The organism is Lentibacillus halophilus (assembly GCF_039522485.1).
GTDB lineage: Bacteria > Bacillota > Bacilli > Bacillales > Amphibacillaceae > Lentibacillus > Lentibacillus halophilus.
The window spans coordinates 69,822-127,492 of record NZ_BAAADM010000002.1; the positions used below are offsets into that span (position 1 = coordinate 69,822).

Annotated in this window: 56 protein-coding genes and 2 riboswitches (1 of these 58 only partly in view); of the genes, 22 read left to right on the forward strand and 34 right to left on the reverse strand. The window is 44.8% G+C overall.

Going from position 1 to position 57,671, the window contains the following annotated elements; all coding sequences use genetic code 11:
- Window positions 1-1,039: sigma-54 interaction domain-containing protein (locus ABDZ72_RS00365; RefSeq protein ID WP_343750414.1), on the forward strand; the 1,039-nt coding region annotated here is incomplete at its 5' end.
- A 165-nt stretch (window positions 1,040-1,204) separates the two neighbouring features.
- On the opposite strand, the gene ABDZ72_RS00370 is transcribed toward ABDZ72_RS00365, so the two are convergent.
- The 7 genes from ABDZ72_RS00370 to ABDZ72_RS00400 form a co-directional block, all read right to left on the reverse strand.
- Window positions 1,205-2,572 carry an aminotransferase family protein gene (locus ABDZ72_RS00370; protein ID WP_343750415.1) on the reverse strand — a complete coding sequence of 456 codons (1,368 nt, stop codon included), beginning with the start codon at window positions 2,570-2,572 and terminating at the stop codon, window positions 1,205-1,207.
- A gap of 335 nt (window positions 2,573-2,907) precedes the next feature.
- The gene (locus ABDZ72_RS00375) at window positions 2,908-4,368 is read right to left on the reverse strand and encodes a CoA-acylating methylmalonate-semialdehyde dehydrogenase (protein WP_343750417.1); all 1,461 of its coding nucleotides are present in this window, start codon (window positions 4,366-4,368) and stop codon (window positions 2,908-2,910) included.
- Between the two features lie 45 nt (window positions 4,369-4,413).
- A complete protein-coding gene (locus tag ABDZ72_RS00380; protein ID WP_343750418.1) occupies window positions 4,414-5,757 on the reverse strand; it encodes an aspartate aminotransferase family protein in 1,344 nt (447 codons plus the stop codon).
- Between the two features lie 342 nt (window positions 5,758-6,099).
- A complete protein-coding gene (locus tag ABDZ72_RS00385) occupies window positions 6,100-6,669 on the reverse strand; it encodes a DUF3156 family protein (RefSeq protein ID WP_343750419.1) in 570 nt (189 codons plus the stop codon).
- A gap of 106 nt (window positions 6,670-6,775) precedes the next feature.
- Complete coding sequence (locus ABDZ72_RS00390; protein ID WP_343750420.1) at window positions 6,776-8,215, reverse strand: APC family permease; 1,440 nt, start codon at window positions 8,213-8,215, stop codon at window positions 6,776-6,778.
- Between the two features lie 129 nt (window positions 8,216-8,344).
- The gene (locus tag ABDZ72_RS00395) at window positions 8,345-9,499 is read right to left on the reverse strand and encodes an iron-containing alcohol dehydrogenase (protein WP_343750422.1); all 1,155 of its coding nucleotides are present in this window, start codon (window positions 9,497-9,499) and stop codon (window positions 8,345-8,347) included.
- Window positions 9,500-9,752: 253 nt separating this feature from the next.
- On the reverse strand, window positions 9,753-11,267 hold the full coding sequence (locus tag ABDZ72_RS00400; protein ID WP_343750424.1) for an aldehyde dehydrogenase family protein: 1,515 nt from the start codon (window positions 11,265-11,267) through the stop codon (window positions 9,753-9,755).
- A gap of 191 nt (window positions 11,268-11,458) precedes the next feature.
- Here ABDZ72_RS00400 and ABDZ72_RS00405 point away from each other — a divergent pair, with 191 nt between their 5' ends.
- Window positions 11,459-13,039, forward strand: a complete 1,581-nt coding sequence (locus ABDZ72_RS00405) for a PucR family transcriptional regulator (RefSeq protein WP_343750425.1) — start codon at window positions 11,459-11,461, stop codon at window positions 13,037-13,039.
- A 343-nt stretch (window positions 13,040-13,382) separates the two neighbouring features.
- Window positions 13,383-14,174, forward strand: coding sequence for an N-acetylmuramoyl-L-alanine amidase (locus tag ABDZ72_RS00410; RefSeq protein ID WP_343750426.1), 792 nt, complete (start codon window positions 13,383-13,385; stop codon window positions 14,172-14,174).
- 384 nt (window positions 14,175-14,558) lie between these two features.
- On the opposite strand, the gene ABDZ72_RS00415 is transcribed toward ABDZ72_RS00410, so the two are convergent.
- On the reverse strand, window positions 14,559-15,158 hold the full coding sequence (locus ABDZ72_RS00415; protein ID WP_343750427.1) for a DNA-3-methyladenine glycosylase: 600 nt from the start codon (window positions 15,156-15,158) through the stop codon (window positions 14,559-14,561).
- 276 nt (window positions 15,159-15,434) lie between these two features.
- Between ABDZ72_RS00415 and ABDZ72_RS00420 the strand changes: the two genes are divergently transcribed.
- Window positions 15,435-16,016 carry a sigma-70 family RNA polymerase sigma factor gene (locus ABDZ72_RS00420; protein WP_343750428.1) on the forward strand — a complete coding sequence of 194 codons (582 nt, stop codon included), beginning with the start codon at window positions 15,435-15,437 and terminating at the stop codon, window positions 16,014-16,016.
- A 155-nt stretch (window positions 16,017-16,171) separates the two neighbouring features.
- Here ABDZ72_RS00420 and ABDZ72_RS00425 read toward each other — a convergent pair whose 3' ends face one another.
- Together ABDZ72_RS00425 and ABDZ72_RS00430 are read right to left on the reverse strand one after the other, a co-directional pair.
- Window positions 16,172-16,450, reverse strand: coding sequence for a YciI family protein (locus ABDZ72_RS00425; RefSeq protein ID WP_343750429.1), 279 nt, complete (start codon window positions 16,448-16,450; stop codon window positions 16,172-16,174).
- A gap of 113 nt (window positions 16,451-16,563) precedes the next feature.
- Entirely contained in the window at window positions 16,564-17,235 is a 672-nt protein-coding gene (locus ABDZ72_RS00430; protein ID WP_343750431.1) for a uracil-DNA glycosylase, read from the reverse strand.
- Between the two features lie 254 nt (window positions 17,236-17,489).
- Here ABDZ72_RS00430 and fdhA point away from each other — a divergent pair, with 254 nt between their 5' ends.
- On the forward strand, window positions 17,490-18,707 hold the full coding sequence (gene fdhA / locus ABDZ72_RS00435) for a formaldehyde dehydrogenase, glutathione-independent (RefSeq protein ID WP_343750432.1): 1,218 nt from the start codon (window positions 17,490-17,492) through the stop codon (window positions 18,705-18,707).
- Window positions 18,708-18,808: 101 nt separating this feature from the next.
- Here fdhA and ABDZ72_RS00440 read toward each other — a convergent pair whose 3' ends face one another.
- Window positions 18,809-20,644, reverse strand: a complete 1,836-nt coding sequence (locus ABDZ72_RS00440; protein ID WP_343750433.1) for a YhgE/Pip domain-containing protein — start codon at window positions 20,642-20,644, stop codon at window positions 18,809-18,811.
- A 4-nt stretch (window positions 20,645-20,648) separates the two neighbouring features.
- Window positions 20,649-22,697 (reverse strand): efflux RND transporter permease subunit, encoded by a 2,049-nt coding sequence (locus ABDZ72_RS00445; protein ID WP_343750434.1) that lies wholly within the window; start codon window positions 22,695-22,697, stop codon window positions 20,649-20,651.
- A 159-nt stretch (window positions 22,698-22,856) separates the two neighbouring features.
- On the opposite strand from ABDZ72_RS00445, the gene ABDZ72_RS00450 reads away from it, so the two are divergent.
- Together ABDZ72_RS00450 and ABDZ72_RS00455 are read left to right on the forward strand one after the other, a co-directional pair.
- Window positions 22,857-23,399 (forward strand): TetR/AcrR family transcriptional regulator, encoded by a 543-nt coding sequence (locus ABDZ72_RS00450; RefSeq protein ID WP_343750436.1) that lies wholly within the window; start codon window positions 22,857-22,859, stop codon window positions 23,397-23,399.
- Between the two features lie 90 nt (window positions 23,400-23,489).
- A complete protein-coding gene (locus ABDZ72_RS00455) occupies window positions 23,490-24,422 on the forward strand; it encodes an NADP-dependent oxidoreductase (RefSeq protein ID WP_343750437.1) in 933 nt (310 codons plus the stop codon).
- Between the two features lie 78 nt (window positions 24,423-24,500).
- Here the strand turns inward: ABDZ72_RS00455 and ABDZ72_RS00460 are convergent, their stop codons facing one another.
- Both ABDZ72_RS00460 and ABDZ72_RS00465 read right to left on the reverse strand, forming a co-directional pair.
- A complete protein-coding gene (locus ABDZ72_RS00460; protein WP_343750438.1) occupies window positions 24,501-24,806 on the reverse strand; it encodes a hypothetical protein in 306 nt (101 codons plus the stop codon).
- A gap of 440 nt (window positions 24,807-25,246) precedes the next feature.
- Window positions 25,247-26,155, reverse strand: coding sequence for a glycine betaine ABC transporter substrate-binding protein (locus ABDZ72_RS00465; protein WP_343750439.1), 909 nt, complete (start codon window positions 26,153-26,155; stop codon window positions 25,247-25,249).
- A 236-nt stretch (window positions 26,156-26,391) separates the two neighbouring features.
- Here ABDZ72_RS00465 and panB point away from each other — a divergent pair, with 236 nt between their 5' ends.
- Genes panB through panD form a run of 3 tightly spaced genes read left to right on the forward strand, consistent with a single transcriptional unit; the run spans window position 26,392 to window position 28,498 of the window.
- Window positions 26,392-27,225: a 3-methyl-2-oxobutanoate hydroxymethyltransferase gene (gene panB, locus ABDZ72_RS00470; protein ID WP_343750440.1), complete on the forward strand. Its 834-nt coding sequence runs from the start codon at window positions 26,392-26,394 to the stop codon at window positions 27,223-27,225.
- Window positions 27,226-27,241: 16 nt separating this feature from the next.
- A complete protein-coding gene (gene panC, locus ABDZ72_RS00475) occupies window positions 27,242-28,114 on the forward strand; it encodes a pantoate--beta-alanine ligase (RefSeq protein WP_343750441.1) in 873 nt (290 codons plus the stop codon).
- Between the two features lie 12 nt (window positions 28,115-28,126).
- A complete protein-coding gene (gene panD / locus ABDZ72_RS00480) occupies window positions 28,127-28,498 on the forward strand; it encodes an aspartate 1-decarboxylase (RefSeq protein WP_343750442.1) in 372 nt (123 codons plus the stop codon).
- A 287-nt stretch (window positions 28,499-28,785) separates the two neighbouring features.
- Here panD and metK read toward each other — a convergent pair whose 3' ends face one another.
- Window positions 28,786-29,991: a methionine adenosyltransferase gene (gene metK / locus ABDZ72_RS00485; protein WP_343750443.1), complete on the reverse strand. Its 1,206-nt coding sequence runs from the start codon at window positions 29,989-29,991 to the stop codon at window positions 28,786-28,788.
- Between the two features lie 125 nt (window positions 29,992-30,116).
- A riboswitch (SAM riboswitch) is annotated at window positions 30,117-30,223 on the reverse strand.
- 202 nt (window positions 30,224-30,425) lie between these two features.
- Here metK and pckA point away from each other — a divergent pair.
- On the forward strand, window positions 30,426-32,018 hold the full coding sequence (gene pckA / locus ABDZ72_RS00490) for a phosphoenolpyruvate carboxykinase (ATP) (RefSeq protein ID WP_343750444.1): 1,593 nt from the start codon (window positions 30,426-30,428) through the stop codon (window positions 32,016-32,018).
- A gap of 101 nt (window positions 32,019-32,119) precedes the next feature.
- On the opposite strand, the gene ytkD is transcribed toward pckA, so the two are convergent.
- From ytkD to ABDZ72_RS00525, 7 genes are all read right to left on the reverse strand, one after another.
- Complete coding sequence (ytkD, locus tag ABDZ72_RS00495; protein ID WP_343750445.1) at window positions 32,120-32,593, reverse strand: RNA deprotection pyrophosphohydrolase; 474 nt, start codon at window positions 32,591-32,593, stop codon at window positions 32,120-32,122.
- A gap of 562 nt (window positions 32,594-33,155) precedes the next feature.
- Window positions 33,156-33,476 (reverse strand): hydrolase, encoded by a 321-nt coding sequence (locus tag ABDZ72_RS00500; RefSeq protein WP_343750446.1) that lies wholly within the window; start codon window positions 33,474-33,476, stop codon window positions 33,156-33,158.
- A gap of 67 nt (window positions 33,477-33,543) precedes the next feature.
- Window positions 33,544-34,968, reverse strand: coding sequence for an o-succinylbenzoate--CoA ligase (locus ABDZ72_RS00505; protein WP_343750448.1), 1,425 nt, complete (start codon window positions 34,966-34,968; stop codon window positions 33,544-33,546).
- Window positions 34,969-35,053: 85 nt separating this feature from the next.
- The gene (gene menB, locus ABDZ72_RS00510) at window positions 35,054-35,872 is read right to left on the reverse strand and encodes a 1,4-dihydroxy-2-naphthoyl-CoA synthase (protein ID WP_343750450.1); all 819 of its coding nucleotides are present in this window, start codon (window positions 35,870-35,872) and stop codon (window positions 35,054-35,056) included.
- A 17-nt stretch (window positions 35,873-35,889) separates the two neighbouring features.
- Window positions 35,890-36,702 carry a 2-succinyl-6-hydroxy-2,4-cyclohexadiene-1-carboxylate synthase gene (gene menH, locus ABDZ72_RS00515; RefSeq protein ID WP_343750452.1) on the reverse strand — a complete coding sequence of 271 codons (813 nt, stop codon included), beginning with the start codon at window positions 36,700-36,702 and terminating at the stop codon, window positions 35,890-35,892.
- Window positions 36,703-36,706: 4 nt separating this feature from the next.
- Window positions 36,707-38,449, reverse strand: a complete 1,743-nt coding sequence (menD, locus tag ABDZ72_RS00520) for a 2-succinyl-5-enolpyruvyl-6-hydroxy-3-cyclohexene-1-carboxylic-acid synthase (protein ID WP_343750454.1) — start codon at window positions 38,447-38,449, stop codon at window positions 36,707-36,709.
- Window positions 38,446-39,837 carry an isochorismate synthase gene (locus ABDZ72_RS00525; protein WP_343750456.1) on the reverse strand — a complete coding sequence of 464 codons (1,392 nt, stop codon included), beginning with the start codon at window positions 39,835-39,837 and terminating at the stop codon, window positions 38,446-38,448. Before ABDZ72_RS00525 ends, menD begins: the two co-directional genes overlap by 4 nt.
- Window positions 39,838-40,091: 254 nt before the next feature.
- On the opposite strand from ABDZ72_RS00525, the gene ABDZ72_RS00530 reads away from it, so the two are divergent.
- Both ABDZ72_RS00530 and ABDZ72_RS00535 read left to right on the forward strand, forming a co-directional pair.
- Window positions 40,092-41,027, forward strand: a complete 936-nt coding sequence (locus ABDZ72_RS00530) for a 1,4-dihydroxy-2-naphthoate polyprenyltransferase (protein ID WP_343750458.1) — start codon at window positions 40,092-40,094, stop codon at window positions 41,025-41,027.
- Between the two features lie 20 nt (window positions 41,028-41,047).
- Window positions 41,048-41,428: a hotdog fold thioesterase gene (locus tag ABDZ72_RS00535; protein ID WP_343750460.1), complete on the forward strand. Its 381-nt coding sequence runs from the start codon at window positions 41,048-41,050 to the stop codon at window positions 41,426-41,428.
- A gap of 363 nt (window positions 41,429-41,791) precedes the next feature.
- Here the strand turns inward: ABDZ72_RS00535 and ABDZ72_RS00540 are convergent, their stop codons facing one another.
- Window positions 41,792-42,385, reverse strand: coding sequence for an ECF transporter S component (locus ABDZ72_RS00540; RefSeq protein ID WP_425542318.1), 594 nt, complete (start codon window positions 42,383-42,385; stop codon window positions 41,792-41,794).
- A gap of 185 nt (window positions 42,386-42,570) precedes the next feature.
- Window positions 42,571-42,717, reverse strand: a riboswitch (FMN riboswitch).
- A gap of 110 nt (window positions 42,718-42,827) precedes the next feature.
- Window positions 42,828-43,886 carry a M20/M25/M40 family metallo-hydrolase gene (locus ABDZ72_RS00545; protein WP_343750463.1) on the reverse strand — a complete coding sequence of 353 codons (1,059 nt, stop codon included), beginning with the start codon at window positions 43,884-43,886 and terminating at the stop codon, window positions 42,828-42,830.
- Between the two features lie 227 nt (window positions 43,887-44,113).
- Here ABDZ72_RS00545 and ABDZ72_RS00550 point away from each other — a divergent pair, with 227 nt between their 5' ends.
- Together ABDZ72_RS00550 and yugI are read left to right on the forward strand one after the other, a co-directional pair.
- Window positions 44,114-45,112 (forward strand): potassium channel family protein, encoded by a 999-nt coding sequence (locus tag ABDZ72_RS00550; protein WP_343750465.1) that lies wholly within the window; start codon window positions 44,114-44,116, stop codon window positions 45,110-45,112.
- Window positions 45,113-45,276: 164 nt separating this feature from the next.
- Window positions 45,277-45,645 (forward strand): S1 domain-containing post-transcriptional regulator GSP13, encoded by a 369-nt coding sequence (yugI, locus tag ABDZ72_RS00555; protein ID WP_343750467.1) that lies wholly within the window; start codon window positions 45,277-45,279, stop codon window positions 45,643-45,645.
- A 79-nt stretch (window positions 45,646-45,724) separates the two neighbouring features.
- Here yugI and ABDZ72_RS00560 read toward each other — a convergent pair whose 3' ends face one another.
- A complete protein-coding gene (locus ABDZ72_RS00560; RefSeq protein WP_343750469.1) occupies window positions 45,725-45,967 on the reverse strand; it encodes a DUF378 domain-containing protein in 243 nt (80 codons plus the stop codon).
- A gap of 132 nt (window positions 45,968-46,099) precedes the next feature.
- Between ABDZ72_RS00560 and ABDZ72_RS00565 the strand changes: the two genes are divergently transcribed.
- Together ABDZ72_RS00565 and ABDZ72_RS00570 are read left to right on the forward strand one after the other, a co-directional pair.
- Entirely contained in the window at window positions 46,100-47,482 is a 1,383-nt protein-coding gene (locus tag ABDZ72_RS00565; RefSeq protein ID WP_343750470.1) for a glucose-6-phosphate isomerase, read from the forward strand.
- 191 nt (window positions 47,483-47,673) lie between these two features.
- Entirely contained in the window at window positions 47,674-48,846 is a 1,173-nt protein-coding gene (locus tag ABDZ72_RS00570; RefSeq protein WP_343750472.1) for a MalY/PatB family protein, read from the forward strand.
- A gap of 104 nt (window positions 48,847-48,950) precedes the next feature.
- On the opposite strand, the gene ABDZ72_RS00575 is transcribed toward ABDZ72_RS00570, so the two are convergent.
- Both ABDZ72_RS00575 and ABDZ72_RS00580 read right to left on the reverse strand, forming a co-directional pair.
- Window positions 48,951-49,520: a superoxide dismutase family protein gene (locus ABDZ72_RS00575; RefSeq protein WP_343750474.1), complete on the reverse strand. Its 570-nt coding sequence runs from the start codon at window positions 49,518-49,520 to the stop codon at window positions 48,951-48,953.
- 86 nt (window positions 49,521-49,606) lie between these two features.
- Window positions 49,607-49,792 carry a hypothetical protein gene (locus ABDZ72_RS00580; RefSeq protein WP_343750476.1) on the reverse strand — a complete coding sequence of 62 codons (186 nt, stop codon included), beginning with the start codon at window positions 49,790-49,792 and terminating at the stop codon, window positions 49,607-49,609.
- Between the two features lie 121 nt (window positions 49,793-49,913).
- On the opposite strand from ABDZ72_RS00580, the gene kapB reads away from it, so the two are divergent.
- Window positions 49,914-50,306, forward strand: coding sequence for a kinase-associated lipoprotein KapB (gene kapB, locus ABDZ72_RS00585; protein ID WP_343750477.1), 393 nt, complete (start codon window positions 49,914-49,916; stop codon window positions 50,304-50,306).
- 46 nt (window positions 50,307-50,352) lie between these two features.
- Here kapB and ABDZ72_RS00590 read toward each other — a convergent pair whose 3' ends face one another.
- Window positions 50,353-50,616, reverse strand: a complete 264-nt coding sequence (locus ABDZ72_RS00590) for a phosphocarrier protein HPr (protein WP_343750478.1) — start codon at window positions 50,614-50,616, stop codon at window positions 50,353-50,355.
- Window positions 50,617-50,809: 193 nt separating this feature from the next.
- Here ABDZ72_RS00590 and deoD point away from each other — a divergent pair, with 193 nt between their 5' ends.
- Both deoD and ABDZ72_RS00600 read left to right on the forward strand, forming a co-directional pair.
- Window positions 50,810-51,520, forward strand: a complete 711-nt coding sequence (gene deoD / locus ABDZ72_RS00595; protein WP_343750480.1) for a purine-nucleoside phosphorylase — start codon at window positions 50,810-50,812, stop codon at window positions 51,518-51,520.
- Window positions 51,521-51,695: 175 nt separating this feature from the next.
- Window positions 51,696-52,169, forward strand: a complete 474-nt coding sequence (locus tag ABDZ72_RS00600; protein WP_343750481.1) for a divergent PAP2 family protein — start codon at window positions 51,696-51,698, stop codon at window positions 52,167-52,169.
- Between the two features lie 487 nt (window positions 52,170-52,656).
- Here the strand turns inward: ABDZ72_RS00600 and ABDZ72_RS00605 are convergent, their stop codons facing one another.
- Complete coding sequence (locus ABDZ72_RS00605; RefSeq protein ID WP_343750482.1) at window positions 52,657-53,355, reverse strand: 3D domain-containing protein; 699 nt, start codon at window positions 53,353-53,355, stop codon at window positions 52,657-52,659.
- A 60-nt stretch (window positions 53,356-53,415) separates the two neighbouring features.
- Window positions 53,416-53,727, reverse strand: a complete 312-nt coding sequence (locus tag ABDZ72_RS00610; RefSeq protein ID WP_343750483.1) for a YuiB family protein — start codon at window positions 53,725-53,727, stop codon at window positions 53,416-53,418.
- Between the two features lie 199 nt (window positions 53,728-53,926).
- Here ABDZ72_RS00610 and ABDZ72_RS00615 point away from each other — a divergent pair, with 199 nt between their 5' ends.
- Complete coding sequence (locus ABDZ72_RS00615) at window positions 53,927-54,910, forward strand: NAD(P)/FAD-dependent oxidoreductase (protein WP_343750485.1); 984 nt, start codon at window positions 53,927-53,929, stop codon at window positions 54,908-54,910.
- A gap of 324 nt (window positions 54,911-55,234) precedes the next feature.
- Here ABDZ72_RS00615 and ABDZ72_RS00620 read toward each other — a convergent pair whose 3' ends face one another.
- The 3 genes from ABDZ72_RS00620 to ABDZ72_RS00630 form a co-directional block, all read right to left on the reverse strand.
- Window positions 55,235-55,591 carry a HesB/IscA family protein gene (locus tag ABDZ72_RS00620; RefSeq protein ID WP_343750486.1) on the reverse strand — a complete coding sequence of 119 codons (357 nt, stop codon included), beginning with the start codon at window positions 55,589-55,591 and terminating at the stop codon, window positions 55,235-55,237.
- A 74-nt stretch (window positions 55,592-55,665) separates the two neighbouring features.
- On the reverse strand, window positions 55,666-56,505 hold the full coding sequence (dapF, locus tag ABDZ72_RS00625; RefSeq protein ID WP_343750521.1) for a diaminopimelate epimerase: 840 nt from the start codon (window positions 56,503-56,505) through the stop codon (window positions 55,666-55,668).
- A gap of 36 nt (window positions 56,506-56,541) precedes the next feature.
- Entirely contained in the window at window positions 56,542-56,868 is a 327-nt protein-coding gene (locus ABDZ72_RS00630) for a YuzD family protein (protein ID WP_343750488.1), read from the reverse strand.
- A 152-nt stretch (window positions 56,869-57,020) separates the two neighbouring features.
- Here ABDZ72_RS00630 and ABDZ72_RS00635 point away from each other — a divergent pair, with 152 nt between their 5' ends.
- Entirely contained in the window at window positions 57,021-57,245 is a 225-nt protein-coding gene (locus ABDZ72_RS00635) for a NifU family protein (RefSeq protein ID WP_343750489.1), read from the forward strand.
- 58 nt (window positions 57,246-57,303) lie between these two features.
- Here ABDZ72_RS00635 and ABDZ72_RS00640 read toward each other — a convergent pair whose 3' ends face one another.
- Window positions 57,304-57,671 carry the 3' portion of a 2-hydroxyacid dehydrogenase gene (locus ABDZ72_RS00640; RefSeq protein ID WP_343750491.1) on the reverse strand. Its footprint extends 595 nt past the window's final position, so 368 of the gene's 963 nt are visible here — the last part of the coding sequence; its start codon lies off the right edge, out of view — the gene reads right to left on this strand; the stop codon is at window positions 57,304-57,306.

Below are 57,671 nucleotides of genomic sequence, written 5' to 3' on the forward strand. Positions count from 1 at the left end.
AGAAACGACACAGCTCAAGTCGGAACTGGACGAAACTAAAAAACTGACGCATCGCTATAAACAGGAATTGGAACGATTGCGTAATCTGGAAAGTATGAATCATGACGTTATTTACTGCAGTGCTGCCATGGAACAAGTCATGCTGAAGGTGAATAAACTGGCTGAGTTTCATTCAACCGTGCTTATTACAGGTGAATCAGGGGTTGGCAAAGAAGTGATTACACGAACGATTCATAAGTACGGACGACGCGCCAACAAACCATTTTTGTCGATTAATTGCGGAGCGATACCGGAAGATTTGCTGGAAAGTGAATTATTTGGCTATGTAAAAGGTGCTTTCACCGGAGCACATAATCAAGGCAAAAAAGGATACTTTCAACAGGCCCATCAAGGCGTTCTGGTATTAGATGAAATCGGGGAGGTTTCTCAAAATCTTCAAGTCAAATTGTTGCGCGTGCTGCAAGAGGGGGAAATTATCCCCGTAGGAAGCTCTCAACCCGTATCGGTCGATGTGCAAATCATCGCTACTACCAATAAAGACCTGGACAAAATGGTTCGTGAGGGAAGGTTTCGGGAGGATCTGTACTACCGCATTAACGTCATTCCGATTACAGTACCACCACTGCGGGAACGCACCGAGGATATTCCGTTGTTGGCTTATCACTTTTTGCAAAAATTGAACACGAAATACGAAAAGACGTATTATTTTTCACCAGATGCTCTTAATCTATTGGAAGTCTATTCGTGGCCTGGAAACATCCGTGAGCTTCAAAATATCATTGAACGTTTGGTCGTAACCACCGAAGAACAAGTCATCTCAGCGGATTCCGTAAAAACATTGTTACGACTGGGAGAAAGCGGCAAGCATCAACCCATCATAACGGATATCATCCCGCTTGATGAAGCACAAACATCAGTTGAAGAACAATTGATAGCACTTGCCATGAAGAAATATAAAACCACGACCAAAGCGGCAGAGGCTTTAAATATTAGTCAATCCGCTGTCAGCCGTAAATATAAAAAACATCAGCAGAATTAGTCAGCAAACATGTCGGCTTATACAGCGGTCAATCCATCACATGCGTCCAAAACATTTGGAAGAAGGCCCATGGGAATACGTTCTCTGGATGCCTTCTTCCTGTTTCAGCAATCAGAAGTCATATTCAGAAAGACATACGATCCAGCGTCGTTTCGACCGTTTTCATTAAAGCGTGTTTTCAAACGCCGTTATCGACTCATCGATAATATTTATCATTTTTTTAATTTCCTCTTGAGTAATCACAAAAGGTGGTGCAATGGCAACTTTATAATCGCCAATATTTCTTAAAATCAATTTACGGTCAAAGCACGCATTAACAACCGAAGCTGCCGCTTGTAATGATGAATCGAACGTTTCTCCTGTGTCAGGATTGTATAGTTCAAACGCCGCCAGCAGCCCGAGTGTACGGCAATTTCGTACCGTGTCATGCTTCTCTTCTAAATATGCAAGTCCTTTGCGCAACTCGTCTTCCATGTCTTTCACATGACTGACCAGATTTTCACGTTCAATGATTTCGATGTTCTTCAGAGCAACCGCACACGCTGTTGGATGGCCACTGTAGGTAAAACCATGTGACATCACATTCTCATAACCGATAATGTACTCTCTTATTTTATCGCTGATCATAACGCCACCCAGCTGTGAATAACCACTGGTGATTCCTTTGGCCATACACATCATATCCGGTATGACATTCCAGTTTTCCACGCCAAACATTTTTCCAGTACGCCCAAAACCGCAAATAACCTCATCGGCTATGAACAAAATGTTAAACTCGTCACAAAGCTTTCTGACGGCTTCTATATAGCCCTCAGGTGGCATATTCACCCCACCAGCGCCTTGTACAGGTTCCATGACGACCGCAGAAATGGTATCAGCACCTTCCTGTTCGATAAGCGCCCGTATGGAATGCTCATAATCCGGATCAGTGGTATCCCCTAATTCACAATTGGTTAAATGCGGTGTGGCATGAAAGAATCCTTTTATATTGGAGCCAGCAAACGTATGAGTGGCGGGAATGCCGGTCGCACTTTGAGATGCTTGTGTGACACCATGATACCCGGCTTTCGTTCCAATAATCTTTTTCTTATTTGGCTGACCTTTTAACTCCCAATAAAAGCGGGACAATTTAAATGCTGTGTCGTTCGATTCGGATCCACCCGATGTGAAAAATACGGAATTCAGATCTCCGGGTGCCATTGATGCCAGCTTTTCCGCCAATTTAATAGCCGGTTCATTTGAAAAGCCTTTGAACGCGGATGAATAAGCCATTTTCATCATTTGCTCACTTGCCGCGTCGGCCAATTCCTTTTGACCGTGCCCCACGTTCACATTCCAGAGCATCGACATCCCATCGATATATGCTTCGCCTTCCATATTATTGACATAAATACCATTGCCTTCAGAAAAAATGATACCCGGTCCCTCTTCAGCAGCAGCCTTGGGCGATGACGTCGGGTGTATAAAATGTCGTTTATCCAATTCAACTAACTCATCCGTTGTGGAACCCATTACCTGTTGGTCCTTTGCCATCTTAAAAACCTCCCTTAATCGTTTTCATTATTAGTATAGCAAATATCATGCCAACTACTCTAGTTAGTGGGTGAAACAAAACCAACAATAGATGTTCATGTGACAGACTGCCTGTTCAAGCTTTATGCCGTTTATCATTAGTTGCGGGTTTAATGCTTTTATAACACATCGCATAAATTTATGATTATGTTCATAAGCATGGATAATACGATCAGTGGACCATCGTTAAAAACGTTAACAAAAAAAGTGAACCCCCACCCGTGATTGACAATTTAAAACGGGCTAGGGGGTCACTCTGTACGTCTTTTTTCAGTATAACTAGAAAACCAAAGCCATTAAACCCAACGTGTCGTTATCACTTTTTTCCGTGTATAAAACTCAACCCCGTCTTTTCCATTCGCATGCAAATCACCATAGAACGAATCTTTCCATCCTGAAAACGGGAAAAACGCCATTGGAGCCGGTACACCAATGTTCACACCAAGCATTCCCGCGTCAATAGTCTCTCGGAATTGACGCACACTTCCACCATCGTTGGTGAAAATGCAGGATCCGTTCGCAAAAGGCGACTGATTCGTTAAGTCAACCGCATCATCCAAGTCCTTCACACGGGCGATCGATAGAATGGGAGCAAACATTTCATCCTGCCAAATCGTCATTTCGGTTGTTACATGGTCAAAAATCGTAGGCCCGACAAAGTACCCTTCTCTCTTTGCCTCTTCATCATTACGCCCGTCCCGGACCATTGTTGCGCCTTCCTTTTCACCTGTTTCAATATATTGCATGGTCTTTTTCTTATGATCATCGCGAATTACCGGTCCCAAAAATACGCCTTCATCCAACCCATTTCCAATTTTAATCTCATTGGCCTTTTGAACAAGCTGCTCAATAAATTCATCAGCCACGGAATCCTCAACAGCAACAACGGAAGCCGCCATACACCGTTCGCCGGCCGAACCAAATGCCGCGCCAAGTATTTGCGTCGTCGCATTATCCAGGTTGGCATCATTTAATACGATTGAGTGGTTTTTCGCTCCTGCCAATGCTTGCACCCGTTTGAGATTATGCGTCCCCCGTTTATAGACATATTCCGCCACAGGCTGGGAACCTACGAATGAAATCGCTGCTACATCGTTATGATCCAGTAGCCCATTAACGACATCATGAGCACCATGAACAATATTGAGAACACCTTCAGGCAACCCGGCTTCTTCCATCAATTCCGCCAGTCGGTTGGCCAGCAATGGCGTACGCTCGGAAGGTTTTAAAACAAACGTATTTCCTGTCACAATCGCCATCGGGAACATCCAAGCAGGAACCATCATCGGAAAGTTGAATGGTGTAATGCCGCCAACAACACCGATGGGATAACGATAGACACCAGATTCTAAACCGGATGCAATCGACGGTAATTGTTCCCCCATCATTAAAGAAGGCGCACCGGCCGCAAATTCCACATTTTCAATGCCACGCTGGACTTCCCCTTTTGCTTCCTTGAAACTTTTTCCGTTTTCTGTTGTAATAATTTCGGCCAACTCATCCCAGTGATCGACAAGCAATTGCTGGTACTTGAACATAATCCGTGCCCGTTTTGGCACAGGCATTTCTTTCCATTCCTCATAGGCTTCATTCGCTTTTTTTACGGCATTATCCACATCTTCCTGAGTCGAAATGGGTGTGTGCGCAATCACTTCGCCTGTGGCCGGGTTGATGACTTCCTCTGTTTTATCAGTCCCGGCTTCCACCCATTCGCCACCGACGTAATTTTTTAGTACGTTCACTTGTGTTTGAACCATATCCATACCTCCCGAAATGATTATTCTTACTTTAAATTGATAGAATTAGAGTTGTGCAAATGCTTCTTTTACCGTTTTTGTAATAAACTTAAAATCTTCCTCAGTTATGCTGAGCGGCGGACTGAGCGTCAAAATATTATTATAGCCAGCAACGGTGTCCCCGTTTTTACCGATGATCAACCCTTTTTGTTTACAGAAGGAAATAACACTATCGAGTTTATCGGATGTGGCAGGTTCTTTGGTTTCCTTGTTTTCAACCAATTCAATTCCTAAAAGAAGCCCTTTCCCACGAACATCGCCGACATACGGATGCTCTTCAAGTTCCGACATCTCATCTAGCAGCCTTTCACCCATGGTTGCCGAGCGTTCAACAAGATTCTCCCTCTCCAGGATCTCTATATTTTTTAACGCAACAGCACACGATGTTGGATTCCCCCCAAACGTATTAACATGCCGGAAGTTATCATATTCTTCCGTTCCCATAAACGATTCATAAACCTCTCTTCTGACTGCTGTTACCGACAGCGGAAGGTAGGCACTGGTAACGCCCTTGGCCATCGTTACAATATCAGGTTTTACACCGTAATTTTGAAAACCAAAAGGCTTCCCGGTTCTGCCAAACCCGCAAATCACTTCATCAATGATTAAAAGTGCTCCGTGTTTGTCACAAATGTCTCTTACGCGCTGCAAGTAACTGTCATGCGGCATAATGACGCCACCGCCGGTAATAATCGGCTCCATAATGACAGCAGCTATCGTTTTATCCAATTCCCATGTCATGACACGATCAATTTCATCCGCGCACGCAATACTTTGTTCTTCCTTCGTCCCCTTATATGGGCTTCGATACATATCCGGTGGTGTGACATGAAGAAAGCCCGGTGCTAATGGTTCATACCGATACTTCCGCTCTGCCTGGCCAGTCGCTGCAAGGGATCCCATCGTATTTCCGTGATAGGCACGGTAACGTGATATAAACTTTTGCCGTTCTGGCTCGCCATTTTGCTGATGAAATTGACGAACCATCTTAAAAGCGGTTTCATTTGCTTCCGATCCGCTATTGGAAAAGAACATAACATAATCATCGCCAAGCCATTCATTTATTTTTTCACCAAGCTTAATGGCTGGTATATGGCTTTGGGTCATTGGAAAATACGGCAGCTTTTTCATTTGCTCATAAGATGCCTGTGCCAATTCCTCCCGGCCATAACCAACATTCACACACCAAAGACCGGACATCCCATCCAGATAACTATTTTCATTAATATCGGTTACCCATGCACCGTCCCCTTCACGGATAACCATGGTTGCATCCGGATTATAATACCGCATTGCATGCCATACATATTTTTCGTCTTTGTTCAATAATTCGTTGGATTTAGTATCCATTGTGGTGATGCCTCCTTTTTTTCTATTGAAACAAGATTTGGAATTACAGACACTTAGAACTCTAATTCCTATATTCATATTAAAAGGGATAAATCTTTATTTCATTAGACAGAAAGTTAAATGATTTTAGTTTGATATCAACACCTAACTAAATTTTCTATTAAAAGGTAATTCTGCTAAATTCCATAACTATTTAACTGTTAGGGATAGAGCCTTAAATATCCCTGCACACTGTTCGATTTCTTCTACATGAACCCATTCTTCTACTGCATGGCTTGTTCCAAACTTCCAGAGCCGAAATAAATCGCATTGTATTTTTCAACCCCGACATAGGCAAGTTAATTAATTATCTCGCAAAGCATTTGCAATCAGCTCAAACAGTTCAATCATAAACACACATTCTTTTTCTTTAGGTTTAATTACTTGTAAGGCGGGTGGAATTAGATTCCATGTAGTAGATCCAATTAAGCTATCAGTCCGGATATACCACCTTTTCTTTCGAATTGAATATTCTAAATTCAAGTTTAGTAGATCTAATTTTACTAACCTACTAATTATTAATGGATTATTAAGTTTTTCTAATATAGAAGCTGCCTCTTGATTTCCGTTTAATATAGAAAATTGAGCACCATCGACTTTAGTTTTCCCTAAATAACATAGTTTAAATTTCATATTTTCATTAAAAATAGCAGGTATCTCAAATTCAAATACCAAATCATAGCTCCGCGCAAAGAATCTGTCTTTCAGTAAATAACTCATTTTTAACTCTTTCAAAAAGTATAGATTATCAAAGTAAACTTTCTTACATAAAAATCCATCATAACCTGTTTTCCAGTATCCATTTAAAGCATTCGAATAAATGTTTGCAACTAAATTCAACTTATCATTTGCTTTTCGATTTAATATACCCATCGCATTGTCGTTCTTTGTCTTTTGGTTAACTAAGTTATCATTTTTGATATTTAAATTCCTTTCTATTTCATTATTTAACTATTATCGATGTTATCGGTTCATGGAGTCATCTTGGGGATTGCTTGTTCAACCATTCTGTCACTTTTTCATCCCATATCGGCAAGTATTCTGAACGAGTTTGAATCTCTTTTGTGATATTTTCAAGAGGAGTTTTTTCGAAAATCGGGATTTTTTTATAATTGAGCCATAACAAGGCATAAATAGCAACTATCGCCATTGCAATCAATGCGTTCATCCAATAAGGCTTAAGAGTCCATATTGCATAGATAACCCCAAGTATACCAATTGGTAGCGTAACCCAGGCCAAAGGTGCCTTCCACAATCTTGGAAAATCAGGGTATTTTTTCCTGAGAATTAACACATTCAACATTGCAATGGCATAAGAGATCATCCAAGTGATACTGGCGGTATTAATAAAGACTAGCACCGTATCGACATCAGCTCCGTTCATAGTGATGTACAAGAAGGTGATAAACATCAAAAGGCCTGTAAAAAAAATCCCGTTCCATGGTGTCCTGTATTTTGGATGTATTTTAGCAAACATTGACGGTACTAAGCTTTCCCTTGCCATCCCATAGAGCATTCTAGGAAGTGCTGCTGTATAAGCATTAGCTGTTGTAAGTGATGCCGCAATGGTAAGCAGAGATATGGTGATAAATCCAGCCTCACCCAGCATTGCACGTGCTCCTTCTACATGTGGAATAGCAGAATTAAGCAAGACATCTAGTGATGTGTATCTTACACTTGCTGCCGAGAAGATAATATCAATTATATATATAGATAATAAACCTAATATTAAACCGTACGGAAGGTTCCTATATGGTTTCTTATTTTCTTCTGCTAACGGCAAGGCAAATTCAAACCCAATAAAAAACCAAATGGCCACACCAACAGTCCCAAATACAGTAGTCCATCCTCCTTCTGGAAGAAAAGATAAAGACTCATTAACCGGAACGGCTCCCATGGTTTCACCAACACGCGCAAATCCTAAAATAGAAAGAAGCGCAAACACAATCATCATCGCAACTGTGACTATTGCCTCTGTCTTTCCATAAAACCCAACGCCCCTTAAATTAATAAAAATAACAAATAAAAATAAAGTTGCAGTCACTATCGGCTGTGGAATTCCGACTAATGAATTCATAGATAGACCACCCATTACTAATTGGGTGCCTCCATCTGCCGCAATTAATACTACATATCCACTAAGCAATGAAAAAATTGACCAAAATCGACCAAGTGCTGGCAAGGTATAGTCAGAAATCATTCCACTTCCTGGCAACATTGATGCTAATTCACCATAAGCAAAAGCAGCACACATCATTGGTATTAGTGCAATTGCTGCTGTTATAATGGTTGCATATCCCGTAGTTCCTCCTACATTTCCAACAGAAAACATAGCCGTTCCGGATACTACCAAGCCTACAGCTGCTCCATAGGCTGGCCAAAAACCAAGAACTCGTTTAAGCTTTTTAATCTCACTCATAAATATTACCTCCAAGGACTTTTCTTTTTATGAGCATCGCTAGTTCACACAAAGAAGTGATCATTTATAATAGTTCTTAGACGAACTAGCGATGCCACACTAATAGATCCTACATTTCCTCAGTATATATTATTCAGCGTATATTTTTTTGAATAGATCAACATAATCTTTTTTCATTATTTTCCGTGGATTACTTGGATGGGATATATTATTTAAAGCGCCTTCGGCTAGATATTCAAAATCTTCAGGATTAATATATTCTAAATCACTCATCCTGGGAATATTAAGATCTTCTGCTAATTTCTTAAGAAGTAACACTCCTTCATACGCATTTTTCTCTAAGTCAAACTTATCAGCACCCAAACGGCGAGCAATAATAGAATGTTTTTCCATGTTAGAAGGTATATTATATTCAAATACATATGGCAACATCATTGAGTTTGCTACTCCATGTGGTGTATCATAAAGTCCTCCAAGTGATTCAGCCATACAATGCACACTAGCAACGTCGGCGTTCCCAAATGATATCCCTGCCATAAGGCTTGCAGCTAGCATCCTTTCTCTAGACTCCATGTTTTCCCCATCCTTTACAACTATGGGTAGGTGCTCGGTAATAAGATCAATAGCATGAAGTGCAAGTCCATCTGTAATTGGTTGAGATACATTGCATGTATAAGCTTCAATCGCGTGCGTGAGAGCATCCATACCAGTTGACGCAGTGACTTCTTTAGGTAAGCTGATAGTTAATTCAGGATCTAACAAAGCAATTTGAGGTGCAACTTTTAGATCAACTATATTCATCTTATAGTTAGTTTCAGTGTCTGTTATTACAGAAAAAGTTGTTATTTCACTCCCCGTGCCAGCTGTTGTAGGTATACAAATAAGTGGCGGTATAGTTTTTCTTAATTTGTCAAAGCCATACCAGTTCTTTAATTTTCCTCCATGTGTCAGAAGAGTTCCTACTGCTTTTGCAGTATCCATTGAACTCCCACCGCCAATTCCAATTAAGGAATCTACATTTTCTTGTAAGGCTAATTTATAAGCTCTTTCACAATCTACATCTTTAGGATTAGGCTTTACTTCATCAAACACTGTATAAGAGATTTTTTCATCATCTAATATCTTTTTTACTTTATCAATAATTCCAGATTTTACTAAACCTTTATCTGTTACTATTAGCACCTTTTTTCCATTGATGTCATTAATAAAATTACCTAATTTTTTAAGTTTTCCTCTTCCAAATTCAATTTTGGTTGGAAGATTGAATTCAAATTCTATAGTCATAATATTCCCTCCATAAAACATAATGTTGATTTTTGTCATATTACTTAGTCTTACATGATGTGAATTTTCCCGTATATTCCCGTTTATCACCTAAACATCGTTTTTCCATTTATATAGAAAAGTGTTTATTTTAACATGCTAGGTTACACATTTTAACATTTCTGATAATAGGAAAGGATGGTTCTCATTATTCCTTCAACTATTATGGGAAAGTAAAAAGCAGACATATTTCCCTACAGAAATTTAAATCAACTTACCCTTTATACCAGCCTGAAGGCTGCACATTAAGCGCTACATTTACTTGTTTTGTAGTCAGATATTCTTCAAACCCATACGTTCCTAAGTCACTGCCAAGGCCGCTTTGTTTGTATCCGCTCCATGGTGCTTCATTGAATGTTGGGTGATACGTATTTACCCAAGTGATGCCTGCTTGCAAATTTCTAATCACACGCTGTGCTTTAGAACCATCGTTCGTGAACACTGCAGCAGCAAGCCCGTAAACTGTATCGTTCGCTAATTTAATTGCTTCCTCTTCTGTATCAAAAACCTGAATAACAAGTACCGGCCCAAAGATTTCTTCCTGTACTATTCTCATATCGGGCGTTGTATTTGAAAAGATGGTAGGTTCCATATAATTACCCTGCACCAGTTCTCCGCTAGTGATCTGATTACCGCCGCATAAAAGTTTTGCACCCTCTTCTATACCTATATTGACATATTCCAGAACGCTTTCCATATGACCTTTGGATATTAGTGGGCCCATTTCGGTATCTTCCTTCCAACCCGGACCAACCTTTATCTTTTTAGCACGATCAACCAATTCAGAAACAAACTTGTCATAGATGCTTCGTTCTAAAATAAGTCGCGATCCGGCTGAACAAACCTCTCCTTGCTGGGCGAAAATGGCCAATAATGCATAGTCGACCGCAGTCTCAAAATCCGCGTCACCAAACACAATATTTGGCGATTTCCCACCCAGTTCTAATCCAACCTTTTTGATTGTATCTGCTGAATCTCTAATGATCTGCTTACCAGTTGATGTTCCACCAGTGAAGGCTATTTTATTTACTTTTGTATGATTCACCAGAGCATCACCCGCCACAGATCCGGAACCAAGAACTAAATTTGCTGTACCCTCAGGGAAATCGATTTCATCAATGATTTCAAATAGCCTGATAATTGTAAGCGGCGTTTGTGAAGCCGGCTTAACAATGACAGTACATCCGGCAGCTAGTGCTGCAGCCATTTTTTGAGTCGCCATTACTAATGGATAATTCCAAGGGACAATCTGAGCAACCACTCCGACCGGCTCACGCACAACCATAGCTTGAATTTCATCAGGAACCTCATATGTTTGGCCAAATGGTTTTGTTGCAAGACCTGCATAATATTGAAATTGATTAATAGAATCTTCAATATCATCTATGGAGTCCGCATACGTTTTCCCATTATTTAATGTCTCCAGCATAGCGAATTCTTCTTTTCGTTCTTCCAGTTTATTTGATAATTTCAACAGAAGATCTGACCTGGTACGAGCGTAAGTTGTCTTCCATTCGCCTTCAAAAGCATCATGAGCAGCTTCAACAGCCTTTTTAACTTCATCAACCCCTCCATCCGTAACAGTCGCAATCACTTCATTGTTAGCGGGGTTTAATATTTCACGAGATTTATTTGTAGTGCTAGAGACCCATTCCCCATTAATATACATATTTTGAATTTCCGTTTTGTCCTTGAGCACTGAACTAAAATTCTCCAGAGTAGACTCCATAAATAATGACCTCCCTTTTCATGTGTTAATTAAATTATATAATTCGGAAACTTTTAAATCATTAGACAAAATGTTAAACTATGATTGCGCTTACATTTACATTTATATTTGAATGCAAGTATTTAACTGTGACCTATACATATAATGACATTTCAGATACCATACAATGACCTTCAAAGGGGGCCGCAAACATGTTAGCTGTTGAAGATATGTTAAATCGTCCATCATTTCAAGAAGCGGAAGTACTGGCAGGAACAAATGGGCTTCATAAAAAAGTGAAATGGGTTCATGTTGTGGAAATAAATAATTTTGGACATTTGCTTCATGGTCAGGAAGTTATTTTAACAACAGGAGTAAATTGGATAAACGATGAAGAGAAAAGTGTTTATTTTTTGGAACAGCTTTTAGAGAAAGAGACGTCAGCGCTTTGTGTGGAACTTGTTGAACACTCCAAAACGTTGCCAACAGACATGCTTAACATAGCTGAAAAGCACAATCTTCCTGTTATAGGATTCAACAAGGAAGTCAAATTCATTGATATAACTATGGACTTACATGAAATTATTTTAAACTATCAACAACATTCGTGGTGGAAACTGGACAACCTATATAAAAAACTCCATAACTCTTTGGTGTCTAATTATCCTATTGGTGACTTTTTAAAATTGTTGCATCAAGCAACCAACAAACAAATGTTACTTAGCCAAAACAAGGATCAGTATCGCTTCTTTCCTTCTCCATCCAAACGAAAGCAAAGCGAGTGGATCGAACAAATACAACAAGACACAAACTCATATAACGCCTATCCCATTCATTTATTGGATCAACCAATCGCCTACCTATATATTTTAGAGAAACAAAATAACATAAGTTTGTTTGATGAGGAAGCTGCCAAACGATGCAGTGAATTTCTCGAACAATATTTCTGGAAACACTATCAAACCAAGGAAAGAGAACAAATAAAACAAAATGAATGGTTACTGGACGCGTTGGATGGCCCCCTTTCTCGAAAACAAATAACTGAAAAAATATATGAAAGCAGCCCGACAACGACATTCAATGACGCTATTGTAGGGGTACTTTCTGATAAGCATTCACTGTATGAAGAAGAAAATGATAGTTTTATGACTGAAACGTTTATGTTTTTCCGTTCCATTTTAGAAAATAACGGATTTCACCTCTTCACAACAAAAGGGAACGTTCAAAATGGCTATGTGTTATTAATCATTAACCAACAGGAGAATGATTCGTGTTACGAGCGCCTGAATTATTCTCTTCAACAGGTTTATGCGTCAAATAATTATCATCATATACAAGGAATCAGTTTTGGCAAGATCATATCTGACTATGAATCTCTTTATCAAAGTTACCAGACAGCATTAACCACTCTAAACTACCAATTGAAACATGACATATTGACTGAACCGTTTTACGATAATTTAGGCGTGTATCGGCTGGTTAATCAGGTAGAGAATACAAATGAACTCGAAAGAATGATTAAACATTATGTAGGTCCCTTAATGTCATATGATCAGCGAAATGGGACGGAATTACTGAAAACATTTCAAATTTACCTGAAAAACTTAGGCTCCAAAAATGACACATCACGAGAATTATACATTGTACGCCAAACCTTATATCATCGGCTGGATCGAATCAAAGAACTGCTGGGCGAGGACTTCATGAGTCCTGAAAATCGAATCATGGCTGAATTATCGGTTTATATGCTGACGTATCTTGATATTGAAGAACAGGCATTAGTCGAAAAGTGACCGGGGAGCATTCCATAAGCAAATCGTTGAAGAAAACTAAGCACCACTCTATGGATGGGTGCTTAGTTTTCTATGTATCCGGAAAATAACCGTTTGCTCCCCAACCTATTCCCAACAACACCTCACGCCTTTGCCATTCGATTGTAGGTATAGAAGGAATCACTGCTACAATCGAATTCTATCGGGAAAATGTGTCATCGTTAAACTAAGCTGAACATTTCCCAATACCTGCTTATTTTACCCATTTATTTTTGAACACGTTTCTCAATATGTCGAAAATCCGGTCGATTGTCCAAGCAGCGATGTTTTCCTTTAATAAACTGATAAGAAGGAGGTGATGGTGATGAAACTTTATTTGGATCCGGGCCATGGTGGTTCGGATACGGGTGCACAAGGAAACGGAATGAATGAAAAAGATATCAATCTAGATATATCGCTCCGAATCCGAACGATGTTAACAAAACAATACCATGATGCCGATGTCACGATGAGCCGGACCGACGACAGCAGCAAACGTTTGAGCGAGCGTACAGACGAGGCCAACGCATGGGGGGCGGACTACTATCTGTCCATCCATTGCAATTCATTTAACGGATCCGCTCAAGGGTACGAGGATTATATCCACAGCAGTCTGTCCGACACCTCAGCAACTGCTGATTATCAGGACACGATTCATACGGCGGTCGCTAAAGCCGATCAACTTGCTGACCGTGGTCAGAAAAAGGCTAACTTCCACGTACTGCGGGAAACAACGATGCCAGCACTCTTGACGGAAAACGGGTTTATCGATAACGACCATGACGCCGCATTAATGCGTGATTCGTCCTGGCGACACGATGTTGCACAAGCGCATGTGACCGGGTTGGCAAACGCATTTCATTTGAAGCCCCGGAAAACCTCTAAAACGCTTTATAAAGTCATCGCCGGTTCTTTCAAGGACAACCAAAATGCAGAAAACCGGGTGTATCATTTGCAATCAGAAGGAATGGATGCATTCGTAGAGGCGGTCACCATTTCAGGTGAACGCTGGTACCGTGTACAGGCAGGGGCCTTTTCAAATCGGGAAAATGCGGAACGTCAGCTGGAAAAGGTTAAAAATGCAGGCATTGCCGACGCGTTTATCACCGCCGAATAGGATCAACGAAAGCAAATCCTCTCTGATTCAGCACAATGTTTTTCGAGGGGGCTGGGATATAACTAAACAAATCAATTCTAATAATACGAACGATATAGTTAAGAAGTAGTCACCGCTCCGGAAAAACACTGCGCTTTCACCTTGCCAGGCACAAGTGCGACATCTGTTCAAGCTTCCTTTGGTCGCTTTCACAGTGTCTTCTTTGCCGCGGGCGCTGCTGAGCCTCCTCGTGCTTATCGCACTGCGGTGTCTCATCTAGGCTTTTCATCCCGCAGGAGTCTTTGTGTTTTTCCTACGCTAAACAACATTCCGAACTAATTAAGATTATTTGTGAATCATAGTTCGGATTTTTCTTTGACTAAACGTCTTATGTCCCAGCCCCTTCTATTTGGACACAAACGCGTTTCCCTCCATCCAAAAACGCCACGGATAATATCTGGCTTCCCCGGCATTACCAATTCCGACTCGTGGACCTGAAACGATTTCCGTCGTATCCGGGCGTTTCCCCGGGGCCATCCAAAGCGGCGACTGATCGAGTCTATGGCCATAATCACGCATGGTGATACCGAGTGCTTGTGTTAATTTACCGGGGCCATTGGTCCACTGGCCCTTTTTCTTAGCCTTTGGACGGCGCTGCGCCATTAATTCTTGACCGGTATAAGGCTCTACCCCACGGATTAATACCGCTTCAGGCTTTTCACTATCGCCGCTTACGACATTAAAGAGGCAATGCGTATGCATCGTGAAGGTATATACATATCCGGCTTCACCGAACATGATTTCCGTTCGTTTTGTGCGACGGTTATTAAAGCTGTGTGCCGCACGGTCATCCGGCCCGATATAGGCTTCTGTTTCCACGATGAATCCACCGGCAACTCCCTCATCCGTTTCCTTGAACACGAGTTGACCAAGCAATGACTGCGCCAATTGAAAGGTAGGCTGATTATAAAATGACATGTGCAGAGCTTCAGGCAAATGGTGCATCATAAGCCTCCTTCTTTATCCTCATCAAATAATACCATTTCCCGATTCCGCCGTCATATTTTAAAAATTCTATTATGCCCAACATGTCCCCTTCTGTACCTGGATGGGGACTTGTTTCATATTTGAAATTGGCACCGTAGAACAGCATCGTCTAGGACAAATTGAGACGCCACACAAACAAATTAAAAAATTTCCTTCTGACGACACTTTTTGCCCTTCTTGTTTCGATTATAGGGGTAAAAAGAGTTACAGTTAGTGAGAAGGGAGAGTTTTCACATGAACCAAAAACCGACATTTGATGATATTTTCAAGCAAAACGAGCGACGGATTCACTATCAAATTCACAAAATGAATATCCGTGATCCGCATCAGGAATTTTTTCAAGAAGGGTTGGTGGCGCTGTGGAACGCGTATGAAACGTATCAGCCGGACAAAGGCTCCATGGCAACGTATTTCAATTATATGATCCGGAACCGTCTGATTGATCGCATGCGCCGCGATAACCGGCGAGATGAAATCAAGAAGCTGGCGGCTCACGAACAACAGACCCAATACACCGACGGCAATTACCACCGGGGTACGGAAGGGGCCCGTCCCATCACCGCCAATTCCCCCTTGCCATTGGATGATTCCAACCTTTGGAAGAACCTTCAATCCCAATTGACGGACAAGCAATGGAAATGGGTTAATTATGCTATTATTCAAGAGATGCCCTACAAAAAAATCGCTGAACTGGAACATACGACGGTGGATGCGGTGAAAAACTGGGGGCGACAAGTGAAGAAAAAACTAAATAATCCGTACTTCCATGAAATGCTGTCACTGGATGAGATAAACATGTCATCCAGTGTCCATTAGGTTCAAAAAGGACGAGAGGCTGCGAAGAACAAGAGAATAGAACTGTTAATTGGTGTTTGATATCTTGTGAGGAGCAGTAGCCAATCCCAATTTCTGCTTGTTCTTCCAGTTAAATCACGAGCGTATTCTGTGCACGTTGTCATAATCCGGGAACGTTAAAATTGAAAATTATCGTTCGTTTCCAGCGCCCATTCATGAATTTCCCAATTTCTAGCTCCATTTACAATATAAGGGTCCTGGTTTAAAAAGGAGATGGCCTCTTCTTCATTATGTGCAGCATATATAACCAATCCCCCTGCTCCATCCGTAAATGGACCATTCATAACGACTTTTTGCTCCTGTTTCATTTGCTCCAGAAACGCCAAGTGCTGCGGACGAAATGATCGATTTTTTTCTTCATCCCGCATGGTTAAAATGACGGCAAAATATTTCATATCAAAATCGGCTCCTTATTCAATTCTGAGTATTGTTAATTTAATAGTGAGTATACCATACCAAACGATCGCAAACAAGTGTTCTTATACCGTTTTTTAAACACTCATATCTTTTATTCCTGTATTCGCCAGTCGATAGGCGTGCGGCCAGCCTCTTGTAAAAATTGATTGGCACGAGAGAACGGGCGACTGCCAAAAAACCCTTTATGGGCGGAAAACGGGCTTGGGTGCGGTGACTTCAAAATCAGATGGTGCGGCGCAGTAATCAACGATTCTTTAGCTTGCGCGTGCCGACCCCAAAGGATAAAGACAACCGGATCCTGTTTGGCATTCACCTGCCTTATCACTTCATTTGTGAAATATTCCCAGCCTTTTCCCCGATGAGATGCCGGCTGCCCTGCCCGGACGGTCAAAACGGTGTTTAACAACAGAATCCCTTGTTCAGCCCAGTCCGTCAGGCATCCGTGATCAGGAATGGGAACGCCGAGATCTTCATTTAGTTCCTTATAAATATTTTTTAACGAGGGTGGTACTGTGACTTCCGGTTGGACGGAAAAGCTTAATCCATGCGCCTGATTGGGGCCATGATAGGGATCCTGTCCGAGAATAACTACTTTCGTATTGTCATAACGTGTATAATGAAGAGCGTTAAAAATATCATACATACCGGGATAAACAGCACCTGTTCCATATTCCTGTTTCAAAAATGAACGCAGCTGCACATAATAGTCTTTTTGAAATTCTTTCTCTATAATCGATGCCCAGTCATTGGTTAATATAGTCAAAATCTCAGCCCCTTGCGATGAAATCATATTCATTATCCTATCACGCAATCGGCAGACTGAAAAATAGAAACAACCAGTGCATTGGTTTTCATCAGCCATTTTTTCAGTGCTCAATCAGATGGTTTAAAGACACCATAAATCTAATTTTTTACAATATTTAGTTTTATAACTCTAAAAACGGGAATAGGATGAGTAAGGTGAATGGTAAATAGTTACCTATTGGTTTATTTCATTATCTCAAGGAGGTATTTTTAATGGCTGATAATCGTGGTGTCGTATACTTAGGAAATGGTGAAGTCGATGTTCAGGATATTTCATACCCGGATTTGGTTTTGCGCGATGGCCCCGGTGTCCCCAAAGAAAATGTCGGACGCAAGTGTGAGCACGGGGTCATTATTAAGAACATCGTCACCAATATTTGCGGCAGCGACCAGCACATGGTCCGGGGCCGTACGACAGCGCCGGAGGGAATGGTGCTTGGCCATGAAATCACCGGCGAAATCGTTGAAGTCGGTCGTGACGTGGAATTTTTAAAGAAAGGCGATATCGTCTCCGTCCCATTCAACGTGGCATGCGGCCGCTGTAAAATGTGCCGTCGTCAGGATACGCATATCTGCCTGAATGTGAACCCTGCGCGTCCGGGCGGTGCATACGGCTATGTCGACATGGGAGGCTGGGTCGGCGGCCAGTCCGAATATGTCATGGTGCCCTATGCCGACTTTCAATTATTGAAATTCCCGGACAAAGATCAAGCCATGGATAAGATTCTGGACCTTACGATGTTATCCGATATTTTCCCAACCGGGTATCACGGAGCCGTGAATGCCGGCGTTACAACAGGATCGACGGTTTATGTAGCCGGAGCAGGGCCGGTTGGTCTGGCGGCTGCTCATTCGGCGCAGTTGCTCGGAGCGGCTGTTGTTATCGTCGGTGATTTGAAAGAAGAACGGTTGAAACAGGCACGTAGCTTCGGCTGTGAAACGATTAATCTGCAGGATCATGATGATGTTGGCGAGCAAATCGAACAAATTCTTGGTGTTCCTGAAGTGGACTGCGGCATTGATGCGGTTGGGTTTGAAGCGTACGGACACGGGACAAACCACGAGGATGCCCCGGCAGCGGTATTGAACACGATGATGGACGTCGTTGAAGCCGGTGGTAAATACGGCATGCCCGGTCTGTATGTCACCGATGACCCCGGTGCCAAAGACAAAGACTCGCAGCAGGGATCGTTGAAAGTGCGCTTCGGCTTGGGCTGGTCCAAAGCTCACAGCATCACGACGGGACAGACACCGGCCATGAAGTACCATCGTCAGTTAATGAACGCCATTTTGAATGAGAAAGCGGATATTGCCAATGTCGTAAATGCCACTGTTATTTCGCTGGATGAAGCACCACAAGGGTATAAGGAATTTGACGACGGCGCTGCTAAAAAATTCGTCATTGACCCGCATGGCACATTAAGCAAATAACGGTAATCAGTCAAAATAGTTGTTGCTTCTGATATAACATGAAAAACCCAGCCTGCATTCGTTTCCGAGAGGCTGGGTTTCATGTTTGGAAACAGCCGGTTTTATTGAAAAAGGTTTTTCAGCCGCTCCCAAAATCCGTTGTTTTCCTTATCGTCCTCGACGTTATCCGATGTATCGTCATCTTCTTTTTTAATTGGTTCGGTCTGCAGAACAAACTGCACGACGTCCACGTTTTTATTTTGATCCGAGACATATGATTTCGGCTCAAAGTCCGATGCATCGTACCCCTCCATCATGTCGTCCACTTCTGATTGCATCTCACTGGGCAAGTCGCTCGTCTCTTTCTGCAGCTCCTGGGTACCGTTTTTCAGGTCACTGGCGCCACTATCCAGCGCAGAAGCCCCTTGTTCAAGGTCGCCAATACCGGCATGAATGTCCTGATACGTTGACGTCAAGCGGCCGAGGCCATCGGTATAGTCCACCAGTCCGCTATGGAAGGTTTGATATTGACTGCTGAGTGACGATAACCCTTCCTGCAGCTCCTTCAATCCGTCCATTTGATCCATGTTTTTCAGATTTTTGTCAAGTTCGGATGCCTTATTGTCAGCTTTATCAGCCATGCTCCGCAAATGACCGGCTGTTTTTCCCAGTGTGGAGGAAACGGAATCAAATACGTCTCGAGACGCTTGATATATCCCTTTCGCTTGACGGGCGGCCTTATAGGTTTCGGAAAGTTTTTTGATGACAGCTTTTCCGTTCTGATCTTCCGTGTTTTGAAGCAGGGCTTTAATTTGATTGTCTTTTATGTCGTAATCCGGTATCCCTTGTATAGCCTCATTCAATTGACCATAAGCCTTGCTGTAACTTTCTTTTAGCGTATCCAATCCATCAGCAGCTCCGCGCAAACCTTTTGCCAGATCGCGAAGCCCGCCAGGCAATGTTTTAAGATCACTCAAGTCCGGGGTACCGGTATTTTTTTGCATAGACTGGTTCATTTGCTTCAAGGCATCACGAATATCAGCGGATCCGGTCACAAGCTCACTGGACTGTTGATCAAGACTGTTAATACTATTCAAAAATTCCTTTGATCCATTGTTCACATCAGCAGCGCCTGTACGCAGATCGGAAATACGGTCGTTCAAATCGCCGACCCCCTGGTTAATATCCCGAATCGAATGCGATAATGACCGAATGTCGCTCGTCATATCACCTAAATTCGGATTTTCAATCGGCATGGAAGCCGGCGTAGCGGAAATACTCACCGGATCCATTTCAAAATCCGTGACATTAGCTGATACAATAAACATTTTTTCCTTTTCCGGCATGGCGGTAAACGTCACTTGGGTATCCTTTCCCGACGTGGCTTTCGTTCCATCCGGTGCCTGAATATGATCAAATGTTTCCGGCCCCAGTGTCATCGTTAGTTGCAGCATGTAGTTGTTAAAAAACGCAGGATCCGCCTTGTCATTACCGGACGTGTGAATCCGCATTTCCAGCTCCCCGCTTTTACCGGCTAACTGATCCGGCGCTACTTCTTCTCCGTCCAACACGTAGGTGATAGCAATGTTCCATGGAAGCGGGCGTTTGTTCAAGTCTCCCTGATAATAAAATTCGTCCCCTTCCGCTTGAAAACGGATGGTATTCCCCGATTGGTCGATCGTTTTTAAATTGCTTAAATTGCGCACATCGGTATAGTTCCCATGGTCGACGATGTCACCGGGTTTGGTGATGTGAAACGTGTTGACGACATACATATCCTGCAATGTACCGGTAGCACCCAGATTGCCATAAATCGTTTCATCTTTTTCGGAATAGGCACCGTCCTGCGTCTGCGCGCTTCCATCGTTGTCCGCCTTTTCAGCCAACACAGCCCATGAAGGCGATCCCAGTATAAGCACGGCACTCATTAAGGCGATAACTAATTTATTCGGCTGCATAGCATCACGTCCCTTTATAAAATTTGGATTTCCACGTCGTTTTGTCAATGATTCGGTCAAATATAAGCAGTAATGCCGGCAAAAAGAGCACAACCAGCAGGAATGCCAATAACGCTCCCCGTCCGAGCAAAAGCCCAATGGACGACACGATCGGATCGGTCGATGTTGTCCATAAAATAAAGCCGACACTGGACAGAATGGATGCCGATACACCAATCGAGAAAATCTTTTCATCAACCGTTTTCTTAATGGCATCAAATGCGGGCATGGCTTTTCGATTTTCCGTATAAGCTTCCGTCAGCAAAATCGCGTAGTCCACAGTTGCCGCAAGTTGCACCGTGCTAATAATCAGGTAGCCGATATAGACAAGCGGTGAATCGGTGAAATACGGCACGGACAAATTGATCCATACAGCCGATTGAATCGTCAACAGCAATACAATCGGTATCGAAATCGACCGGAACGTCATTAGTAGAACGATCGCAATGGTGATAACCGTCAGTGCATTGACCACGGTGTTGTCCTGCTCGACAATATGTTTCATATCATACAAGGTGACACTTTTTCCAAGCGCATAATAATCGTTACCATAATAATCCGCCGCTGTCTCCCTGACGTTTTCCACCAAAGAAAAGGCTGTTTCCCCTTCTGTCTCGGTTGTTGTATTTAAAACAATCCGGCTGTAATTGTCTGAGAAAAACTGCTCTTTCGCCGATTCATCGAGGTAGCCCGTCGGTATGCCCGCTCCGACGTTACTGACATAGGAAACAGTGCTTTTAACGTTCGCAAAATCATCAAGCTCCTGAACAAGCTCATCTTCCCGCGCGAGATCCCCTTTTGGCACGAGCAGAACGATGGGTGTAAACTTACCGAACGTATCATTAATCGTGGCAGCATCGCTTCCAGCCCGGGTTGACTCCGGATGATCCCCCATTCCGTAAAGAAAATTGGTCTCACTTTGCGCCAAAAATGCTGGCACGATTAAAAGCAGAACAACGATAAGCGCCGGGATGCGTAATTTGATGAGATTCTTCCCGACACGTGGAATGCTCGGCAGCAATGGCTTATGCTCCGTTTTATCAATCCATTTATACAACATAAGCGTCAGTGCCGGCAGAAAAATCATGACACTGATAAAGCTGAGCAAAATGCCTTTTACCAGATTCAAGCCTAAATCAGCACCAATTTCAAAATCCATAAAGGTGAGCGCAGTGAATCCGAAGAACGTCGTTGAAGCACTGGCAGCAATCGCCGGAAACGAACGCTTCATCGCCTTTTTCATCGCTTCAGCTGGGCTGGTGACCTCCTGACGGTAATCGGCAAAACTATGGAGAAGAAAAATGGCGTAATCGAGCGACACAGCAAGCTGCAAAATCGGTGCAACTGCTTGCGTGATAAAGGAAATTTCTCCAATAAAAATGTTCGTCCCCAGGTTGATCAGGACTGAAACTCCGATCGCTGTTAGGAAAAAAAGTGGCTCAGCCCACGATGTCGTCGAAAGAAACAAAATCAGAATGACGACAGGCACCAAAATCGCTGCAGCGAATCCTGCCTCTTTACCCGTTTTCTTTTGCGACAAAGCAGTATCCAGGGCATCCCCGGACAACGCACCTTCGTCACCAATTAAATCGTAGACGGCATCGGTCGTTTTCACTTCCTCACCATCCGCAATTTCAAACGAAAACAACGCTTTGTTGTTTTTATAGTACGATTCAACGGTATCCTGATCCGCTGTTTCAATCGGTGTTGTTATATCCATGGCGTCATCCAGCCACGTGACGTTTGAAACACCATCAATTTCATTCAATTTTTTCTTAAATGACAGAGCTTGCTGGATAGTGACGTCCGGCATCATGACGCGTGCATTGGCCACACTGCCGTCAAATTCTTCATCCATCACATCCTTGGCCTCGATGGACGGGGCATCCTCCGGCAAATAGTCCACCATGTCATGATTGACCGATACAGCAAACTGCACCAACGAACTGACCAACGCTAATATGGTAAAGATAATAACAATGGCTTTTTTGTGTTTTAAAATACGTTCCGTCATATCGATCGGTGTACATCCTCTCTTGATTCATCGAACACGATAACAGTATAATAGACACTGTGTTGGATTTACAACAGACAGTCCGATAATTTGCGTACAAAAAGCAACACATAATGCAAATGCGTTGTTAAATCGCCAATATGAAAGTGTGACGATTTGATGAACAAAAAAATCGACCGCCGAAAACAATATACCCGCATGGTTTTAAAGGACAGTTTAATCTTATTATTAAAATCTAAACCCATTTCATCCATCACAGTTAAAGAAATTTGCGAACGAGCGGATATTAACCGGTCCACGTTTTATGCCCATTATAACGATCAACTGGATTTGCTGGAGCAAATAGAGGAAGAACTCATTGCAGACTTGAACACGTATTTGCATCAGTATAATTTCAACCGGGATGACGAATCACTGCAAATGACGGAGAAACTGTTGGAGTACATCGCCTCCAAGTACGACGTCTGCCAAACACTCCTGAACGAAAACGGCGACCTTTCATTTGAACGACGTGTCATGGATGTTGCCCGTCAATTTCTGATCAAAAACTGGAGCGAAAACAAGACTATGGATGCAGAATATGCGAGCACCTTTATTATCGGGGGAAGCATCTACGTTATCAAACATTGGCTGGCCAATAACATGGACCAATCACCAAAACACATTGCCCGGCTGATTACCAGCGTCGATATAAACGACTGAAACGGCAACGACTGCACGGTATATGCATATATTTTCCTTAAAATGGGTATAGAAATGATGGTAAGTGACTACAAAAAAGGAGCGTGCATCATGAAAGCAATTGTGATTGATCAATACGGAGAAGCCGACGAATTAGTAGAAAGAGACATGCCTGAACCGGCCATCAGCGATCATCAGGTGCTGGTGGAGCAGCATGCCACCTCCATTAATCCGATTGATTGGAAAGTGCGGGCAGGCTATATGAAAGAAATGCTGACATTTGACTTCCCTTTGATCCTCGGCTGGGACGCAGCGGGAGTCGTTCGCGATGTCGGAGCAAATGTGACTCAGTTTCAGACCGGTGATGCCGTATTTGCGAGACCGGCGAATGAAAATGGCACATATGCGGAGTATGCGGCTGTTGACGAGCAAAAACTTGCTGCCATACCGGATGGCGTATCTTTTCAAGAGGCGGCAGCCGTTCCGCTCGCAGGATTAACGGCCTGGCAATGTCTGGTGGATTTCGCCGCCATTCAATCCGGTGAGAAAGTTCTCATTCACGCCGGTTCCGGAGGGGTCGGCAGTTTTGGAATACAAATTGCCAAAAGCTTTGGCGCCTATGTCATCTCAACCGCAAGCGGGAAAAATGAAGCGCTTTTAAACGAATTGGGCGTTGATGAATTCATTAATTATGAAACGACCGATTTTGCTGATGGTATTCAAGATGCGGATATCGTACTTGATACACTCGGCGGCGATATCCTCGACAAAAGCCATGACGTCCTAAAAGCCGGCGGACGCCTTGTTTCGATTGCCGGACAACCCGATCAGGACCGGGCGGAAGCCAACCAGCTGAAAGCCGACTCGCTTTGGCTCAATCCAAATGGAAACCAATTAGCCGAATTGGGAAAATTAATGGAAAAAGGCCAAATAAAGCCGGTGATCGGGCACACATTCCCACTGACACAAGACGGGTTGCGTGATGCGCATCGGTTGAGCGAAACCCATCATGCCAAAGGAAAAATTGTTATCACAACAAAATAGTGTGGACCAACCACAGCCGCGATCCCGTTGTTTTGGACGCGGCTGTGATAAAAAAAGCAGCCTTTTTGACTGCCTTAGCTATTCCTGCCCGATGGTCTGCTTCATCCAATGAATGTCCTTTTCATTTTTCCAGATTCTATTCGCCAGCAGATCGACACTTCCCTGTACCTTATCTATTTTTTCATCCATTCGATCAAACCGATTATCTATCGCCTCAAATCGTTTGTCTACCTGTTCAAAACGTCTATCTATCGCTTCGAACCGTTTCTCTACCTGTTCAAACCGTCTGTCTATCGCTTCAAAACGTTTATTGACTGATTCAAACCCATTATTCATCTGTTCCTGCAATTCCTTAATGGCCTGCATGATTTGATGATCACTCATATAGTCACCTCCTCTTTCCTTCTGACTAACGACTTAAGTAACAAATCTATTATAATAGATTGAATCGTTAACGTCTATATAAGTGTGAAAGGTAAGTAACGTTTGTATTGGTAATTAAGGGGCTGGGACAAGACTGGGCAAATCGCTTCTAAATACGAACGATATATTTAAGGTGTGGCCATCGCTGCGGAAAAATACTTCGCTTTCCGGGGGCGGCTGATGAGCCTCCTCGTGCTCGTCGCACTCCGGGGTCTCATCTAGGGCCTTTGCTCCCCCAGGAGTCTGCGTATTTTTCCTCCGCTAATTGAGGCAAAACTCTTTAATAAACGAAAATCCGAACTGATTCAGATTGTTTAGAAATGATAGTTCGGATTTTTCTTTGACTAAATGTCCTTTGTCCCAGACTCTTATTTGACAGGAAATCTATTTCCTTGTTTAAACTATTTTTCCAACCATTTATTAACCTTATCCTGATGATCGTTCACCCAGTTTTCAGCTAATTCTTCAGGATCTTTGTCTTCTGAATTAATGCCTACTTGCCATTTCTCCACCATATCCAATGTCAATTTCATATTGGAAAACAATGTATAGGCTGTCGGTGACTGATCTTGTAAATCGTCTGTAACGCCAATTTGAACATCATCCAATTTCCAAGCGTTTTTAGGATCCTCTAAAAATTTGATATCCAATCTGGTGAACATCGGGTGAGGACGCCAGGCATTAAAAACAACGCCACCTTTGTCATCCATCACACTTTCAACTTGGGCAAGCATCGCGGCGGTACTGCTGTTTTTAATTTCAAAATCCTGCATATCATAGGTTTCGACCATTTTCTTAGTGGTTTTTGCCATCCCGCTCCCCGGGTCAATGGCATACACTTCCCCATTAAATGTTTCCTTATGTTTTTTCACATCAGAAATCGAGTTGATATCGTCCATATAGCTTGGAACAGCTACACCAAGTGGCATTTCTGAATAAAGTGTACCTGCGATTTCGAATTCACCTTTATATTCTTTTAAGTAGGAACTATGCAGATTGGGGGACCAAATATCAATAAAGGCATCAATCCCCTCATTGGACAAAGCTTCATACAGTATACCAACCTGGCCTTCCTCAATCTCAACATCGTACCCTTCCTGTTCCAAAATGACTTTAGAAAGATAGGCTGGAACCGTCGCATAATCGTACGGATCCAATCCGATTGATATGGTTTTTTGTTCGTTTTCACTCTGATTTTCCTGATTGTCCTTACTTCCCTGCTGTTCCCCGTTGCATGCAGACAACACGAACATAAGTGTCACACTTAACAAAACGACTTTTGTTGCAATCATTGCAGATTTAATAATCATTCCCGCTTTCTTAATTTTTAAGTGCTGTCAATAAATGGTGCACGCACCCCCCCATGTTTTTTAATCGCACTTTCCATTTATAATAACACAATTTTGCAACTTATAAGAAGATATGGATATCCAATTTTCAATTACGTCATTTCCTTCCTATATACATTTTTGTCTCTTTTTTGTATAATGAGCACTAATATAATAGAACGGTTTCTGAATTGTACGAAAAAGGAAGGGGTTTTACCATGCTAAGTGTACTGGATTTAAAAACGATGAAAGAAAACAACGAAAAACTATCCATGGTGACGGCTTATGACTACCCTTCTGCCAAACAGGCGGAACAAGCCGAAATGGATATGATCCTCGTTGGTGACTCAGTGGGTATGGTTGTCCTCGGTTACGAGTCAACCGTCGAAGTCACGATGGACGATATGATTCACCACGCAAAAGCCGTCAAACGCGGAGCTCCAAATACGTTCACTGCGGTTGATATGCCGTTTATGTCGTACCATATTTCACTGGAGGATTCCCTTCGCAATGCGAAACGGTTATTTCAGGAAACGAACGCACAATGTTTGAAAATCGAAGGCAATTCCGCGGAAACGCCGCTTTTCATTCAGCGCCTGGCCGAAGCCGGAATTCCGGTGATCGCCCATTTGGGGTTAACACCTCAGACGGTTAATGTGCTCGGTGGATTTAAAGTTCAGGGAAAAAATAAAGACGCAGGGGAAAAACTGCTTAATGACGCTAAAACAATGGCGGACTGTGGCGCTGCTGCGCTTGTATTGGAGTGTGTTCCAAAAGAGTTGGCAGAAATGGTGACCAATGCCATCAGTATCCCAACCATCGGAATTGGTGCTGGTTCCGATTGCGATGGACAAGTGCTTGTCTATCACGATATATTGAAATATGGTGTTGACCGTCTTCCTAAATTTGTTAAATCGTTTGCAGATTTTAATGACACGGGCACTGAGGCGTTACAATCATACATATCAGAGGTGAAACAGAAAAACTTTCCGGATGATGCTCATTCCTTCTTAATGAAACACAACGATTCATTGCCTGATAACGGCAAATAAACGGGAGGGAAAAGATATGCAGGTGATTCGCTCGATTCAAGACATGCGACAATTAATGACCGATTATAACGATCAAAAAAAGCAGATCGGCTTTGTTCCCACGATGGGGTTTTTGCACGAAGGACATTTAAATCTGATGCGTGAAGCGCGTCAAGAAGACGATATCGTCGTCGCCAGTATTTTCATTAATCCATTACAGTTTGGGCCCAATGAAGACTATGAGCGTTATCCGACAGATGAACAAACGGATGCATGTCTTGCGGAAGAAGCAGGCGTTGATGTGCTGTTCATTCCAACCGCTGCTGAGATGTATCCCAAACCGACGCTCATTCAACTGGGAATTCATGAGCGAACCGACGTTTTATGCGGGCGTTCACGTCCCGGCCATTTTGAAGGCGTACTGACCGTTTTAACGAAACTATTTCACATCATCCATCCGCATAAAGTGTATTTCGGTTTAAAAGATGCCCAACAATTGGCTGTGGTCGATGCATTAATCAATGATTTAAATTTTCCTATTGAGTTGGTCGGGCTGCCAACCGTTCGGGAAGCAGACGGACTGGCCAAAAGCAGCCGCAATGTTAATTTGACCGAACAGGAACGGCGTGAGGCACCCTGGCTTTACAAAGGATTGCACTATGGGCAGCGACTCATCCGAGGCGGCGAACGCGATCCGGATCAGGTTGTTCGTGACGTGACCGAAACCTTGCAGCAGCATCTGTCGGGAACCATTGATTATGTTGAATTGCTCGGTTATCCGTCGCTACAACCTGTGTCATCCATGCATAAGCGGATCATTCTTGCTGCTGCCGTTTACTTTGACAAGGCCAGATTAATTGACAATATCCTTCTCGATGAAAAGGGAGACATCATCACCCGATACGACTAGGAGGCAGGCGAGATGTTTCGTACGATGATGAAAAGTAAAATACACCAAGCACGCGTCACAGAGGCGGATCTAAACTATGTCGGAAGTGTAACAATTGACCAGGACATCCTGGATCAACTTGACATGCTCCCACACGAAAAAGTGCAAATCGTCAATAACCATAATGGTGCCCGTTTGGAAACCTATATCATTTCCGGTGAACGAGGGTCGGGCGTCATTTGTCTCAACGGGGCCGCAGCACGGCTCGTACAAAAAGACGATATCATTATTATCATTTCCTACGCGCTCGTTTCAAGTGATGAATTAAAAAGCTATAAGCCCCTTGTCGCCTTTATGAATGACAATAATGAGATTATGGAACTAGTGGAGCAGGAATCGCCATAAACAACGTAGCATACCATACGATTTTATTTAACAATACGTTATCTTTTTCGTGATTTCTGAAATCACTCTGAAAAATAAGAGATGAGCCCGTTTTGGCTCTTTACTGGACTACGTATTTTTCCTTTGCTGTTTGGAGGCAAAAACCGATGATATGATAAAAAGAAAAATCCGGACTGATTCAAAGTTTAAAAGAAACGTTCTAAATCATCATTCGGATTTTTCTCTCACTCTATGCATTATCCCAGCTGCTTCGTCTTCAAGCGTGGTTGATTGCCTTTGAAACCACGCTATTTTTTTACTTTGACGAGCGCTTGCAATTCGTCGACTTTGTCGGCTTTTTCCCACGGGAATAACATGTCCGTTCGTCCGAAATGACCGTATGCGGCTGTGTTTTTGAACATGGGCTTGCGCAAATCAAGCATGCGGGTGATGCCTGCCGGACGAAGATCAAATACGCTGCGAATGGCATCTACAAGGGGGCCCTCATCCACCATACCGGTACCGAATGTATCCACCGAAATCGATACGGGCTCGGCAACACCGATTGCATACGCCAGTTGCACCTCGCACGATTGTGCCAGACCAGCAGCGACAATATTTTTGGCAACATATCTTGCTGCGTATGCGGCCGAGCGATCCACTTTCGTCGAATCTTTGCCACTGAAAGCACCGCCGCCATGACGTGCGTAACCACCATACGTATCGACGATAATTTTTCGTCCAGTGAGGCCGGCATCGCCTTGCGGACCACCGATAACGAAACGACCGGTTGGGTTGATGATGTAATACGTCTTCTCATCCAGTAAATGAGCCGGGACAATCGGGCGAATAACTTGGTCAATCAAATCCGATTCAATCCGTTCGACTGATATGTCCTCGTGATGCTGGGCGGAAATGACGATGGTATCGATCCGTTCCGGTTTGCCATCGTCTGCATATTCAACGGTCACCTGCGTTTTTCCATCGGGACGCAAGTAGTCCAAACTATGTTCTTCGCGGGCATTGGTCAGCTGTTTGGCGAGTTTGTGCGCCAGTGAAATGGATAACGGCATTAATTCTTCTGTTTCATCACAGGCATAACCAAACATGAGCCCTTGGTCGCCGGCACCAATGGCGTCGATTTCCTCATCACTCATGTTTCCTTCGCGAGCTTCCAGGGCGTTATCAATACCACCGGCAATATCGGGTGACTGCTCATCAATGGCTGTGAGCACGGCGCATGTATCAGCATCAAGGCCGAATTTGGCACGTGTGTAACCTATATCTTTAATGGTCTGACGTACAATGGTGGGAATATCGGCATACGTTGTTGTCGTAATTTCGCCGGTAACCAGTACCATTCCTGTCGTAACCATGGTTTCACAGGCGACCCGGGCATTGGGGTCTTTGGCAAGTATTTCATCCAGTATGGCATCGGATATTTGATCACTCATTTTATCCGGATGGCCTTCTGTCACCGATTCCGATGTGAATAATCGACGTTTCATACCCATGCGGGCTTGTCCTCCCTTACAACGTGGTGCGCAACTCTATATGGTTCACGTTTATGATACGGTTTTTGATTGACTTAAACAAAAAAACCTTTCCTGCATCATGAGGAAAGGAATGAAGCCTTTCACTCTTATCATTCAAGGATTCAACCTTGTACCAGATTAGCACCTTTTCACCTATTGTGACGGTTGCCGGGTTTCATCGGGGCTGTCCCTCCACCGCTCCAAATAAGAGAGTATCCGCTCGACGTTTATCGTACCGAATTCCCTATGCGATGTCAACCAATCCTGCTTGCTTTCAACATGAACACTGACAAAAAATTTTCATATAAATATTGTAAAATTAGTATGGACTATTAAGTGAAATGTGTTATACTAATAATCAGATTACGTTGGTGATTGGTTTTCAATATCATGTTAAAAGGCAGGTATCACAAATGAAAACGAAAGAAGACACAATGATTACGAGCGATTTATTGACACACCCGCACATAAAGACAAATTTAGTTGTTTCACAATTGGTTGAAGTGATTTTATCCCGTGAGGAAGGTACTTTAAGTGCAACAGGAGCTGTCAGCGCTCATACAGGCAAGTACACCGGACGCTCCCCGGATGATAAGTATATTGTCCATGACGAAACCAGTGACGATGTGGATTGGGGAAAAGTGAACCAATCCATCGATGAAGCCACCTTTGATCATCTGTTGGAAAAAGTAACGACCTACTTGCGCAACAAAAATGAGCTGTTTCATTTCCGCGGCTTTGCAGGAGCAGATGAAAATTTTCGGCTCCCGCTTCAAGTCATTACGGAATATGCATGGCATAATCTGTTCGCCCGCCAGCTGTTCATCACACCGACAGAGAAGGAATTGGCCGAACATCAGTCGCAATTCACCGTGATATCGGCACCGACATTCAAAGCGGATCCGGAAACCGATGGAACGAATTCCGAAGTTTTCGTTTTCATTTCCTTCAAAAAACGAATTGTGTTGATCGGCGGAACCGAATATGCCGGAGAAATTAAAAAATCCATTTTTTCGGTTATGAACTATCTACTTCCAAAGTCTGATGTATTGCCCATGCACTGCTCGGCCAACATTGGCCATGAAGGGGATGTAGCTCTGTTTTTCGGTCTATCCGGAACTGGCAAAACAACGCTGTCTGCGGACCCGAACCGGCGTCTGGTCGGCGACGATGAACATGGCTGGAGTCCGAATGGCGTCTTTAACATCGAGGGCGGATGCTATGCCAAGTGCATTAATCTTTCCGAGAAAAAAGAACCACAAATTTACAACGCTATCCGATTCGGTTCGGTTCTGGAAAATGTCATTCTTGATGATGCATCACGGCATCCGGATTACGATGACACGTCCCTGACCGAAAACACACGGGCAGCCTACCCATTGGAAAACATGGAAAACATCGTTAAACCAAGTGTCGCGGGTCATCCAAATACCATTATCTTTTTGACAGCGGACGCATCCGGAACATTGCCGCCGATCAGCAGACTGTCCAAAGAGCAGGCCATGTATCACTTTTTGAGCGGCTATACAAGCAAACTCGCGGGCACTGAACGTGGCGTCACCCAACCACAGGCAACATTCTCGTCCTGCTTTGGCTCGCCATTTTTGCCACTGGCGCCGTCCACTTATGCCGAAATGCTCGGTGAAAAAGTCGATCAGCATGACGCCAATGTATTTCTCGTCAACACCGGTTGGACTGGCGGCTCGTACGGAACAGGCGAACGTATCAGCCTTGCCTACACACGGGCGATGGTGCGTGCCGCATTGGAAGGCGAACTGAACACGGTTGAAACGGTTCAAGATTCTATTTTCGGTTTGAATATACCAACCCATATAGCAGGCGTGCCTGATGATATACTCGTCCCGATGAATACGTGGAGTGACCAAGAAGCCTACAAACAGGAAGCGAAAGCACTGGCGATGAAATTTCACGACAACTTCAGCAAGTTCCAACATGCCAGTGAAGCGATACGCCAAGCAGGCCCGATTTACACAGGCAACGAATAACTGGATATGTGCTAAAAATAATAGCCGCATTTTTGCGGCAAACCGGTCCCGATCACGGTGACCGGTTTTTTAATGATAAAAAGCAAGGATGATGGATAGTGTCAATTCCGTATATGTGTGTTCACATAATGCAAACACCTGGGCAAAACGTCATCTTTCATAATAAAGCTGTACGACGCCCGGTGCTTCACATTTTTCGGTATAGTCTCAAGAAGAATAGGGCCGTGAGTCTCGTAATATGTCTTTTGAGGAATCAGGTCTTGAACAATCGCCATGTAAACATTCTTTACAATGGTTCCCCCTTTGCCTGCAACGATGTATTGGCCAATATAGACGATGGATTCCGTCACTCCCCCTGTTTCTTCCCACACTTCGCGAACAGCGGCATCTTCCGGGCGTTCCTTATCCTCCACTTTTCCACCGGGAAATTCCAATCCCCGGTCTTTATGTCGTGTCAACAACCATTGATCGCCATATAGGCAAATCACCCATACATGTTTTGGATGTCGGGCGAAAGGGTGATCGTCAAACGATAATGTTACTTTATTGCGATAGAAGTCTTTAAATGTATGCATGATTTCAACTGCTTTCCATTTCATTGACATTATTATGAATACCAGATGGCGGTTACCATCCAATGATCGTGATAAGTCGGTAAGCATGATTTTATTCGTCTCGCTCGGTTCGACTGTATCATATCATAGTCCTTGTCATCACGAAACCGTGACGATGCTGCCACCACCATAATCACTTATGTTCTGTCGTCCTCCCGGTGCCCGTACTCAATTCCTGTTTTCCCTATCCGTTAAACAAAAAAGGGACTGGGACATAACTAAAACGTTAAACACTAGATACGAACGATTGTCCAGATACTTTAAAAAATGTTGGGATATATTTACCATCGCTGCGGAAAAATACTTCGCTTTCCGGGGGCGGCTGATGAGCCTCCTCGTGCTACCGCACTCCGGGGTCTCATCTAAGGCCTTTGCTCCCCCAGGAGTCTGCGTATTTTTCCTCCGCTATTTTAGGTAAAAACCCGTTATATAAAAATAAAATCCGAACTGATTCAGATTTTTTGCGAATCATGGTTCGGATTTTTATTTGACTAAACATCTCTTGTCTCAGCTCTGTTATCCGTTACAAATCACGGTCGGATAATATGCCCATTGTGGTAATATGCTGTTTCGTTTCGTCATCCCCCAGCGCATGAATCATTCGGTACGCTTCCGTTATTTCATGATCGTAATCATCATTGGACTCATCGTCGTGGTACGGTTTGATGGGTACATGAGCCCTGAAAAACGTCCGAGTATCTGATGCGTCCATGTTATTCATTTTATGGCGCAATGTATTTACTTCATCGTCGGTTGCAAAAATCGTAAATACGTCGTTGTTATCAAATCGAACTTGCGAAATCTCTTTACTGCCGGCATTCACATAATATTTCTTCCTATCCATACAGCACCTCCTGTTCCTATTTTGCCGCTGAACGGGAGATACATGCATACAAACCCGGAGTGGCGTTTTACGTTAACAATTGGTGACGCATCAATTTATTGGACGCATTTCGCGGCAGCTTATCGATAAAACGAATGTCTCTCGGCTGTTTGTATCGTGCCAAGTAGCGGGAAACGAACTCCAAAATGATCTCCGCCGTTACGGACGGATCGTTGACGACGACAAACGCAACGGGAATCTGCCCCCATGTATCATCATCTTTACCGACGACACCAGCTTCATCAATCGCCTCCATGGCAGACAAAACATTTTCAATTTCGGTCGGGTAAATATTTTCACCGCCGGATATAATTAAATCCTTTCGCCGGTCGGAAACGTATAAAAACCCGTCCGCATCCGTATAACCAAGATCCCCTGTGGCAAACCATCCATCACGGAATGCGCTTTCGGTGGCTTCAGCATTATGGTAATAGCCACCCGTCACCATGGGGCCTTTTACAAATATGTCACCGACCCCGTCATCCTTCTCAGCAATCGTTAATTGGGCGGGAACGAGTGGTTTGCCTGATGACCCTAGCTTTTCCAATGCATCAGCCGGACGTAACGTTACAATCTGTGACGCCGTTTCGGTCAGTCCGTATGATTGAAAAACAGGTATACGAAGCGATTTCGCCTGTTCAAGCAACGATTTAGGCGCAGGACCGCCGCCAAGCAGCATGCATCGGAAAGTCTCTGGGTAACGGGGCTCTCCCAGATATTCGACCAAATCCTTCAGCATGACGGTGACGACGGACGCAATCGTCACATGTCGCTCCATAATTGCCGTATGTACAGTCTGTCTCTCATAGGATTCCAGCAAATACACCGACATGCCGTAAATAACACTGCGCAAAAGAATCGACAAACCGCTGACATGAAACAGAGGCAAAACGGCCAGCCATTTGTCCGAATCGTTCAATCCAAGATTCAACACCGATCCGATAGCACTCCACCAATGGTTGCCGTACGTGTGAACGACACCTTTCGGAAAGCCGGTTGTTCCTGACGTATACATAATGGTAAACGCATCATCGAGGTTCAATTCCGTTTGCAAGGTGGCGGGTGGCTCCGGGAGATTCCACACATCGGCAAACGTATGGAGATCGTCATCAGCATGGCGAAAACCGCTTTGTCCAATAACGACGGAAACATCGGCGTCGTTTATTTGAAAGGTCCGTTCTTGCTTAGTTAAACGCGTATTTAACAGAACAGCGACAGCCCCGATATAACTCACCGCATGAATAGCTATGACCATATCGGCATGATTGGCCGACAAGATCCCGATATGGGACCCCTTGTCCACACCGAGCTGTTTCAATTTGCGGGCAAATGATTGACTTTTTTCTTTCAGTTCGCGAAATGTGTACACCGTGCCATCCGACAGCTCAAGCGCTAATTTATTCGGGACAACGTCCGCCTGTTTCGTCAACCAGTGCGGTATGGTTTCAGCCATTGGAATGTCTCCCTTCCTATCCATGAAAAAGAAGACCTTTGCCCAGAAAGCAGCATAAGCAAAGGTCCTCCAGTGCTAACATTTATTACGGAAAACGCGGAAATTGTTTGAAGTCCGGTTTGCGTTTTTCTTTAAAGGCATCGCGGCCTTCTTTGGCTTCATCGGTTGTGTAATAAAGCAACGTGGCGTCACCGCCCATTTGCTGCAGACCGGCCATCCCGTCCGTATCAGCGTTAAACGACGCTTTCAAAAAGCGAAGAGCCGTCGGTGATTTCTCCAGCATTTCCTGACACCATTGCACGGTTTCATCTTCCAGTTTTTCCAATGGGACAACCGTGTTGACCAGTCCCATATCATAGGCTTCATCTGCATTATACTGCCGGCAAAGATACCAGATCTCTCTTGCCCGTTTTTGGCCGACCATCCGCGCGAGCATTCCGGCACCATATCCAGCATCGAAACTGCCCACTTTCGGACCAGTCTGGCCGAAAACAGCATTTTCAGCGGCAATCGTCAAATCGCATACAACGTGCAGTACATGGCCGCCGCCAATGGCATACCCGCTTACCATGGCTACAACCGGTTTGGGAATCATACGGATCAGCCGCTGCAAATCCAGCACATTCAAGCGCGGCACCTGATCATCATCAACATAACCGCCATGCCCGCGTACAGACTGGTCACCGCCGGAACAAAACGCCTTCTCCCCTGCCCCTGCTAGAATAATGACGCCGATGGACGAATCATCACGAGCATCCGCAAAAGCATCAATCATTTCGTTAACGGTTAGCGGCGTGAATGCATTCCGTTTTTCCGGACGGTTCATGGTAACTTTGGCCATGCCGTCATATTTTTCATAAATAATTTCCTTGTATTGTTTCGCATCTTCCCATTGAATGGTCATGTTTGTGCCTCCTTCGTTTATTGGTCCGTAACGTTCATCGATTGAAGAAACGCCCTTACTATTTTACCAAACTTGTCCGTCTGTTCCACGTGAATGGCATGACCGGCATGGCTTACGACAAAAAAATGGCTTTGTGACATATCATCATCCATGGCACGAAGAATCGTGCAGAATTTTGCATCGTTCTCCCCGGCCAGTAACTGCACAGGCACATGAAGCGATGTGAGACGATGCCACCACGACGGCTGCATCCCGGTTCCCATCGTCACAAGCGACTGAGCAAGACCTGTTGCCGATTGCTCAAGCCGTTCCTCACGTATGGATTGTTGCACTGTCTGTGGCAAGGATTTCTGTGTGTCAAACATCGGCAGCGACGCCCAGTAATCGGCAAAAGCGCGTATGCCTCTGGTTGTGATCCACGATGCCAACGCGTCATCGCGGCACCGGCGATTGTGTCGTTCATTTGCATCGTCCAGGCCCGGGGAGGCGCTCTCCAATGTAAGTGATCGAACCCGTTCGGGATGCAGCATGGCGAATGACAGCGCGGTACGTCCCCCCATGGAGTAGCCGATCACATGCACCGTGGTCCATTGCAGATGATCCAGAATGTTCGCCAAGTCGTGACAGCAGGCTTCCATACTCGTTGGGTGTGCCGTAGTTTTTCCGTGTCCGGGCAAGTCCACCGCGATCGTTTGGTAATCCGGAAGCCAATCGGTGATGACAGCATCCCACGTCCGGGACGTGCCGGTAAAGCCGTGCAGCAGCAAAACCGGTTCCCCGTTTCCTCGTATGTGACACCAGTAAGCAGCATCGTTGACACGAACATACATAGGCTCATCTCCCGTCCCGAAGCAGTTCGTTTTCAATGGCTTGCCACTTATCCCGGTGCCACCGGCTATTATCCGCCCGGTCCGTTTTCACCTCAATGACGGACAGACCATCTTGTTGGTAACTACTGTGCAGAGCATTTTCCAATTCAAATAACGTCGTCGGCTGTTGATACGTACCACCATACATAGCAATGGCTTGCCCGAAATCGATATCCATCGGTGTGCCAAACAGTGTTTCAAAATGACTCTGGTGATTGACTTGCGGCAAAAACGAAAAGATACCGCCACCATTGTTGTTGATGACGAGAATCGTGATATTCAGTTTGTACTGTTTGGCTGCCAGCAACCCATTCATATCATGAAAAAAAGATAAATCACCGAGCATAAGGGTGACAGGCGCACCTGAGGCGGCGGCCCCCATACCACTGGAGACCATGCCATCGATTCCATTGGCGCCGCGATTGGCCAGAACCTCCAGGGACATTGATGCGGTCATGAAAAACGTATCCAAATCCCGAACAGCCATACTGTTTCCAACATAAAGACTGCTCTCGTCCGGAATGACACGCATCAGTTGCCGGACAGCTCCACCCTCGGTAAGCTCACCCGTTTCAGGCTCGCTCAGCAGCTGGTCTTTTGATAGACGATTCATCTGTTGCCATGTTTCCAACCATGCCTCATCCGTACCAACACCAGCATTAAATTTGGCCAGATTGTTGCACACGATGATCGCATCCGCATCGATGAATTCGGTTTGTGTTCCGGCAGGTTCCCGGTAGCCCCCGACGTTTTCCACGACGAACTGCGGGATGTCGTCGTGTTCCTCTACAAAGAAACGATACGCTTTGGAAACGGGCATGGCCCCGAATCGGATGATATAGTCCGGTTCTAATTGCTTCCGGATCGTCTCGCTTCGCAAAAACGCATCATAGCTTTCGATGATATGGTCTTTGAAGTGACTTCCTGCACGCAGCTGGGATAACGGATCAGCGAGTATAGGTGTGTCCCACGCACGGGCCAGGCCAGTGATGGCATCAGCGAGATCCGGATCTGTCTGCGGTCCGCACACGATGAGTCCTTTTTTACATGACGTCAGTCGTTGGTGGATCTGTTCCAATTGCTTATTATCAAGCGTCCGTTTGCCTTCCGTTCGCCCGCGGGCAGGAGCACCCGACCGTCTTCCCCACAGATCGTTCAATGAAAAATCCGGGACTAACGGTTCGCGAAAAGGAACGTTCAAATGCACCGGACCGTCGTTTCCTTCCGCTGCGGTCCGGACCGCACGAAAGGCTTTATTCCGAACATAAGCGAGCATATCATCCGAGGCTTCCGGCAGCGCCATGTCATGAAACCATTTTGGATAATCGCCGTACAACTGGATCTGATCGATGGCTTGTGGCGCCCCAACGTCACGCAGTTCGTGCGGCCGGTCAGCGGTCAGAACAATTAGCGGCACACGACTGTAATACGCTTCAATAACCGCTGGAAAATAGTTGGCGGCCGCTGTTCCCGACGTACACACCACAGCAACCGGGCGCTTCGTCTGTTTCGCCATGCCTAAAGCAAAAAATGCGGCGGAGCGCTCATCAATAACGACCCATTGCTTTAAGTCCGGATGTTCAGTCATCAGCATGGCCATCGGGGTAGAACGGGATCCGGGTGAAATTACGGCATCCGTCAGACCCGACTCCACCAATTGATCGATAAAATTGGCCGTATATCGTGTTAATTGTTCCGTATGGTTCATGATGAGCCCTCCAGTACGGACAGGATGGGCTGGAGTTTGATCCTTGTCTCGTCATATTCCGCTTCCGGATCCGAATCCCGGACCACACCGCAGCCGGCAAATAACGATACGCTGTCGTCGCGAATCAGCCCTGAACGGATGCCGACAGCAAATTCTCCGTTGCGATGATTGTCCACCCAGCCGACAGGAGCCCCGTACCAGCCGCGATCAAGCTGTTCATGCTCACGGATGAATGCCAGCGACGCTTCCCGCGGAACGCCGCCGAGAGCCGGTGTGGGGTGCAATTGATCAATGATATCGAAAATGCTGTACGTTTGATTCAACTTAGCTGTGACCGGTGTGTATAAGTGCTGCAAGTTTTGAAACGGATGGATAACCGGTTTGTCAGGGACGTGTACAACATCGCAGCAGGTATCCATCGCTTGCCGGATCATTTTGACGACAAAATCATGCTCGCTGCGGTTTTTATCATCATGCAGCAACGCCTGTGCAATAGCACGATCATCCTCGTCTGTTTGTCCACGCGGCGCTGTGCCGGCAAGACAAACCGAAAACAATTGCTCATCATCCTGCTTGACGAGCCGCTCCGGTGACGCACCGACAAAGCAATCGCCGTCCCGTTCAATGGCAAACACATAACTGTTCGGCTGGGTTGTTAACAGCTTGTTCAAAATGGAAGCGATAGGTGCCCGGTCCTTCAGTGTCACACGCAATTCACGGGCTAGAACAATTTTTTCTGCATGCCCGACTTTGATCGTGTCTGCTGCCCGTTGGACGGTATCTTTCCATTGCTCAGGTTCTATTTCCTCTTGGCTGTCGATTCCGGGAATGGCTGGAAGTGGTTGCCGAGTAGATGTTACCACGGCTTTTGTTTCCTGCACCCACTTTTTCAAGTCATCCACATTGTCTGTCGCGCGGACTTGAATATTGAACGTTAAATAATGACGAGCATGCCTTTGCGTCAACAGCACATTCGGAACCTGAAGGGACCCATGACCGAAGCGGTTCCAGCGCCCGGATGATCGGGCATCGGGATCGAATGACATGCCGCCGAGGGCCACCAGACCGGTGCCTGGTTCCTGGTACGGGTTATGGACCAAAGCGTGATTCTGCAAATACTGCCAATACCGTTCAGCCGTTTGCGTCCGGTTTTTTTCTGCCTCTATTTCCCAGGCATTCCCGACGCCTGCCATGGAAAACGACTCGGATGTGCTTGTCCAGAACACGCGATCCGTGGACAGGTTCCCAGCTGATGCAAAGAAATGGACCGGATCCGTGTCTTTTATTTGTTCGGTCACACTTAACAATTGTGCGCCGTTATCCGCTTTTGCTTGGGCTACGGCTTCACCGAGCAAAGTTTCCAATGATTTTGTTTGAACGTCAATCATTATTTATTTTCCTCCATACCTTCCACCATTTCAACTCTTTATACCTATTTTATTCTTTTTTTAGTCGTACCTCAAGGAATGCTATTTACGGCCCCGTAACACCTTTCTCAATGATAGTCATGTTGAACCGGATGTACAACGAATCCACACCAGTCGTTTCTAACAACATACGCATTGACACACCGTCATCAATTGCCTAAACTTATAGTGATATAAAGATGTCATATGTCACTGGTGCAAAGGAGAGAGGTACCATGAATTCCACCAACCATTCACCCATTAAAGACGAGCTTAATAAAAACGAGAGTCTGCAAATATGGTGGCGTCTATTGCGGCCACATACATTGACAGCATCCATCGTACCGGTGTTTGTCGGGACTATGTTTGCTTTGACACACAGTCACATCAATGTATTATTATTTTTAGCAATGCTGTTGGCATCCATTCTTATTCAGGCCGCCACCAATATGTTCAATGAATATTATGATTTTGTTCTGGGGTTGGACAATGAGTCATCGGTCGGTATCGGCGGGACGATTGTCCGGGACGGTATCTCACCAAAAACAGTGCTTCGTCTCGCCCTTACCTTTTTTGCCATAGCCATGCTTCTTGGCGTCTATATTTGTGTGGCATCAAGCTGGTGGGTTGCTGTTATCGGCATCGTATGCATGCTGTTCGGCTATTTGTACACCGGTGGCCCTTACCCAATTGCCTACACACCGTTTGGCGAACTGTTTTCCGGTTTCTTTATGGGAACGGTCATCATCGGGATCAGTTTTTACATTCAGACATCGGTATTGACAAGTTCTGTTATTTGGTTGTCCATCCCGGTCGCCATTTTCATCGGTTCGATCATGCTTTCCAACAATATCCGTGATCTTGACGGAGACAAGGAAAACGGGCGTAAAACCGTTGCTATTCTGCTCGGCCGGAAAAATGCCGTGCGATTGCTGACGATTCTGTTTATCACCGCCTTCAGTCTGACCGCTGCCTATGTCATTGCTGGAATCCTGCCAATATGGTCTCTTCTTGCCTTGTTAAGCGGGATTAAGGCGGTGGATGTCATCCGTAAATTTAAGGGTAAAAAAAGTTCACTGGAAATGATGCCGGCTATGGCGGCTACCGGCAAAACAAACACCATATACGGATTTCTGATTGGCCTTTCCCTTTTGATCAGCAACTATGTTTAACGAAACGGAGGCGCGCGAAAATGGATGTTTCCAATACATTGATCGAAGCACTCGGTATGCGCGTGCAGTCGCTTGATAAAGACCTGGTTGTCATGACCATGCCGGTGGACCATCGCACGCACCAGCCGGCAGGGTTTCTGCACGGCGGAGCGAACGTTGCCTTGGCGGAATCTGCTGCCAGCATCGGTGCTTACAACAACAGCGACCCGGACCAATACCGTGTGTTCGGCATTGAAATAAATGCCAATCATGTTAAATCCAAGCGTGACGGTACGGTTACCGCCCGGGCCAAGCCATTGCACAAAGGAAACCGGACGATGGTATGGGAAATCCGCATAACAGACGAAAACGACCAGCTTGTATGTGTATCCCGCTGCACGATCGGCATTGTCCCCAAATGACATGATAATCAGAGGCAGAAATGCGGGAGGCTGTTTCACAAACACAAACCAACATTATCTGCACCATTGCCGCTATTGGCATTCGACAAAGACGAAAAGAAACTGGCACAAAAGATGTTTAGCCAAAGAAAAATCCGAACTGATTCACAAATAGTCTGAATCAGTTCGGATTTTTTGTTTAGCGTAGGAAAAACACGGAGACTCCTGCGGGATCAAAAGCCTAGGTGAGACCCCGCAGTCGATAAGCACGAGGAGGCTCAGCAGCGCCCGCGGAAAGCGTAGTGTTTTTCCGGAGCGGCGACTACGTCTTAAATATATCGTTCGTATTTAGAAGTGATTTATTTTCGTTGTCCCAGCCCCTTTTTAAGATGCCAAATCCATTCGCTTCTTTTCAATCCATGTTTTCATTTTCATAAAGACGGGTATAAACAGAATGCCTACGATAAGACCTTTCAACATATTAAACGGTAAAATTCCTCCGGTGACGGCAACCCATTTCGCCGTCGTTGCAGCCATTTCAGGAGCACCGATGAACCAGGCATAGGCCGGCAGAAACACATAATAGTTCAAAACACTCATGGCAACAGCCATAATAATCGTACCGGTCACAAGTCCGGAAACAACGCTTTTGACACCCTTTGATCGGTGATAAAGGACAGCTGCCGGCACAATGAAGATTACCCCAGCCACAAAGTTGGACAACACCCCTATCGGATCAGCGGCTCCGGATACCACCAAGTATAAAACGTTTTTAATCCCTTCCACGATAACTCCTGCCATTGGTGAAAATATGAGCGCCGCCATTAGCGCCGGCACTTCACTGAAGTCAATTTTCAAATAAGGCGGCAAAAATGGAAGTGGAAAGTTCAGAAAAAATAAAATGAGTGAAATCGTCCCCAGCAACGCCAGGATAACAAGCTTTGTTAAATGTGATGATCGTGCAGTTGGCTGCATCATCGTCTCCTCCTTCATCCACCGATTCCAATCTTACATTGATGAAGGTGAGCCTTCTCCTGCCGTTGGCGTTTCTGCACAAACAGAGATGTGCTAAACCCACACAAAAACCCTAAAACCTACACGGGGCTTTAGGGTGTCGGATTACAGGAAAAAAATCATGGCATAGTCTTAAACCTGTTTTGGCTCGTCATCTTCTCCCCTCCAGACTTTCACTGTCGGTCCCGGACTCACACCAGGTCCACCGCTGCATTACTGCAGACGGGTCACGGACTTAAAACAGTCTCCTGTTTCTTACCGTCGGTCGGGAATTGCACCCTGCCCCGAAGATGGAATCGATATTTTGTTAATGATTATGGTAACGCATTCATCACCAAAATGCAAGCCTTCCATGTCATTTTTTTGTTTTCCATTTCGTGGGATAAAATTTTTGCCAGCAACGATATCAGTCTTCGAGCGGATTCAATTGTTCATCACCGGTCATATTGGCTATCATGGTGACAAGCAGCTCTATTTCCTCTTCCATATCCTTTAAGCTGGATGTTTCCACCGGTGAGTGCATATACCGAAGCGGCAAGGAAACGAGCGATATGGGGACACCGGGACCGGTTAGCCGCATACGATCGGCATCTGTTCCTGTCATGCTCGATGTTAATTCATATTGGATAGTCATGTTTAAGTCCCTGGCCGTCTGCTCCAGCCATTTGTTCATGTTCCGGTTGATGGGAGCCCCTTTGGCGAGAACAGGACCGCCATCAAGTCTCACATCGCCATATTTATGTTTGTTTACACCGGGATAATCGGTCGCAAAGGTGACATCACATGCAATGGCCATCGTCGGCTGCATACCGGCGGCAGCGAAATAAGCACCACCCATATTGGTCTCTTCATTCACAGTACTGGCTGCATAAACACCGACACGGCACCCGTTTTCAGAAAGACGGCGCAGCACCTCGGCCACGATAAATGCACCTGTCCGATTGTCGAGCCCCCGTCCGGATATGTAGCGGTCCATCAACGACTCCGGCTCTGTTTTATAAACAGCCAAATCCCCAATCTGCACCAGTCGCTCGGCCTCTTCTTTGGTTTTACACCCACAATCAATAAACAAGTCCTCCAAGCCAAAATCGTCTTTCAGGCCACCATGATGCTGGGCGTTGACACCGATGACACCTGTTAATTCCCCATGTTGGCCCGATACCGTTACTTTCATGCCAACAGCCGCTTTCGGGTTAATGCCACCCATTTTATCAAAATGAAGAAACCCATCCTCGTCAATCCGATTGATAACCAGCGCTATTTCATCACAATGACCGGCCAACAATACGCTGAATTCTACCTCCGGGTTAAGGACACCGAACGCATTACCAGCATTGTCCGTTTTGATTTCATCGGCAAATGGCCGGACATATTCAATCCATTTTTTCTGTATAGCCACCTCGTCGCTTGAAGGTGACGGCGTGTTCAATAAATCCATAAGAAATGGTTTGTTTTCCAACGCCATGAAAAAAGCCTCCTTTGTCCATTTCTTCCATCATAGCAGATTTGTTGGTAACATGCCTGAAAAAAATGAGGTAATGATCGGTATCGATGGTGCGTGTCATTTTCATAGCAAGTGTATGAAAGTCTCACTCTTCTGCCCATACTATATATGTGTGATGTTAACAACAATCAGGCGACATGAGCCGTCCGGACCCATGCGCCTACCGCACCAGAGGGCAGGTGAGCAACGTGAATCTGGAAGTATTCAAACATATTTATTACCGGATGCCGGCACCCGTAAGATTGCTTCTGTCCATCTTTGTGCTGATGTTTTTGTTCGGACTGACGATTCACCTTGTGGAGCCAGACCAATTTCCGTCCATATTTGATGGTGTCTGGTGGGCATTTATCACAGGGGCGACGGTTGGTTATGGCGATTACGTCCCGCTCACGGTTGCAGGGCGATTGATCGGTATTCTTCTTTTGCTTACAGGCGGCGGAATGCTCACCTTTTACATAACAACCCTTGCTGCATCCACCATCAATCACGAAAATGAGCTATCAGAAGGGAAAGTATCGTTTAATGGAAAACAGCATATTGTTCTTATCGGTTGGAATGAACGGACGAGACAGTTGGCTGATATGATCGATGATAAAGATACCAATCAGGAAGTCGTTCTGATCGACCGGTCATTGAATCAATTGCCTTACCGTCACTATCCGGTTCATTTTATCCATGGCGACCCAAGCGAAGACGCCGTGTTGCATCAGGCGAATATTGATACAGCCAAAGCGGTTCTCATTTCTGCTGATGTTACCATCGACGAACGAAAAGCCGATATCAATACGGTTCTGGCCGCCATCGCCGTTCGGGGAAATAATCAAGATGTCCCAATAAACACTGAAATTCTGACCATCAGCCAAGTTGAAAATGCTATCCGGGCCGGAGCGGATACCGTCATCAGTTCCAATGATTTTATGAGCACATTATTTTATCATGAACTTTTTCATAAAGATCAAACCAAGCCGTTTGAAACCGTATTGACTCTGTTGAATAAACAGCAGTTCAATCATATCCCGCTTCCTGACCCATTGGATGAAAGCACATTTAAAGAAGCCATTTTGTTTTTTCTGGAAAATGGCGAATTGCTTATCGGGTTTATCCGTGACGGCGAATGGTATATAAACCCAAACGATGATATGACGCTTAACAACAATGACACGGTCATTATTCTAGCCGAATGGTAATAGCCGCTTGTCCACCTTTCGCACGACCGTCTAAGGCCGTCATTGTATGTGTCTCCAACATATACAATAGCTGATACATCATATGTTTTGCCCGGTTCTACGATATATGCTACAATATTTTACTGTATTAAAAAGAATCGAATATGATATGGGAGTTGTTCAACATGGCAGATACATTCGAATCAGGGCAAATTTTAGATGGAAAAGTTACCGGCATACAGCCATATGGCGCATTTATAGCTTTGGACGACGACACCCAAGGCCTCGTCCACATTTCCGAGATAACCCATGGCTTTGTCAAAAATGTTAACGATCATCTGACGATCGGCGATGACGTTAAAGTCAAAATTTTAAGCATTGATTCGGAAAATAATAAATTCAGCCTGTCCATGCGGGCTGTACAGGATCCTCCGAATAATGATGCAAACGATCAAAACAAAACCGAAAGCCGTTCGTCAAACGACCATACCGGTTTTAACTCATTAAAAGACAAGCTGGAAGAATGGATTAAACAATCGGAAACGCAAAAATAAAAAAACAAGAGGCTCGTTCAAATATGCGCATCACTGACACCATTGGCATATTTGAATTGGCCTCTTGCGTTTTAACTCTTTAAGCATCATCGGTTTGTGCACGTCGATCAACGCCGAATGCTTCATCCGTTCTAAACAATAATGTTAATGAAAACAAACCGCCGATTCCAACCAGGGTATAGATGACCCGGGCAATCACGCCACTCTGTTCACCGCCACCAAAGATGGCAGCAACCAGGTCAAATTGGAACAACCCAATCAATCCCCAATTGATGGCGCCAATGATAACTAAGGCTAAACAAAAACGATGAAATCCACTCATGAATATTACCTCCTTTCCCTTTTCTATTGTCCACGATTTGCAACACAATATGCGAATGCATCATTATAATCTGTGCAAATTCTTGAATGAATGAAGCCTTATCCATTAAAGTGATAAGCAAGGAGGAATTATATGACACATATCCGCTTTTCCGGAGAAAATGCATCTCACCTTAAGCAGGCGGACCTGGATCAGTTGAATGATGATATAGAAAAAGCACATCTCCAGCTGCATGAGAAAACCGGAGCAGGCAACGATTGTTTGGGATGGATCGATTTGCCGGAAAAAATGATGAATAGTGACGAATTCAGTCGGATAAAAATCGCCGCGGAAGCCATTCAACATTCCTCCGACGTGCTGCTCGTTATTGGAATCGGGGGATCGTATTTGGGTGCACGTGCAGCGATGGATATGTTGAATCATTCGTTTCAACATATGCTTCCTGAAGACAAACGCAACGTCCCCCACGTAATTTTTGCAGGCAATCATATCAGTTCAACATACATACGGGACTTGCAGGATGTTCTTGAAAACAAAGACGTTTCCATTAATGTTATTTCCAAAAGCGGAACGACACCGGAACCAGCCATTGCATTTCGTATTTTCCGGCGTTTGTTGGAGGATAAATATGGCAAAGACGAAGCCCGGAAGCGGATTTACGTCACAACCAATGCTGAAAATGGCGCCCTCAAAACCGTTGCAGAAACAGAAGGATACGACACATTCGTCATCCCTAATGATGTCGGTGGCCGATATTCGGTATTGACGGCTGTCGGACTTTTGCCGGTCGCTGTGAGCGGCATTGCCATTGATGACATCATCAACGGTGCCCAATCCGCCATGCATGACTTGAACGAACCGGACCCCAACAACAATCCAGCTTATCAGTATGCATCAGCACGAAACATTTTATACAACAAAGGCAAGACAACCGAATTACTGATTACCTATGAACCGCATCTGCACATGTTCAGTGAATGGTGGAAACAGCTTTTCGGCGAAAGCGAAGGAAAGAATCAAACAGGCATTTTCCCTGCCCCCGCCCACTTCACAACGGATCTGCATTCAATGGGACAATATATTCAGGACGGACGGCGTGACCTGTTCGAGACCATTTTACATGTCAATCGTCCGAAAAAAACCATGACACTAGGAAAAGACGCGGAAAACGCCGACGGACTTAATTACTTAGCGGGAAAAACGTTGCATGACATCAATGACAAAGCCTATCAAGGAACGGTGCTGGCCCATACAGACGGCGGTGTACCGAATCTGGTCATTGACGTGCCGGCACTTGATGCCTATACATTCGGATACCTGGTCTATTTTTTTGAAAAAGCGTGTGCCATGAGTGGTTACCTGCTCGGCGTTAACCCATTCGATCAACCAGGAGTGGAAGCCTATAAACGCAACATGTTGGCTCTGCTAGGAAAACCAGAGTTAGACGATGAACGGGAACACCTTGAAACCCGATTAAACGCAGTGAATCCACATAATAATGGTTTTTACGTTTAAAATTTTGTAATATGGGAATCCTTATATTGTAAGACTTTCTCGTATTCCCCCTTGTTAAGCAAAGCGTCAGCCGCGCTTTGCTATTTTTTTGTATCCACTGACAAGGCTAAGCAGTTTCATGTTTCCCTGTTTTTCAGTATAATTGGAACGATAAATCAATGAGCTATTTTTTGGAGCAGGAGGTTTGCACGATGAATCATTTTGAAAACGTACATGACCGCACCAATACGCGATCCGTCAAATGGGATATGCGACAGTCTGTATTTGGCGCAGACGATGTTGTACCAATGTGGGTCGCTGATATGGATTTCCAGGCGCCCCAGGCCGTTAATGACGCATTAATAAAACGCGCCGAACATGGCATTTACGGTTATACGGTGATTGACCAAGACGTGCGAGATGCCATTATCAACTGGATTTCCAAGCGATATAACTGGACGATCGACGGCGAATGGCTGTCGTTCAGCCCCGGGGTCGTTGCCAGCTTACATATGGCCATCCAGGCATTGACGGATCCAGGTGACAACATTCTTATTCAGACACCCGTATACACCCCTTTTTACAATGTCATTGAAGCTCATGACAGAACCATTGTAAAGAATCCGCTTAAACGGCAGAACAACCATTACGGCATTGATTTTGCCGACATGGAAGAAAAACTGAAATCAGGTGTGAAGGCATTCCTTCTTTGCTCCCCACACAACCCAGTTGGACGTGTATGGACCGAAGAGGAATTAAGAGAAATGGCCCGGCTCTGCCTGAAATATGACGTATTGATTCTTTCTGATGAAATACACGCAGACCTTATTTATCCAGGTGAAACCCATATACCGATGGCTACACTTTCCGATGACACAGCATCTCAGACAATCACTTTCATGTCGCCGTCCAAGACATTCAATCTGGCTGGGCTCCAGGCATCGTATATCATTACTTCCGATAAGGAAAAGCGGGATATGCTGGATCAGCAGCTGGAAAAAGATGGCCATCATATGATGAACACAATGGGAAATACAGCGTTGGAAGCCGCTTATCGGCACGGAGAACAATGGTTGGATGATCTCCGCAACGTGCTCGACAATCATAGAGCCTATGTCATTCGCCGACTTGAAGGGGAAACCGATAAACTGCACGTAACCCGATCAGAGGGAACGTATCTATTATGGATTGACTGCACGGCACTCGGGCTGGACCGCGATGAATTAAAAACATTCATGAACCAAACAGCCGGCGTGGGACTTAATCCCGGTGCAAATTACGGCGAAGAAGGCGACATGTTCATGCGCATGAACATTGCTTGCCCGCACGAAACCCTTCAGAAAGGCGTCGACCGTATTCTGAAAGCTGTTCACAATCTTGACTGACCTCATTATTGGAGGTGATCCACATAAACCGGATCACCTCGTGTGGTTCAGTATTGGCTGGAACAACCGTTTTCACGGGAATACGACAACAGTCCCGTAACACCTTATTTTTCCTGTTCTTTATTAAAATCGGTTGGATCTGTCGGTGTTTCAGACGTTTTCTTTTCCTTATCGGCTATCAATCCGCATATAGTGCGTTTACCGGAATCACCACTAGGCTGACTGATGCCATCATCCTTGCCTTCCGTAATCACAAGCGATGTGCCTTCCCCTTTCAGCAACGATTTTTTACCATCCAAAAGGGTTGCTTCTGGAAGCATTAATTCCGCATCAACAAGGCCGCCTTCATCGGCTTCCAGATTGGGAAGATCCCCCAAATGCGAACCGTCCGGATGCATCGGACCATGTTGCTTGCCGGTAGGGTTAAAGTGACTGCCTGCTGATTTAAAGTCGGGGGCTTTGCATTTCGGGTATTCATGAACATGAATACCGTGATATCCCGGCTCCAACCCTTCCAGTTTCAATTTAACATTCACGCCGGCATCGACCTCGTTCAATGTGGCCGTACCAACCATATCTCCCGAATCATTATACAATTCAACAGTCCGTGTTGTTTCAGTATTTGCTTGACAAGCCGTCAGAAACATCAGCATGATCATTACGAATACTCTCATCCGTAGTACTCCTTTACTATGGCGTTATTTTCAGTATCCGCAATCAGACAAAAATTAAACGGATTCCTAATTAAAAAGAAATCCGTTCATTCGTTGTCGTTTTTCGTTTTCAGTTGCTGTCGGTACTGTTCTTCGGTTCGTTTGGCTTCTTTTCGGGACACTTTGATGAAGAAATACAGCGCCAGTACAGCGCCGATCATAAAGATAATGAGTACGATAACGGCTGGGATATATTCTGACTTATCTTCCGGAAAATATAAAAATTCCATCATGATGTATCACGTCCTTTGCATCCATTATAGCACCAACGAATCCGTATTTAAATCCGGGGCTGTCGATTGCTGATTCTTCTCCCATCTGGCACAATGGGGTGATAAAGGAGGAATCAATGATATGACATTTCAACCTGGCGATATCGTACATGTGAAATATAATTCAGGCAAATACATAGGTGAAATTGTTGAGGATCGGGGTGAACGATATCTGGTGAAAGTGCATGCCGTCGACAAACATCCAATGCAAGGTGATCTGCATAACCCCGGAGAAACGGAAGGGGTTTTGTTTCAGGAACGTAAAGCCCTCGCCCATTATGAAAAAATTAACGTTGTCAAGTCAGCCGTTGAGCCCTTCGATGACGCTGTTCCAGATTATCGCACGTCGTTGGAAAATGCCATCGACGCCATGAAACAAAAGCTTTCCAAACACGATTCGAATTTCAATCAGGCGTCCCTTAAGCAACTGACATCTCTGGAAGAAAATGATTATACCAAACGCTATTACCAATAAGACAAGGGAGCCGGAAAGGGATCAACTACCGGCTCCCAGATTCTTGTTAGTCACCCAAATGTTCGTTCATGACTTCCGTGACACTATCCATGGCTTCTTCCTCATCATTCCCTGATGCCGTTATGCTGATGTTTGCCCCTTTTGGAATGCCCAGGGACATTACCCCCATAATGGACTTCAGATTGACACTTTTGCCATTATATGAAAGTTGGATATCCGATTGAAACTGCCCCGCTTTATTCACAAGTAACGTTGCCGGACGGGCATGTACGCCTGTATTTGCTGTAATGGTAAACGTTTTTTCCTGCATGATGTTCATCCTTCCGAAAAATAATTCCTCACCTGCATATCCACAATGAAAATGGAATACAAGCTTATTATATACAAAAATAACCGCTTTTGAAACAGAAACAAAACAAAACCTATGTCATTTTCATGAAATTTGTTTTTATGGATTCGTTATGATAATGTGACGTTGATAATACTATGGAGGGATGCCGTCTATGAGTGTACATATTGGTGCCAACAAAGGGGATATCGCAGACAAAATATTGCTTCCCGGTGACCCGCTGCGAGCAGAATTCATTGCAAACACATTTTTAAGTGATGTAACACAGTACAATAACGTACGTGGCATGTATGGCTATACCGGAACCTATAAAGGGGAACGTCTGTCTGTTCAAGGTACAGGCATGGGGGTCCCATCGATTTCCATATATGTTCATGAACTCATTCAGCAATACGACGTACAGACCTTAATCCGTGTTGGCACGTGCGGAGCTATCCAGCCGGATGTCAATGTTCGGGACGTTATCCTCGCCCAAGGAGCCTCAACCGATTCGCAAATGAACCGCATGACGTTCAACGGCATTGACTATGCACCACTGGCCGACTTCAACCTGCTCAGAAAAGCCTATGATGTCGGCAGTGGAAAAGGTTTAAATATGCGTGTCGGGAACGTGTTTACCAGTGATGCCTTTTATCGTGATGACGAAAAAGACGTGAACGATCTCCTCGCGTCCTATAACGTCCTTGCTGTCGAGATGGAAACAGCCGCATTGTATACACTGGCTGCTAAATTCAACCGCAACGCACTGACTGTATTGACGGTTTCCGATCACATTTTAACCGGCGAAGAAACCACGTCTGACGAGCGGCAAACATCGTTCCACGATATGATGGATTTAGCACTTGAAGCGGCCATTAATCAATGATAAGCTGACGCTCCCCAAAACGTAGAGGGCTGTTTTTTTTCGCCTTTTGCAAACAGCGTAAAGCCGAAAGCACGCGAATCAACCAATTCATATGGTAACAGATACATGATAGACATTGGACAACGATGACGATATCATTTTACACCACGTTGCCACGGAGAGGATGTCGCTTGTCATGAACCTTTTTGCCAATTTTCCATTATGCGCTGCATTAGCAGCCATTGTTGTTGCACAAGTAAGCAAAATCCCGCTGCATCTGATTGCAGCACGAGAACTGAAACCGGGACTGGCATTCTCGACGGGAGGCATGCCCAGCAGCCATTCCGCCGCTGTCGCTGCACTGACTACGGCAACCGGCATCCTGCAAGGTATTGATTCCGTTATGTTCGCCATCGCGACTGTTTTCAGCGTCATCATCATGTTTGATGCCTCCGGTGTGCGCCGACAAGCGGGTGAGCAGGCCATTGTGATTAACCAGCTGGTCAACGATTTTCAGTCCTTTGTTGAAGGTGCCAAAGATTGGAATCAAAAAGAGGCATTTCAAAAACGAAAACAATTAAAAGAATTGCTCGGTCACCAGCCGATTGAAGTATTTTTCGGCGGTCTGACCGGGGTATTGATTGCTATTTTACTATATCAATGGTATTAGCATTGACCGCACCCTGTTCATTCAACCATGATCACATACTAAAAAGCCAGGCTGGGACAAAAGACGTTTAGTCAAATAAAAATCCGAACTATAATTCACAAACAATCTGAATCAGTTCGGATTTTTCGTTTATTAAAGAGTTTTGCCTCAATGAGCGGAGGAAAAATACGTAGACTCCTGGGGGAGCAAAGGCCTTAGATGAGACCCCGGAGTGCGGTAGCACAAAGCAAAGCTTCCATGAGTAGACTTCGACCTGCGAGGAGCGTAGGCTTCGATGAATAAGCTTGCAACGCGACGAGCACGAGGAGGCTCATCAGCCGCCCCCGGCAAAGAAGACACTGTGAAAGCGACCAAAGGAAGCTTGAACAGATGTCGCGCTTGTGCCTGGCAAGGTGAAAGCGAAGTATTTTTCCGCAGCGATGGTTAAAACGTATCCCAATATTGTACTAGTATCTAACGTTTTAGTTTTGTCCCAGCCTCGTGTTGATCAATTTTCGTTTATTTGGTTCCGAAAAACTTGCAATGCTTCGTTGTCATTATTATTCAATTGGTTCAACGTTTCCCTGGTCAGTTTGCCATTCCCTCTTTTAATGACATACACATCCACTTCCTTCTTACCCCATTTGGAATAAACGTCTTCCACTGTTTCATAGTATAAATCAATCTTGTTGCCGTTAATGGCCCCGCCTTTATCGGCTACAACGCCATAGCCATAGTCCGGTATAAACATAATGGTCCCAATGGGATACACATCCAGATCTGCCGCGATTGTGGAATATAAATCCCGTTTGACCGGCACACCTGAATACGTGATCCCGTATTGAGGATGTTCCGGTGTTTTGCCCGTTGATTCAACCCCGGCGGTATAACCGGTCGCCGTCACCGTTGCGCTTGGATATTGTTCAAGATTGATATATTCTTTCAATGTTTTCGGACCTTCAATCTGCTCACTTGATATATATCGTTTTTGTTGTTTCTTCGTTTTTAACGATTTCTTTTCCAATCCGATGCGACTGTATCCCGATCCACTGTTTGTTGTCGTCTCAAACGATGCCTCATAATCCTTGGCCACCCAGGCCTGTACATCCGTTACCGTTAGATTCGATACAGACGACAAGGTCATAACAAGAGCTCCTAAGAATAATAGAAACATCGCTGATTTTTTTATCCATGTTTGTTTTTGCATGATAACACCTCTCTCGGTGTCATCATGTCCAGCCTGCCAATTTTTTATACATTTTCCAGCTTAAAACATTTGATAGCCGCTTTTACGCAAAAAGCGAATGACAAAACCGGAAACAATGGTACCAACAAATCCGGCTCCCAAAATCGTGATATCCGCAAAAGTGATCTCCGTAAATCGCGCGGCTGCCTTCGTGAATGCGTAACCTGGCTCTGTAAAATACCTTGCTGTCGATATATCATCCACAATCATAATAACAATAAATGGATAAATGATCGCCATCAGCCATGTTTGGCGCACCAACATGTTCAAAATAAACGCCAATCCAAAAAAGATAACAAAAAAGAGTAAAATCGACATAATAAACTGTATCAATACTTTGTCTCCCTTCGCCGATCCATACAGGGTTCATTTTATAACATATCAGTTAAAATGCAAAGCAACCTCCATTGGCCTTGGTAAATCGTATCTTCCCATGCCATCAGGCGGGGATATGCTCATCATACACATAGATGTCGAATGTATGTTAGGATAGTATGTGTTTCAATATGACGATGAATGGGGGGGGACATCCTTGTCGGAAGAAGTATATGATGTAACCATACTTGGCGCTGGTCCAGCCGGATTATTCACCGCGTTCTACGGTGGCATGCGCCAGGCCAGTGTCAAAATTATAGAGAGTTTGCCACATACTGGCGGGCAGTTGACAGCCCTGTATCCAGAGAAATATATATATGACGTTGCCGGTTTTCCCAATGTACGGGCACAGGATTTGGTCAACAACCTTGAAGAACAGGCCGGGATGTTCGATGCAACCATTGTGTTGAACCAAGCTGTTGAACAGGTTGAACGTCTTACGGATGATACATTTAAACTCACGTCCAATACAGACGTCCATTATACGAAATCCATCATCATCACAGCAGGCAATGGCGCCTTCCAGCCACGGCGTTTAAATTTGGAAGGCTGCGAACAATTTGAAGGGATTAACCTGCATTATCACGTACAGGACATGGATGCCTACAAAGATAAACACGTTATGCTGTTGGGCGGCGGTGACTCCGCCGTGGACTGGGCACTCATGCTCGAGCCGATCGCCAGCAAAGTAACACTCGTTCACCGCCGGGATAAATTCCGGGCCCATGAACGGAGTGTGGAACAGCTGATGAATTCCAATGTTGAGATTCTAACGCCTTATGTTCCCATTTCCGTCAATGGAGCGGACCGTATTGAAAACGTGACCCTCCAGGAACATAAAGGGGATGCAACGATGGATGTCGAGGTTGATGCCATGCTTTGTAATTATGGGTTTATCTCGTCCCTCGGCCCTATTAAAGATTGGGGGCTGGAAATTGAGAAAAACAGCATCGTCGTCAACACGAAAATGGAAACGAATATACCGGGGATTTATGCCGCCGGGGACATCACAACATACCCTGGCAAAGTCAATCTGATTGCCACCGGATTCGGCGAAGGTCCAACAGCCATTAACAACGCCAAACAATACATCGACCCAAACGCACGCATCCAGCCAAGACACTCAACCGATATGTTTTAAAAACAGCATTTGAAACAAGAAATGGCGGTTTCTCCACACGAAAAAAGCCTGGGACAGAAGATGTTTAGTCAAAGAAAAATCCGAACCATGATTCGAAAATGATCTGAATCAGTTCGGATTTTTTGTTTAGCGCAGGAAAAACACGGAGACTCCTGCGGGATGAAAAGCCTAGATGAGACCCCGCAGTGCGATAAGCACGAGGAGACTCAGCAGCGCCCGCGGAAAGCGTAGTGTTTTTCCGGAGCGGCGACTACGTCTTAAATATATCGTTCGTATTTAGAAGGGATTTGTTCAGTCTTGTCCTCCCAATCCCTTTTTTCGTTATCAGCATTTCTCCGGTGCGCCTTCGCGTTTTTTCGTTTTAAAGGAGGAACCACAGCCGCATGATACGATCGCATTCGGGTTATCGATACTGAACCCGCCGCCCATCATGTTTTGTTTAAAATCGATGGTCGTTCCTTCTATAATAGGGGCATCCTGGTTATGAATTACGACCGGAATACCGTTAACGTCTTCCACCATATCCAACTCTTCATTAATATCATACTCAAAGCCAAGTGAATACGACAAACCACTGCATCCGCCGCCTCTGATGCCAAAACGCAGCCGAACGCCTTCTGATTCATCCTGCATCATTTCCTTCACTTGATCACGTGCTTCGTCTGTAATGGAAATAACCATTGCCAATCCTCCTCTTTTGATAAATGACGTACGTGCTACTTTCCAGTATACAAAACGATACCTCTATTCATCAACTATGTGATATGAAAATGATAATCACCCGATGCGATCGTTTCCGCACCACCAGTCATTAACACGTCGCCATGGTCCTGCCATTGTATATATAAATCGCCACCATCCAAGTGTACCGTCACATCTTCTCCACGTTCAGCCCGCTCGTTCAGAACGGCAGCCACAACAGCGGCGCAGGCACCTGTCCCACACGCCTGCGTCATACCTGATCCGCGTTCCCATACCCGGAAATTCAGCTCGTTACGGGAAATCATTTCAATAAATTCCGCATTCACATCTTCTGGAAAAAGTTGATGCGTTTCAATCCGGGGACCCAACGTCTCAACCGGGGCCGAACGGATATCTTCAACAAAAAATACGGCGTGCGGATTGCCCATTGATACCGCGGTCAGTGACAGCGACTGGTCATCAATGACAACGGGCTCAGCCACAACACTCGAGCGATCGTCCCCGTCCATAGGAATGTCGGAGCGCCGAAGTATCGGCATCCCCATGTTGATCGTCACGTACGGCACCATACCCGCATCCGTATAAACGTCGGCATCCACTATATTTGTTTTCGTCTCTATCCGAAAAGACGTTTCGCTGACAATCCCGTTTTCATAGGCATATTTGGCCACACAGCGCAGCCCATTTCCGCAGTTTTTGCCCTCAGACCCATCTTTATTAAAAATACGCATCCCTACATCCGCATGCTTGCTCGGTTGAATCAAAATCAACCCATCGGACCCAATCCCGGTATGAACATCCGACACTGTTCTAGCCAAGTACGGCAGCCAATCGTCGTTGATGTTACATGCGAATCGATCGATATAAATGTAATTATTTCCAAGACCATGCATTTTTGTAAACGGTATTTTCACGTTTGATCAACTCCATCACGACTGCAGAACAGCCCCATTTTTGTCCAATTCCCGGTAAACAGGTTTCAGTTTCGGAATGCCTTCAGCAACCACTTGACCATTCACCAGCACAACCGGGTAAAACCATTCCTCCTCCACGATACGTCTGGAGAAATCTTTATGCGCTTCCACATTCGGGGGATGATCGATATCCACATATTCATAATCAATGTTGTCATCGACATATTTCCGGCCAATAGCCGCCTGCAGCCATTCGTACGTGTCCCGTGACCCGGGTGCGCCAACACAGCTGGCACACAATTGTTCGGCACCATAAACCGTTATTTGAATATGTTCAGCCAATGCCGAAGCCCCCCTTTATTATTAGTTACTTTCATTTTACAAAAAGCATTATGAAAGATAAAATAAAATAAACATCGAATAGCATTTAAAATAACATATAGATTTTTTCAGTTATTCATTTTATACTAAAAATAGAAAGGAGAAGATGGGTAATGCAAGAACAAGTTCAGGAAGTGTTAAACAAATTACGTCCATTTTTGCTTCGGGACGGTGGCGATGTGGAACTGATTGATGTTGATGATGACGGCATTGTACTTCTTCGTTTGATGGGAGCCTGCGGTAATTGCCCAAGCTCCACCATTACATTAAAAGCAGGTATCGAACGCGCGCTTATGGCGGAAGTCCCCGGAATAACCGAAATCGAACAAGTATTTTAAATATTGGTTAACTGTATAGTCATAAAAAGGCAGACATCAGCTGAGTCTGCCTTTTCTATTACCGTACAGGTGTCAGTGGCTGTTTTCCATTCAGGACTGCGGTCAGGTTATCCAAACAGAGACGAAGCATGTCGGAGCGCGTCTCCTCGCTTGCTGATCCAATATGCGGAAGACAAACCGTATTCTCCAGCCCCACAAGCGGGTGATCCGGTGCAATCGGTTCCTGTTCATAGACATCCAATCCAGCTGCCCGAATGTGTTTGTTCAGCAAAGCATCATACAACGCGTCTTCATCAACGGTGGCCCCGCGTGAAGCATTGACAAAAATCGCACTTTCCTTCATTTGCCGGAACACGTCTTCATTAAATAAGTGTTTTGTTTCATTCGTGAGCGGAACGAGTGACACGACAAAATCAGCTTCTTGCA

Excerpts from the sequence above, each read along its gene's own strand:
- ABDZ72_RS00370 (WP_343750415.1), bottom strand. The coding sequence starts at position 2,572 with ATGGCAAAGGACCAACAGGTAATGGGTTCCACAACGGATGAGTTAGTT.
- ABDZ72_RS00375 (WP_343750417.1), bottom strand. The coding sequence starts at position 4,368 with ATGGTTCAAACACAAGTGAACGTACTAAAAAATTACGTCGGTGGCGAA.
- ABDZ72_RS00380 (WP_343750418.1), bottom strand. The coding sequence starts at position 5,757 with ATGGATACTAAATCCAACGAATTATTGAACAAAGACGAAAAATATGTA.
- ABDZ72_RS00385 (WP_343750419.1), bottom strand. The coding sequence starts at position 6,669 with ATGGGTATATTAAATCGAAAAGCAAATGATAAGTTGAATTTAGTTGCA.
- ABDZ72_RS00390 (WP_343750420.1), bottom strand. The coding sequence starts at position 8,215 with ATGAGTGAGATTAAAAAGCTTAAACGAGTTCTTGGTTTTTGGCCAGCC.
- ABDZ72_RS00395 (WP_343750422.1), bottom strand. The coding sequence starts at position 9,499 with ATGACTATAGAATTTGAATTCAATCTTCCAACCAAAATTGAATTTGGA.
- ABDZ72_RS00400 (WP_343750424.1), bottom strand. The coding sequence starts at position 11,267 with ATGGAGTCTACTCTGGAGAATTTTAGTTCAGTGCTCAAGGACAAAACG.
- ABDZ72_RS00405 (WP_343750425.1), top strand. The coding sequence starts at position 11,459 with ATGTTAGCTGTTGAAGATATGTTAAATCGTCCATCATTTCAAGAAGCG.
- ABDZ72_RS00410 (WP_343750426.1), top strand. The coding sequence starts at position 13,383 with ATGAAACTTTATTTGGATCCGGGCCATGGTGGTTCGGATACGGGTGCA.
- ABDZ72_RS00415 (WP_343750427.1), bottom strand. The coding sequence starts at position 15,158 with ATGCACCATTTGCCTGAAGCTCTGCACATGTCATTTTATAATCAGCCT.
- ABDZ72_RS00420 (WP_343750428.1), top strand. The coding sequence starts at position 15,435 with ATGAACCAAAAACCGACATTTGATGATATTTTCAAGCAAAACGAGCGA.
- ABDZ72_RS00425 (WP_343750429.1), bottom strand. The coding sequence starts at position 16,450 with ATGAAATATTTTGCCGTCATTTTAACCATGCGGGATGAAGAAAAAAAT.
- fdhA (WP_343750432.1), top strand. The coding sequence starts at position 17,490 with ATGGCTGATAATCGTGGTGTCGTATACTTAGGAAATGGTGAAGTCGAT.
- ABDZ72_RS00440 (WP_343750433.1), bottom strand. The coding sequence starts at position 20,644 with ATGCAGCCGAATAAATTAGTTATCGCCTTAATGAGTGCCGTGCTTATA.
- ABDZ72_RS00445 (WP_343750434.1), bottom strand. The coding sequence starts at position 22,697 with ATGACGGAACGTATTTTAAAACACAAAAAAGCCATTGTTATTATCTTT.
- ABDZ72_RS00450 (WP_343750436.1), top strand. The coding sequence starts at position 22,857 with ATGAACAAAAAAATCGACCGCCGAAAACAATATACCCGCATGGTTTTA.
- ABDZ72_RS00455 (WP_343750437.1), top strand. The coding sequence starts at position 23,490 with ATGAAAGCAATTGTGATTGATCAATACGGAGAAGCCGACGAATTAGTA.
- ABDZ72_RS00460 (WP_343750438.1), bottom strand. The coding sequence starts at position 24,806 with ATGAGTGATCATCAAATCATGCAGGCCATTAAGGAATTGCAGGAACAG.
- ABDZ72_RS00465 (WP_343750439.1), bottom strand. The coding sequence starts at position 26,155 with ATGATTATTAAATCTGCAATGATTGCAACAAAAGTCGTTTTGTTAAGT.
- panB (WP_343750440.1), top strand. The coding sequence starts at position 26,392 with ATGCTAAGTGTACTGGATTTAAAAACGATGAAAGAAAACAACGAAAAA.
- panC (WP_343750441.1), top strand. The coding sequence starts at position 27,242 with ATGCAGGTGATTCGCTCGATTCAAGACATGCGACAATTAATGACCGAT.
- panD (WP_343750442.1), top strand. The coding sequence starts at position 28,127 with ATGTTTCGTACGATGATGAAAAGTAAAATACACCAAGCACGCGTCACA.
- metK (WP_343750443.1), bottom strand. The coding sequence starts at position 29,991 with ATGGGTATGAAACGTCGATTATTCACATCGGAATCGGTGACAGAAGGC.
- pckA (WP_343750444.1), top strand. The coding sequence starts at position 30,426 with ATGAAAACGAAAGAAGACACAATGATTACGAGCGATTTATTGACACAC.
- ytkD (WP_343750445.1), bottom strand. The coding sequence starts at position 32,593 with ATGCATACATTTAAAGACTTCTATCGCAATAAAGTAACATTATCGTTT.
- ABDZ72_RS00500 (WP_343750446.1), bottom strand. The coding sequence starts at position 33,476 with ATGGATAGGAAGAAATATTATGTGAATGCCGGCAGTAAAGAGATTTCG.
- ABDZ72_RS00505 (WP_343750448.1), bottom strand. The coding sequence starts at position 34,968 with ATGGCTGAAACCATACCGCACTGGTTGACGAAACAGGCGGACGTTGTC.
- menB (WP_343750450.1), bottom strand. The coding sequence starts at position 35,872 with ATGACCATTCAATGGGAAGATGCGAAACAATACAAGGAAATTATTTAT.
- menH (WP_343750452.1), bottom strand. The coding sequence starts at position 36,702 with ATGTATGTTCGTGTCAACGATGCTGCTTACTGGTGTCACATACGAGGA.
- menD (WP_343750454.1), bottom strand. The coding sequence starts at position 38,449 with ATGAACCATACGGAACAATTAACACGATATACGGCCAATTTTATCGAT.
- ABDZ72_RS00525 (WP_343750456.1), bottom strand. The coding sequence starts at position 39,837 with ATGATTGACGTTCAAACAAAATCATTGGAAACTTTGCTCGGTGAAGCC.
- ABDZ72_RS00530 (WP_343750458.1), top strand. The coding sequence starts at position 40,092 with ATGAATTCCACCAACCATTCACCCATTAAAGACGAGCTTAATAAAAAC.
- ABDZ72_RS00535 (WP_343750460.1), top strand. The coding sequence starts at position 41,048 with ATGGATGTTTCCAATACATTGATCGAAGCACTCGGTATGCGCGTGCAG.
- ABDZ72_RS00540 (WP_425542318.1), bottom strand. The coding sequence starts at position 42,385 with ATGATGCAGCCAACTGCACGATCATCACATTTAACAAAGCTTGTTATC.
- ABDZ72_RS00545 (WP_343750463.1), bottom strand. The coding sequence starts at position 43,886 with ATGGCGTTGGAAAACAAACCATTTCTTATGGATTTATTGAACACGCCG.
- yugI (WP_343750467.1), top strand. The coding sequence starts at position 45,277 with ATGGCAGATACATTCGAATCAGGGCAAATTTTAGATGGAAAAGTTACC.
- ABDZ72_RS00560 (WP_343750469.1), bottom strand. The coding sequence starts at position 45,967 with ATGAGTGGATTTCATCGTTTTTGTTTAGCCTTAGTTATCATTGGCGCC.
- ABDZ72_RS00565 (WP_343750470.1), top strand. The coding sequence starts at position 46,100 with ATGACACATATCCGCTTTTCCGGAGAAAATGCATCTCACCTTAAGCAG.
- ABDZ72_RS00570 (WP_343750472.1), top strand. The coding sequence starts at position 47,674 with ATGAATCATTTTGAAAACGTACATGACCGCACCAATACGCGATCCGTC.
- ABDZ72_RS00575 (WP_343750474.1), bottom strand. The coding sequence starts at position 49,520 with ATGAGAGTATTCGTAATGATCATGCTGATGTTTCTGACGGCTTGTCAA.
- ABDZ72_RS00580 (WP_343750476.1), bottom strand. The coding sequence starts at position 49,792 with ATGATGGAATTTTTATATTTTCCGGAAGATAAGTCAGAATATATCCCA.
- kapB (WP_343750477.1), top strand. The coding sequence starts at position 49,914 with ATGACATTTCAACCTGGCGATATCGTACATGTGAAATATAATTCAGGC.
- ABDZ72_RS00590 (WP_343750478.1), bottom strand. The coding sequence starts at position 50,616 with ATGCAGGAAAAAACGTTTACCATTACAGCAAATACAGGCGTACATGCC.
- deoD (WP_343750480.1), top strand. The coding sequence starts at position 50,810 with ATGAGTGTACATATTGGTGCCAACAAAGGGGATATCGCAGACAAAATA.
- ABDZ72_RS00600 (WP_343750481.1), top strand. The coding sequence starts at position 51,696 with ATGAACCTTTTTGCCAATTTTCCATTATGCGCTGCATTAGCAGCCATT.
- ABDZ72_RS00605 (WP_343750482.1), bottom strand. The coding sequence starts at position 53,355 with ATGCAAAAACAAACATGGATAAAAAAATCAGCGATGTTTCTATTATTC.
- ABDZ72_RS00620 (WP_343750486.1), bottom strand. The coding sequence starts at position 55,591 with ATGGTTATTTCCATTACAGACGAAGCACGTGATCAAGTGAAGGAAATG.
- dapF (WP_343750521.1), bottom strand. The coding sequence starts at position 56,505 with ATGCATGGTCTTGGAAATAATTACATTTATATCGATCGATTCGCATGT.
- ABDZ72_RS00635 (WP_343750489.1), top strand. The coding sequence starts at position 57,021 with ATGCAAGAACAAGTTCAGGAAGTGTTAAACAAATTACGTCCATTTTTG.